Below are 41,414 nucleotides of genomic sequence, written 5' to 3'. Positions count from 1 at the left end.
GTCCAAAAAGGACGGGCGGGACGCCCATCCCACAATAACAATTAAAATTGTAAGTTATTTAATTCGCGATCCTTAGTCTGTTCAACGGTAAGGTTTATTTGCGCCTAGCTAGTTAATTTTGAACTTTTAATTGATAATTTTTAATTTCTCAGGCGACCGGGTATGTAAGCAAGCCAGCAAAAACCTACGATTAAGAACAGCCACGTCACGGTAATATTGCTGCCCAACAAGTTGCGGAGAAAATCTTCCATTGTTCTCAAAAATTATAGGGTTTAAAAGAATTTATTGCTGTTCCCTCTCCGAACACAAAAGGTAGAGTGCGATCGCGTTTTAGGCGATCGGACTCTATCTCCTCTACCTCCTATTTGGGCTGGCTGGTATCTGCCAACATTTGGTTAACCATTTGCAAGTGCGCTTGAAGGTTCGGCAACTTCTGGGTGGCCCAAGCCTTCAAGTCGGGATCTTGTCCCTGTTGAGATTGTGCCTGAAACAAAGCAATAGCCTGATTGTGGCTCTCGATCATAGCCTGCTTGTAAGCCCTGTCAAAACTTGTACCAGAGAGTCCCGAAAGTCGCTCCATCAAAGCGGTGTTCTGGGTACTCATCTCCGTTGGCAATTCAACCTGCTTTTGCATTACTAACTGCATCAATTCTTTATTTGCTTGAGTGTGTTCCTCAACCATTTCTTGCCCGTACTGTTTCACGCCAGCACTAGAACCGCGCTGCACTGCCAATCTGCCGAGCTCTACTTCCATCATACTAAGTTGACCTGCTTGCATGACAAAGGTTCTGTCTCGGCTGCTGAGAGAATTAGGCGAGGTTTCGCCACCTGTGGGAGTGTTGGGAGAACGACCGGGAGTGTTGTTGATGGGGGTATTTGGAGAACGGCCGGGAGTGTTGTTGGTGGGGGTATTTGGAGAACGACCGGGAGTGTTGTTGGTGGGAGTAGTTGGAGTGTTGGGAGAACCGCCAGGATTGTTGTTGTTGTTTTGATCTGTAACAGGAGGTCCCGGAGAATTAGGATCGTTTAAGTCGTTATCAGCAAGCTCAAAAACTCGATCGCCCGACTGGTTGAAGCCGTTAATCTGGCGGTTTAATTCTGCGAATCCCGGCACAGCTATCAAGGAACTAACGCCGGCAATTCCGGCAACTGTTACCAATTTTTTGAACAAATTTTTGCGATTGAGTGAAGTCATGAATTTCTAAGCCTCTAAGTTGTTTTCAAAAGTATGTGAAGCGAAACTATCCCGTAGGGAATCGCCAGAAACTACCGATGGGAGGGTGTACTGCCTTTCCGAAACAAGTTGATCAAACCAAACGCGCCCAAGGCACCCAGCCACCCGAAATTGTTGGGGCTATCGCGCCGAGCACTCAAAACTCCAGAATTAGTATCAGCCGGCGTCGATGTGGTACCGGTTGTACCGGTTGTACCAGTTGTACCCGTTGTACCCGTGCCAGTCGTACCAGTTGTACCGCTTGTACCGGTGCCACTCGTACCCGTTGTACCGCTTGTACCGGTGCCAGTCGTATCGGTTGTACCGCTTGTACCGGTGCCACTCGTACCCGTTGTACCGCTTGTACCGGTGCCAGTCGTATCGGTTGTACCGCTTGTACCGGTGCCACTCGTACCCGTTGTACCGCTTGTGCCGGTGCCAGTCGTATCGGTTGTACCGCTTGTACCGGTGCCACTCGTACCCGTTGTACCGCTTGTGCCCGTTGTACCGCTTGTGCCACTCGTACCGCTTGTACCAGTTGTACCGCTTGTGCCCGTTGTACCGCTTGTGCCACTCGTACCGCTTGTACCCGTTGTACCGCTTGTACCCGTTGTACCCGTTGTACCGCTTGTACCCGTTGTACCGCTTGTACCCGTTGTACCGCTTGTACCCGTTGTACCGCTTGTACCCGTTGTACCCGTTGTACCCGTTGTATCGGTGCCAGTCGTACCCGTTGTACCGCTTGTACCGCTTGTGCCCGTACCGCTTGTGCCCGTACCGCTTGTGCCCGTACCGCTTGTACCCGTACCCGTACCAGTCGTACCGCTTGTACCGGCGCCTGTGGTATCAGTTGTACCGCTTGTGCCAGTCGTACCGCTTGTGCCCGTACCGCTTGTGCCCGTACCCGTACCAGTCGTACCGCTTGTACCGCTTGTACCGCCGCCAGCACCGCCGCCCGTACCGCCCGACTGGGCTGAAGCAGGCACTGCTAAGGAAACCGTTGCTAAACCTAAAGTACAAGCGCTTGCTAAAACAACTTTCAACAATTTAGAAGATTTCATGGTAATGCTTGCTTTTGCATAGAGTGCTGCGATCGCTTGTGATGCCAAAACCGCCGGGTCAACTTGACAGCGTAACGTGCAAATTTTATAACCTTTGCTGCGGAATAATGAAGGTAAGGGGGCAAATTTAGTCCCGTTCCCTCGATGATTTTTCCCTGATTAATTACACCGCTACGTTAACAGTTTATAAGCTATTACTTATGCTTCAACTTCGCCATTCATCTTTAGGAATATTTGACAAAATGGCTTTTTATTTCAGGTGGTGGATGAAATTTGATTGAGCGGCAGACTAGCTCTATAAAAATTTGTGTACGGGGGATAAAAAGCGGGTTGATATGAAAAATTTTGGGTTGAGTAACGAGACATATAAGCATCAACCCGGTTTCTGAGACAAGCGGCCGCTTCTTCCTATAAATTTTCCCCGGCAGCAGGTGCTTTGAGCCAGAAATTATTGATTTTATCACCATCAATTTTGGCTTAGCACTCCGCCAGATGAGTTAGTTTAAAAATTTTTTGATCGCTATTTTTCCTTAACTTGCTGCTGGCAATTTGGGCACTGGCAGAATACCGTTCAAACTTTCCCCGAAACTAAATTATCTCAAAACGCCAGATCGCTCGCTCTGAGTCGCCAGAACACCTACAACCCCGAAACAGCAAGGCTTTGGACTGGATTTTGACTAGCCTAAAACAGTAAGGCGAACTGAGGGCTATCCGAGTCTGGCCCGCGCGAGATTAAATTAACCAGCGGCGGCGCAGTCGTCAGAATTGCTTGTGAGTGCGATCGGCTAAACTCTCCTATAGTAAAGCCAAAACTATGCCAGATAGCGCTTATTCCATAACACATTTCACAAGCAGACATCAAGTATGCTGTATCGAATTATTGCCCGAATTGGCTATGTAATGTTCATCGCTTTTTCTAAATTTGCAAGTGAAAAAGCCGATCTCAGATTAATGGCTGTTTCATAAAATAAATTACCCAAATACGGCTGAACCTGCAACGGCAAGTCAATGGCCTTAGCCGCTCAGAATAAATTTAATATTACATCTGTCCTAGGAATGAGAAAAATGCGGTTGAAAACTTGCTTTTAGAGAGAGGAAAGTAGTGGCTTCTAGTATATAAGATTTACTTTGTGTTTAATAATTAGAGGTCATTATGCCAGAACAACAATTTGACACCTTACCTTCGGAAGCACAAGAACTCCCCCAAGGAGCTAAACAAATTTTTCAGGCGGCTTTTAAGAGCGCTAGCGAAGATGGAATGAGCGCAGATGGTGCTACTAGCGTTGCTTGGAACAGTGTAAAATCTGAATATGTTCAAGAAGGTGGTACGTGGCATCACAAGGGCGACGATACTAACCAAACCCGCAAATCTGTACAGTCTGGTGGCAATTAGTTATCAGGCATTAGTAATATCGTGTCCGCTAACATAACCCCTATCCGCTGTGTAGTGAGGCCTTCATTCCTCAAATTTTGATTTGGAGAACGAAGAATTCTCACTACCAACCAATTGTAGTGACGTTATTCTAGCGGGCATGATATCATGAGTCATTAGCAATCTACTCATCACTTGTGGTTAATGCTTGACGTTGATAGCTGTTGGAATCGCGGTGGTACACAAGTTAATCGAGCCTGTTAATAGGCTGGCGCATATCCCATTGCAATTCGGCTAAAACGAGCAAGCTAAATACCATTACGGCTCCCGTAAATAGGAAAGACCAACCGCCCGTGTAAGGCAAAATCAAAATCCCCAACAGGTGAAATAAACTTGCTGCTAAAAGCGCGCGCGATCGCACTGCAAATCCCGTCCCCAAATACCCTATTCCGCTCATTCCCAACCACAGGGGACAGAGATTCGCCAACACTTTCCCCCAACTGAGAAAAATTGCTAAATCGGTCAGCAGCAATCCTAATAACATCAGTATTACCCAACCGTAAAGCACCCAAATCAGGCGTTCTATTTTGACCCAAGAGTATGTCATGCTTACCATTGCTGCTGTACCTACGAGGCTGAGGACTGACCACAAACCTGCTTGCAGCATCCAACTCACCGAAAAAAATTGTGCTGTGCCGAAAATGGGTATTAACAGCAAGCTCCACAGCAAGCAAGTACGATCGAGACAAGTATAAAATTGTGAATAAAATCGAGCTTTGCCAAGGGGAAACTGAACCTGCCAAAGCCCTTCTAAATCCTGAAGCTCGATGTTAAGCTGTTTCCGGCGCAGAGGGGGAACTGAATAATTAAAAAAGGTCATATCTGACACTATTAAGATTTACAATTATTTGCTTAGGTACTATCTCACCAGCAATCGCTCTAATTGCAATCTGTCAATCGGATTAATCTAGTTAATTTGATAATCTGCCTGCAGTAATAGTTATTCGCTCGCACCCGGTAAAACTGGAATAGATAGATTGCACAAGTTGATAAAATAGCTCTTGCGACAGATGGCTGGAATATTACTTATTCGATACTTTAAAAAGAAAGTAAACTTTGTTACAGAATTTATGCTCACTTCATCCCATCCTCTGAAACAGGTATTCCACTGCCCGGAAGAATCGGATTTTTACGCGCACTGCTTGGAAAGTTTAGTGTTAAATGCTAGTGACAATTCTCGACTTATCGTAGAGTTTGGTTCAGGAGAGGGAAGTCCAGTTATTAAGTCTTTGCTGAGAAGTGATTTTGATGGGAAAATACAGGGATTTGAGCTAAATAATGTAGCTTGGAAAATTGCTCAGTCTCAAATTAAAGAATATCAAGTGAGCGAAAAATACACCGTCAACAATTGCTCTTTTTTTGATTCGCCTTTATACGAGTCGGCGGATTGTGTCATCTCAAATCCGCCTTACTTGCCGGCGGTGGATGATAATATTTACCAGCCGCTGTTGCACGGCGGGAGCGATGGTTCGACAATTGCTAAGAAACTTTTATCTCTGGGCAGTGACGAAGTTTTGCTGATGGTTTCTAGCTATTCTAATCCTGTGGGTTTGATCGATTATGCCTTGGATCGAGGCTACTCGGTTGCGAATTTTGAAATTGCACCTTTAACTTTTGGCTATTATAGTTCGGAACCCAAGGTGAAAAGCGCGATCGCCAGTCTCAGAGAACAGGGAATGGCTTTTTATTCGGAAAACATCTATCTGCTGGCTGGAGTTTTGTTTAAGAAGCACCAAAAGTCGCAAAGAGATTTGTCGATCGAGCTCATTCAGTTAATGACAGCATTTTAAAATACAGCGCTGGTAGGTGCAAGATGCCTGTTCCACCATTGTCAGCAACAGGCAAGATGCCTGTTCCACAAAGATTGTATTTCTTGTGGAACAGGCATCTTGCCTGTTCTACCATTGTCAGCAACAGGCAAGATGCCTGTTCCACAAAGAGTGTATTTCTTGTGGAACAGGCATCTTGCCTGTTCCTAAAAGGATTATTGAGAACGTTGCAATATCTAGGGTGCATCAGTCTCTGACGTACCCTAGGATATAGCTGTTAATTGTGTTCTGCAGCTTGGATCGATCGCACTACAGCAGCCCCAGCCCGATCGCCGATCGACTTCTCCTGATCGTACCCCAACACCAGCTCCCAAGCCTCCTGCGGGTATCTATCAACCAGCGGGATCGCCACTTCATCCAACATCCAGCGGCCGTGACGCTCATCTTCTTTGATGTGCAGTTCCCAATAACCCATCGCAGCCTGCGAGAGGCCCAAACGCTGGGCGGCGGCTAGATAATTGCGGTAAGCGACGGGCCCCGCCACCTCAAAATAAGTGAGTCCGCCGTTGTAGCGCAGAAAATGGCGCTTGCGTTCCGTCAGCAGAAAGTTGTGATTAATGCTTGCGAGCACTTCCCAAGGCACTAAATCGAAGTACGCTTCCGGTTCCGTACTCATATCGAATTCAGCCAGCATTTGAGCAAAAAAGGTCGAATGCTTGCGGGGGAGGCGACCGCCACCGTATTCTTCGATCAGCACTCGCGTAAGGGTACACTGAATTTCGTTGCCGGCACCGCCGATGATGCGAGAAACACGGCTGGCTTCCACTAAACCGTCGAAGGAGGCGATCGCCAGCAGGTGTTTGTATCCCTCTTCAGTCATGTGTTCGCGCAAATAGCGATCGATCTCAGTTAGCGGAGGATCGACATCGGCGGCCGCGCGATCGCGCAGGGCTTGCTTGACATCCGGCAATTTTTGCAGCGCTGCAACGTCGATTTGCGCGATGTCCCACTGCTGCCAAGGTTCCTCAATGCGATCGCGCACAGAACGCAAATAGTGCGATCGCTCATTATTGTAGCGGCGCAAATCATCGTACCAAAACAAGTTGAGGCGGTTGATGCGGTAAAGTACGCGCTGCAAGAAGCGGTGAGCGGCCTCATCGCCCGGTTCCTGTTGATAAGCTGCTTGAATTGCATAGGCGATCGCGCTTTCAAAATCGCTGACAAGTAACGGTTTTGCCGCCACCGTCTTGTCTAAATCCTCGACTTCTAGCAAATTGACAAATTGTCGATCGGCTGCTTCGTAATTTGGGGGTGGGGGTTGCTTTTTGGGAAGACTCGGCGAGTCTATTTTGGGGAGTAAATCTGCCGTGTTTTGCATGGAATCAACTTATGTTATGACTTTGATTATTGTGCTGCCTGCCCAAACAGCCAACCGTTGCAGATTGCTGAGGATTCTGGCTAATTACTTTCAAGATAGCGAATCTGTCAGCCGTATACACCCTTCCATTGATAGAGATTTGATAGAAATCAATTTGGTCACAACGGCCCCGATTCATTCCGAAAGCAGGGTGACTGAGGGAGACTTTATCAAACTCCGCAAAGTAATTGGAGCTAATATCTGGGCATCTTTTGCAGCCGGCACTGCTTCCCGCCACGCTTTGATACCGCCTGAAAGGACAACAACATTCAGGCTAATATCCTTAATCTTATTAGTCTCATTTCCTCCAGATTCTTGGGAATACCGAGCGATTTTTTCCAACTGTTTGTATGCTTTAACAGATCGCCCTCCTCTGGCACAATAAAGTACAATTATCGGCTGAGGTCGATCGGATTTAACCCTTGCTTTGACAATGGATTGCACCTGCTTGACACCGAACCCTAACTCAATATCAGTTAGGGGAACCAGCGGACTTTCATCGATGCGATCTTCGGCGTATTCTTCGGGCGATCGCACATCGATCAAAATCACTGGTTTCAACTTACCCTGCTGCAATTGGGCAACACTTACTTGTTTCGTATTTAAACTGGCGATAAAAGTTAGGATATCCATGTGATGAAATAGGGCAACTGCACTCAGAGAAGCAACACTCGTCAAGCCAAAACCCATAATTGCCAGCAAAAAGCGAGAATAGCGATTAATACCTGGTTTTGCATTTTCATCTAGCATTTTTCATCATCCTTGAAAATGGATAGAAAATTTGTCCGACATATCCAGCAGGTATAGAATCAGAGATTCCATATTTATGAGGCATTTTTTTTGCTGGCATATAGATAGTGCCAAATAGCAAATCTAACAGTGGCAACTGAACAGCAAAATTTTTGTTGTTTATTCCGGGAATTTTACTGTGATGCCAGTGATGAAATTGTGGGGTTGCTACGAACCATTTTAGGATGCCAAATTTTAATTTAATATTAGAATGAATTAAGAAAGCGATCGCGGCCGAATAAAGAGCATAAACCACCAAACTCTCCTTGGTAAATCCCAAGCAGTAAAGAGGCATAATTTTACAAATCTGAGTAAACAGTTGCTCGCAGGGATGCACCCGCACTGCTGCTAACCAGTCCATATGTTCAATGCTGTGATGGACTGCATGGAATTGCCAAAGCCAGGGTACTTCATGCAGTAGTCTGTGAGCGATATAATATGCCATATCTGAAACTATAACTGCTTCTGCCAACTGCAACCAGACAGGTTGAGAGGCTACTTTGCTTTGCAATTCCGGGTTGAGTAAATTAGTCATCAGCGACAAAATTACAGTCACAACAATAGCGCCTAATCTACCAATAAAGTGACCTGTAAAAAAATATGTGGCATCGGTTTCCCATCCGAAACGAAATATCTTTTGCTTGTGCAAGGAAAAGATTCTTTCGAGGGGAATGAAGATGCAAGCTAAGACGACGAAGCCTTTGACAAGTTCAGGTAACATGAGATTCTCATTAATGTCGATATTTACTTAAGCACGTCGCTACTACCAGCAGCGCAGACAGGATTACCATTCTGAAGGATAGGAGCAGACGGTTGGGTATTTCCAGGAGAATTTGCTCCACACAGAATGGATACAGTAGTCTTCCCTTTGTTAGCTGCTTGGGAAACAGGTACTAAAAATACAGCCCCGACATAGCTACGAAGATTATTGCTGCGGGCTACAGCATAACTAAACGCAGAATTTTTGGTAGATATGGTTGAATAGTTATAGTTGGTTGTCTGAGTTTTAATGCCGAGGCCTAGGGCATTAACGGAATTGGAAAATGCGCCATCCTCGGCGTATATTGCTTGTTGACCTTTGTTCATTGCGCTAACATATTGTTTAGCTTCTGATAGCTTCGCCTTGCCACCACAACCGACAACAGAAGGGAGGGCGATCGCACCAACTATTATGCTGCCCAGAGGAAAGTAAATAAAAGTGATTCTCAGTAAAGTTCCTACCCATGATTTACGTTTTTTGTCAGGGAGAATGTTTTTTTCTGAAGATTCCGCTTTTTTATCGAGTGCATCGAGTTGAGGGTTTGTCTTAAGCTGCATGGTTGTTCTCGATACTGCTTGTTTGTTGAGTGCATCGAGTTGAGGATTTTTTTTAAGCTGCATGGTAGTTGTCCAAATGTGTTAGCAGAGTAGTTTTCAAGTGATTGACATACTCCCCAGCGTAAACACATGGGGATTCTAGAGTCAAACAGCGAGTGCACGCGTAGCTTGTCTAATATCGCCTAATCTAACAGTCGATGCCAAGAAAAATAAGCAAGTTATTTTTAGCGTCGTTTTCATCTAGTCCATTGAGTGCGGTGGGGCTTGTGCAAACCTCGCCTACTGCGCCTTGCTTCTACTCTATTTTTATTAAATCACGTGGCTATTTGAGAACTTGAGTGAGTTTTAATCGACTTCTCATCGACTTTTCTGGGACTTACGCAACACACACCTGTGACAGAAACCGGGTTTCTGGCCAAAACTGGGCAATCAACCTGAGATTTTTCCTCAGAAACCCGGTTTCTCTGGCGTTATCCCAGGGTTAGAAACCGGGTTTCTGGCCAAGACTTGGCAATCAACCTGAGATTTTTCCTCAGAAACCCGGTTTCTCTGGGCTTATAGCCGATCGCCAAAATACTCCTGATACAACCGACATCTCGGAATGCAATGATTTCCATCCAATTTCACCAACCCCATACTATTTAACTTAAACCCCAATTCTGACCTCAATCTAACTGGCTGCGGAACACTAACAATCTCTCTCATCGCCTCCATTAATTCCGAATATTTCTCTAAATTCCATAAATGTCGCCGCAAATGATCGCTGTAAATTCCCGCTTCAGTTGCAGATTCTTTCACTAACCGATCTAAAGTCACATCTTGACGCGAAATATGATACATTCCTAGCCGCACTAAATAAGGATTTCCGCCCACTAACCCCATCAATTCTGCAACTTCATTCCCACTCCAATTCAATCCGTGCCGCTTTGCTAAATCTTGCATTTGCTGGGAATTAAACTCTGGCAATTCAATCGGTAAACCCACATTAAACGGCGATTTATTCACATCCAGCGGGATATAAACTTCTGTCGAATGCACCACAATCAAACGAAACTTTTTCCAAATATCTCGCCGTTTTGCTTCTTCGTGTAAAGCTCGCAATAACCCAAAAAAGTCATCGGCAATTTCCGGTGATTCAAACAGGCGATCGCTCTCATCCAAGCCTAACGTCAGAGGTTTTGAGGATTCTGAAAGCAAATACTGTTCAAAATAAGCCTTGCAGCACTGATTGCTGCCAATCAAATCGGCTAATTCCCAACACTTGGGCAACTGCTCCAGCATTCCTAACTCTTGACCGATGCTAGCACAAAACCACTGCAAAAATGTATCTGAATTAGCGAATATTTTCCTATTGGCTAGCTGAAAACTCAGCGCTACTGTGCGAGAACCTTGCTGTTCTGCATGATGCAAAATCCTCGCCATCAAGGAAGTTTTTCCCATTTGTCTGGGTGCTTTTATACGGATCAGGGCTCCCGGTTGGGCGATCGTCTCGTAACAGCGGGATTCGATCGGAGGGCGATCGATATAAAAACAAGAAGTGAGTTCAACTTGTCCTCCCGGCAATTCTGGCGGCGCTGCTGGCAGGGGTTGAATTATTGACTGTTTGGTGCTAGTAATTACTTTCCATTCTACAGCCAATTCATGGTCGGCAGTTAACGATTTGCGACCTTCTTTGATAATGGTTAAAATTTGTGATATTAACTTAAATGAGTCGCCAACACCGCGCCACAGCCAGGGCTGAATTCCTGCTAAATAGCTCAGTAAATCAAAAGAAAGCGGTGTATTTAATTCAAATAAAATCGGTAAAATTGCGGGTTTATGAGCAGTTAGATTGTGCAATTCCTTGGCTAGCTGCACTTGTTCCAATATCATTTCGCTAGCGGCCGATTCTTCGGAAATCAGCAACAGCAAATAATCGCAACGCTTTAAATATGAGGCGGAGTCGCTGCTGTTGTTAATAAAAAAGACTTCGTGGCCTCCCGCACTCAAAGCTTGGTGTAACTGCTGGGAAAGCGTATTGTGTGAGGTCGATCCTCTTCGAGGGCTTCGCCAACGGGCGATCGCCACTTTTGCCCTCTCCAGCAGTACCTCCTCTGGCTCTGAATTCGCCTCAAAATCGGCTATATCGCGCCATTCCTGCCCCAATCCGCGACAAATTTCGATGAAATTGGCATAATCCACAGGTTTGCCATTCAGAAAATGGCTGACTGTAGATTGGGCCATCCCTAAATCCTCAGCCAGGATTTTCTGACTGGGGAAGCCATTTCTCAGGAGACAGGATTTAACTGCGCGAATGCACTCTTCGCGCACCCTTAGCGATCGTGGCATTGCTTATCACAATCAAAACACTGAAACCATCATAAATGCCAACCGCCCCTAAAGTCGATGAAAAGTCGATGAAAAGTCGATGAATTTTCAAATAACTCAGTCGCCAACTCAAATAGCCACCTGATTAGATTAGAAATAACAAGGTTGAATCCCATCAAAACGAGGTAAAAGCATTGTGTATTCTATCCTAATTTGGTCGCTGGCGTCAGCCACTAATCAACCAGGTTTCGCCTTCACCCCGCCCCTATTCTGGTTACTGCTCGGAGTTGTGCTTAGTGCGATGGAGCTATTAATCATCAAAACTCAGCCCCAAAAATACAGATTTTACCTGCTAATGATGGGAGCTTCGGCTGTAATTGAATCATTTATTTTGTGGAGAGGTTCTGTAGCATTTGAGTTTAGTTGGGCGAACATAATGTATGAAGATTTTGACTGGCAAATCTTCTACTGGATGGGGATAGCCCTCGCGCTGAGCATCTGGATTAGACCGATTTTTATTGTTCGCAAAAAGTTTGTCATTCCCGAAGCCACGGAAGCGACAACTATCTCCGAAATTTTCCCCGGAGAAACCGGAATGGTGATTTATGAAGGGGCTTCGTGGAAAGCCCGCAATGAAGATTCCCAAGGGGCGATCGCACCCCGACAAAAAGTTTATGTTTTGCGCCGCGAAGGAAACACGCTGATTGTTGTACCTGACAGATTAATTCACATCAACAGCTAAATCTCAGTTAGCTCTTTTATGACTCGGCGATAGAAATCGCTTCTTGCCAAACAAAGTCCCTCTCTAAGAGACTAATAAATCACTACCAACTGTCAACTGTCAACTATCAACTGTCAACTATTTACCAGGAGATTCACTATGTATCACTATTTTTTGACGGTATTGCTTGCCATCACCGGAGTATCCTTAGCCAGCAGTGTCAAAATCGTCCGTCAAGGAGATGAGGCTTTAGTTGAAATTTTCGGAAAGTACGATCGCAAGAAACTCGAACCGGGTTTGACTTTTTTGATTCCCTTCGTCGAAACAGTGGCTTATAAACAAACTCTGCGCGAGCAAATTTTAAAATTGCCACCGCAAGAATGCACAACGCGCGATCGCGTTTCCGTCACCGTTGATTTTATTGTGTACTGGCGAATCATTGACTTAGAAAAAGCTTCCTACAAAGTGCAGAATCTCAAGGAAGCGATGTTAAATATGCTGATTCTTTCAATTCGGACTCACCTTGCTAAATTATCTGTTGAGGAACTCTACACGGCTCGACATGAGATTAATAATGCTTTAGTCGAGGAGTTGGATACAACGACAGATCCTTGGGGTGTGAAGTTTACGAGAGTGGAATTGCGCGATTTTGCGATCGGCAGTAAAGTGATTCAGCCCACATCCATTGACCGGAAAGAAGTACAAAAGCTGCGAGCTTAGAGATTAGTATTTCCTCCTTTTCCTCGTTACCAGGCTCTGCCTGGTAACGCAGATCCAGAGGCTCTGCCTCGCCGACTTTAATTCGCATTGTATATACCATTTAAGGAGACAACACCATGACTAGAAATCAAGAATCAATTGTTCGCAATGCAGCTTATCGCGGTTGCGGATGCTTATCACTTATAATCGGTATTGGAGTAATGAATGGGATAGCTCTGCCATTTTATCTCACTAATACCAATAGAAGCAAGCAGTCGGAAGCAAAACAGTATGTTAGCTCAATGAACAAGGCGCAGCAAGCTCACTTTGCTGAAAAAAGTGCTTTTGCCACTTCTGTTAATGCTTTGGAAATTGGGATCAAAACGGAGACAAAAAATTACAAGTATTCAGTTCGCGCCACAAAGCAAACTGCTTTTAATTATGGAGTCTCCAAGCAACCACAACTTAAGAGTTATGTCGGCGGTGTCTTTCTACTTCCTGTTAAAAAAGTTGAACCAAATGCTGCTAAAGATGGAAAAATAACAACAATATCCATATTCTGCCAAGCTGATTCTCTCGGTCCAATTAAACCAGCGGAGCCCACCTATGAAAATGGTAAACTTGCTTGTGGGCAAGGCACAAGACAAGTGACCAGATAATCTAACTATACGCAATATAATGACAGTCGATTACCAATATCAAATCGGCATTCAATTGAGATTTACCGAACTAAAGTCTTTACTACAAACAGGGAGGATACAAAACTATGAGCCAACAAGATTCTAAATCAGCTAGCATTTCACCTAACGGTTGCGGATGCTTATTGCTTTTAATGGGCATGGCAGTAATTAGCGCGATCGCTCTGCCATCATTTCTAGGTGATAGCGCGCATGATAAGTATATGACATCGTATATGACATTTCAAGCGCAAGAGTATGTTAGCTCAGTGAACCGAGGTCAGCAAGCCTATTTTGCAGAAAAAAATGCTTTTTCCAGTTCTGTTAAGGCTTTGGGAATGGGCATTCAAACAGAGACAACACATTTCAAGTATTCAATTCGTGCCACTAAGAAAGCAGCATTTAATTATGCAGTAGCCAAGGAAAACGACTTAAAAAGTTATGTCGGCGGTGTTTTTATTGTTCCGCAAAAAAACTTTGTTCCCAATGCTACTAAAGAGGAAATAACTACAACGTTTATATTCTGCGAAGCTGATTTTCCCGGTAGCATTCAACCAGCGGAACCCACCTATGAAAATGGTAAAACTGCTTGCGGTAAAGGCACAAGACCAATGGTCTCACCAAACTAACTATACGCAATATAATGACAGTCGATTACAAGATTAAATCGGCTTTTAATTGAGATTTACCTGACTAAATTCTTTACTACAAACAGGGAGGATACAAAACTATGAGTCAACAAAGTTCTAAATTAGCTAGCCTGGCATCGAATGTTGGTGGATACTTAGTGTTTTTAATGTTGATTGGAGTATTAGCTTCGGTAGCTCTGCCATCCTTTCAGGCTAAGCTTAGGATCAACAAGCAATCGGAGCCCAAAGATTATATTAGCTTAATCAACAAACGTCAGCAAGCGTATTTTGCCGAAAAAAGTGTTTTTAGCACTTCTGTTAAGGCTTTAAAAATTCGCATTATTAAAACCGAGACAGAAAATTACAAATATTCCCACCATACAACAAAAAAAGCAACATTTAATTATGGAGTTTCAAAGCAAAAAGACCTTAAAAGCTATGTCGGGGGAGTCTTTGTAATTCCTGCTACAAAAGTTGAGTCATATTCTTCTAAAAATCCAATAACAACCACATCTATATTGTGCCGAGCTGATTCTGCTGGTACAATTAAACCACCAGAACCAACTTATCAAAATGGTAAAATTGCTTGTGCTACAGGCACCATAGAACTGAGACAAACTTATGACTAGAGGCAATATAACGACAGTCGATTACCAATATCAAATCGGCATTCAATTGAGATTTACCGAACTAAAGTTCTTACAACAAACAGAGAGGGTACAAAACAATGAGTCAACGAAATTCTAAATCAGCTAGCCTTGCATCAAATGTTGCTGGATGTTTAGTGGTGATTGGAGTATTAGCTTCGGTAGCTGTGCCATCCTTTCAGGTTAAGCTTAGGAACAACAAGCAATGGGAACCCAGAGATTATATTAGCTTAATTAACAAACGTCAGCAAGCGTATTTTGCCGAAAAAAGTGTTTTTAGCACTTCTGTTAAGGCTTTAAAAATTCGCATTATTAAAACAGACACAGAAAATTACAAATATTCCCACCATACAACAAAAAAAGCAACATTTAATTATGGAGTCTCAAAGCATAAAAATCTTAAAAGCTGTGTCGGTGGAGTTTTTGTAATTCCTGCTCCCAAAGGTGAGTCAAATGCTTCTAAAAATAAAAAAACGACCACATCTATATTGTGCGGAGCTGATTATGCTGGTACAATTAAACCACCAGAACCAACTTATCAAAATGGTAAAATTGCTTGTGCTACAGGCACCATAGAACTGAGACAAAGTTATCACTAGAGGCTAGATCATGACAGTCGATTACCAATATCAAATCGGCGGCAGTCTCCCGCAAAATGCACCTACTTATGTAGTGCGACAAGCTGACTCAGAACTTTATCAAGCTCTCAAAGCCGGAGAGTTTTGTTACGTGCTCAATTCCCGACAAATGGGCAAATCCAGTTTGCTAGTGCGAACTGTACAAAAGCTCTCGGCTGATGGCATTGCCTGTGCTACGATCGACCTTTCGGACATTGGCAACCAGCAAGTCTCTCTAGATAAGTGGTACGGCGGCGTCGCTTACAAACTCTTGTGCAGTTTCAACCTGTTTAACCCAGTCGAGTTTATGGCTTGGTGGCGGGAGAGAGAGTTGATGTCGCCGGTGCAGCGCTTAGGAGAGTTAATTGAAGAATTGCTGCTGGTCAAAATTTCTCAAAACCTGGTCATTTTTATTGATGAAATTGATAGCGTTCTGAGTTTCCAAGAACCGCTAGACGATTTCTTTGCATTAATTAGATGTTGCTACAATAAACGCGCTCACAATTCAGAATACCAGCGCATTACATTTGCTTTGCTGGGAGTAGCTACGCCATCGGATTTAATTAGCGATGCAACTCGCACGCCCTTTAATATCGGTTTACCTATTGAATTGCACGGTTTTAAGTTACAGGAAGCTCTGCCTTTAGCAAAGGGTTTTGAGGGAAAAGTAGACAATCCTCAAGAGGTTTTAAAAGAGATTTTGGACTGGACTGGAGGGCAGCCATTTCTGACTCAAAAGCTTTGCAAGCTGATTTTGCACCATGTAAAAAGCTTAGCTTCTGCTTCTATTATATCAGATTCAACCGATGAAAGCAGAACGGAAAATTTTACTACAAATCAATTATTAATTAGCGATATAGTGCAATCTCATATTATTGATAATTGGGAGTCATCCGATGAACCGGTACACATCAAAACAATTCGCGATCGCCTTCTGAGAAGTCCGCACCGCGCCAGTAGGTTATTAGGACTATATCAAAAAATATTGCCACTTTCAGAACCCCCCGATTGTAGGGGCGGTGCCCCCGTGCCCGCCCTGGTAGGGGGAATATGGGCGGATGATACTCCCGAACAAACAGAATTGCGGCTGAGCGGATTAGTAGTAAAACGAGCCGGAAAATTAACCGTATCCAACCGCATTTACGCAGCTATATTCAGCCATGACTGGGTAGAAAAAGCGCTCTGCGACTTGCGCCCCTATGCTGAATCCCTAACAGCATGGATAGCTACAAATTGTCAAGACGAATCTCGCTTGTTGCGCGGTCAAGCACTGGAAGATGCTCGACAGTGGGCGGCAAATAAAAGCTTGAGCACCCAAGATTATCAATTTTTAGGTGCGAGTCAAGAAGCGGAATTTGCCAAATTGCGCGATCGCGAAAAACAAACTCAAACGGAAATTGAACAACTGCGCCGCGAAAAAAAGTTACTAGAGGAACTAAGCGAAGCACAAAAGCAGAAAAAATTGATTGCAGTTAAACTTTGGCGCGAGCACCAACTGAGAGTGCAGACACTTACAGGAGCAGCAGGAATACTGATATTAATTCTGATAGCAGCCTTTTGGATTAAACCATCAATCGAAGAAAGAAACAACAAAATTCTCACTCTCAGTCTACTATCAGAAACGCTCTTGGCGGCCGATAAAAAAGAGGAAGCTTTGCTAGAAAGCATTAGAGCTGTTACAGAAATGAAAGGATCGCTCGGAGTGAGTTCAGATATTCAGATGCGAGTGGCGATCGCCCTCGAACAGGCCGTTTACAACTTTCGGGAACGCCGCCGCTTGCAGAGTCAAGCCAGTACCCTTGCTTTCGCGAGTTTCAGTCCCGACAGTCAAACAATTGTGACTGCTACCGATGATAATTATATCAAAATTTGGCAAAATAATGGCACTTTGCAAGCAACTTTGACAGGGCATACTGATAAAGTTAGGATGGCAATTTTCAGTCCTAGCGGTCAGATAGTTGTCTCAGCAAGCGACGATAAAACACTCAAGATTTGGCAAAAAAATGGCAAATTGATCCACAATTTAAAAGGACATAGCGCTCAAATAACAAGCGTCTCTTTGAACCCAGATGGTAATATTATTGCTTCTGCCAGTGCCGATGGAACTGTTAAACTCTGGAAAATCAGCGGTGAAGAATTGTCAACTTTTCAAGTGGAGCGAGGTTGGATAACCAGCGCGACTTTTAGCCCAGACGGTCAGATAATTGCTGCGGCTGGTAATGATGGCACTGTTAAACTTTGGAGTTTGAGAAACGTTGCGGACAAGTTGCAAAAACAGCAGTCAATCGAAGCCAGCACCGATATCAAATTGCTCCGAACTTTACAAATGGAAAGTGATAAAATTATGAGTATAGCTTTCAGTCCAAACGGAGCAATGCTGGCGACTGCAAGTGCTGGGGGAACTGCGAGAATTTGGAGCAAAGACGGCACACCGCTAAGTATTTTCAAGCATACAAGTGGATTGACAAATATCAGCTTTAGTCCCGACAGTCAAATGTTGCTATCTGCAAGCACAGACAAAATGGTGAGGGTGTGGAACATTGACGGTACATTGCTCAAAACTTTAAAAGGTAACAAGGATGCTGTTTGGAGTGCGAGTTTTAGTCCAGACGGCAAAGCGATCGCTAGTGCTAGTGCTGACGGTACGGTGATGCTGTGGAATTTTAATCTTGACGATTTGTTGCTGCAGGGTTGCGAGGGAGCCCGCAATTATTTTCAGACAAATCCGATCGCAAATCAAAGCAATCGCCACCTCTGCGACGGGATTGGAACTCAGTCGGAACTCACGCAAAAAAAACCGGGTTAAAAGTCAAAATGTTGAGTTTGGTAGCAAAGTATCTAGGCATAAACTGGCTTTTTGACCGCCCCTGCGTCTAGGGCTGATATGGTTTAATTTGGTAGCAGCTAATAGGTAATAGGTCAGCCAGATCGGTGTATTCAACTTTAGAGCAAAAGTATCAGCGCCTGCAAAAAGACTTAAGAAACGGAGTCCTCGCCCTTGGCGGCATTTTTTGCACGGGTACTCTCTGGTATTGGCAAGTGGAAAGATGGTCTTTGCTAGATGCCGCTTACATGACAGTAATTACCTTAGCAACTGTCGGCTACGGTGAACTTCAGCCCCTCGGTCAACGCGGGCGAATGTTTACCATATGGCTGATTTTGATGGGCGTGATTGTGATTGGTTTCATCGTCAACCGCTTTACAGAAGCGCTGATTGAAGGATATTTTCAAGAAGGAGCAAGAATTAGGCAGCAGCGACGATTGGTAGATTCTTTGATCGGGCATTACATTCTCTGCGGTTTTGGGCGCACTGGCCGCCAAATTGCCTTGGAATTTCAGGCCGAAAACATCTCTTTTGTGGTGATAGATTCGGCAGTACATTCGGTTGAGGCAGCTTTGACGCTGGGGTACACGGCTGTCCAAGGAGACGCGACTTTGGACGAAATTTTGCTGAGTGTGGGGATCGATCGCGCAATTTGCATAGTAGCAGCTTTGCCTTCGGATGCCGAGAATTTATACACTGTCATGTCGGCGAAAACTCTGAATCCGAAGGTACGGGCGATCGCTCGTGCGACCACAGAAGAAGCCGTAAAGAAGTTGCAGCGGGGCGGCGCCGATGCCGTTGTATCCCCCTACATTACCGGGGGAAAACGCATGGCTGCGGCGGCCTTGCGGCCTCAAGTTATGGATTTTTTAGATGGTGTTTTGACGGGTACCGATAGTTCTTTTTACATGGAAGAATTTTTGGTCGATCCCAATACTTGTGTCTACGTTGGGGAAACTTTGAGAAATGCCAAGTTGCGATCGCAATCGGGGGCCTTGGTTTTAGCAGTGCGGCGCGCTGGCGGGACTTTGATTGTCGGGCCTACCGGAGAAACTGCGATCGAAGGAGGAGATATGCTGATTTGTTTGGGCACTGCTGAACAACTGCGAACTCTCAATCAAATCCTCAGTCCCCTGAGTTTTCGCCTCCCCCGGCCCCCAAAGTAATACGATGTCAGGTTTCTAGTCAGGAATGCAAGTCTTCTCTCGATCAATGCTTCCCAGAAAAAATATTGACTGTTGACTGTTGACTGTTGACTGTTGACTGTTGACTGTTGACTGTTGACTGTTGACTCTGGGTCGAAAAACTCAATGGTTGAGTGTTAAATGTTGACTCGATTTTATTATTCCGATGCAACCGGAAACGATATGAATTTAAAAAATTCACAATCTCCACTACACAAGGATTTAGGGCAAACAAAAATGCTCTCGGCTACTTTGCCGAGAGCATTTTGGAGCAGTTAAACTGCCTTTTGATCACAGTTTGAGCTCAGTCATAGACTAAAGCATAGACAAAAAATCGCTGAAACCCAAAGCCGATGGTGGGATTTGAACCCACGACCGTTCGATTACGAATCGAATACTCTACCCCTGAGCTACATCGGCACAGACAATTTTGGATTATAGCACAACTATAGCGAAAAAAGCAAGGAGTCGTAGAATTTAATTCAAAATTCCACAACTCCTAGCTCACCAACAGTTAAACGGTCACTTCCGTGTCAGTTGAGCCGCCTCTGGCCCCGGAATAAACTAAACCCCGCTGCATATCCAGCGTCAACATCGTTCCGTCCCGAATTACCCGCGTGGCATTCTTCACGCCCACCATCACCGGCACGCCCAAGCGCAAACCGATAATCGCGGCATGAGAAGTCAAACTGTCCTCCTCCGTCACCACACCTGCGGCTTTCCGAATCATCTCCACAAAAGCGACGCTTGTGTGTTCCACTACCAAAATTTCTCCAGGGTGGAAATTGCCTACATCCGCAGCAGTGCGAGCAACCCTGGCCATGCCACTCACCGATCCCAAACCGACACCGGTGCCTTTGCCTAGAACTGCTGTCACTACTTCAACTTTGATCAAATCCGTCGATCCGGCAACCCCTTGCAGAGTACCGGCGGTCATCACCACTAAATCTCCGTCGCACACTAACTCTTTTTCCTGGGCGACTGTCATGGCAGAGTGAAATGTCTGGCCAGTGGAGGGCAAATCCAGCACCAGCAAGGGTTTTACTCCCCATACTAATTGCAGTTGTCGGGCTACGTCTACGTGAGGAGTAACTGCCAAAATCGGAGTTTTCGGTCGGAACTTCGAGACATTTCGGGCTGTGGCGCCGGTTTTGGTCAGCGTCATGATCGCCGCCGCGTTCAATTGTTCGGAGATTTGACTGACTGCTTGGCTGATGCCGTTGGGGATCGATCGACCAATATCTTCTACATTCCTAATATTCCGCTTAATTCCTTCTCTCTCCATCCGCACCGCAATTCTCGCCATCGTCGCCACCGCTTCGACGGGGAACTTGCCGACAGCAGTTTCATTCGAGAGCATCACTGCATCAGTTCCGTCAAGAATCGCGTTTGCCACGTCGGAAATCTCGGCGCGGGTGGGACGGGGATTGTTGACCATGCTGTCGAGCATCTGGGTAGCGGTAATTACCGGAATGCCCAGGCGGTTGGAGGTAGCAATCAGGCGCTTTTGCAAAATCGGCACGTCTTCGGCGGGTAGTTCCACTCCCAAATCGCCGCGGGCGACCATCACGCCGTTGCAAAGGGTGAGAATTTCCTCCATTTGTTCGATCGCCTCGTGCTTTTCGATCTTAGCAATCACCGGTACTTGCTTGCCCGCACTGGCAATCAGCTCTTTAATTTCGAGCACATCTTGGGGATTCCGCACAAAGCTCAGGGCCACCCAATCGACACCTTGGTCGAGGCCGAACATTAAATCTTTGCGGTCTTTATCAGTCAGCGCTTTAATTGACAGGTAAACTCCCGGAAAATTCACGCCTTTGTTGTTGGAAAGCGGCCCGCCGACTACGACGCGGCAGTACAATTCCCGCGCCGCGCGGTCTACTTTTTCCACCAGCATTTCCACTTTCCCGTCGTCAAGCAGAATCACTGATCCCTCTGGAACTTCGTCTGCTAGGGGGTCGTAGGTGACGGAAGAAATGAGCTCGGTGCCGGGAACTTGGCGGCTGGTGAGAATGAAAGGATCGCCGTTTTTGACAACTATAGAGCCTGTCTCAAAGCGCCCTAAACGAATTTTCGGGCCTTGGAGGTCTTGGAGGATGGCAACCGGCTGGTTGAGTTCAAAGGATGTTTGCCGGATTAAGCGAATGCTGCGCTGGTGGTCTTCTTCTGTTCCGTGGGAAAAGTTGAGTCGCAAAGTTGTGGCACCTGCTTCTATAAGCTGGCGCAGCACTTGTGGGTCAGAAGTTGCTGGGCCAATGGTGGCGACGATTTTAGTCCGGCGTAGGGCTTTTGGCAATTGCATCAGCGGTGTTCTGGGGAGGCAGGTGGATTTCTTGTTTAAATTTCGGCTAACGTTTCATCTTTGCACTACAAGCAATGACGCTAGTCTCAAGTCTTAAAAATTTTGATAGTCGTCAAAAAAGCAGGTATTGAACAATATATAGAATATCTGACTTTTTACCGATCGGTAATTTTTTCTTGGGGAGCGCTCTTTTTTGCAAATTTTTCCGCTCTCAGGCTTGACATAAATACAGACATACCCATTGATTTTATTTGGTCTGCTGAGCTCTTTTGGCTAATCTAGGACTGGTATCCTTGTACAACAGCAATACTTTCCTGTTTGTGCAGAGGGGAGCATCTCATATTTGTAAAAACACTTCTTCTGGCTCCTTCCTTCTTCCTTCTTCCTTCTTCCTCTTTTCTCCTGGCTCCTGACTCCTGACTCCTAACTCGAATTTCTAGCGGAGGGCGGCTTTCATTGAGATGCTCTCGTGCAGAGGCTAGTTTTTGGCCATCGAACTCTGTTCTTTCATAAAACTTTACTATTGTCAGGCTTGTATCTTATACTACGCAAGTGTGAAATATTAAGGAGTCTTAACAAAGATGTCGGAGGCAGGACGGCCGCTGACAGTGCCGAAAGAGTTTCTGAGTCCTCCCGGTGACTTCAATCCGACACTGCTGCTGTTTTTGAGTGCAGTAGTGATTATCGTGATTTCTAACTTGGGTTTCTGGTGTTGGGGATGGCCGCAGTGGTGCTGTTTTACGCTGAACGTGTTGGCTTTGCACATGGCTGGAACTGTGATTCACGATGCGTCTCACAATGCGGCCCATCGCGATCGCACGATCAATGCTATTTTGGGACACGGTAGCGCGCTGATGTTGGGTTTTGCTTTCCCGGTGTTTACGCGGGTACATATGCAGCATCACGCCCACGTTAATGACCCAGATAACGATCCAGACCATTATGTTTCGACCGGCGGGCCTTTGTGGTTGATTGCTGCGAGGTTTTTTTACCACGAGATTTTCTTTTTTAAGCGCAAACTGTGGCGGAAATACGAATTATTGGAATGGTTTCTCAGCCGTTTGTTTGTCGTAGCGGTGGTGTATATTGCCATTCAGTACGACCATTTAGGTTACGTGCTGAATTTTTGGTTTTCTCCTGCTTTGGTGGTGGGGTTGGCCTTGGGGTTATTTTTTGATTATTTGCCGCACCGTCCGTTTCACGAGCGCGATCGTTGGAAAAATGCCAGAGTATATCCTAGTCCTATTCTAAATATCTTGATTTTGGGGCAGAATTATCATCTGATTCATCACTTGTGGCCTTCCATTCCTTGGTACAATTACAAGCCTGCTTATGAGGCTGTCAAGCCGCTGTTGGATGAGAAAGGTTCTCCTCAAACTTTGGGAATATTGGAAGGGAAAAAGGACTTTTGGAGTTTTATATATGACATCTTTTTAGGGATTAGGCTGCATCACAAAAAAAGCGTCTGATTGACAAAAAACCCGGCTTCTCAAAGAAACCGGGTTTTTTTTCTAATAAAAGCTTTTAAGCATATATCCCCAGGGCAGGTTTTGTCCTGTATCAAGTCCCGTCGTAAAAAATAAACCCACCTGTAATGGTGAGTTAACTTTTAAATCAAGCCCAAATTGATACTCCCCAGGGCTGAAGCCCTGGGGATTCTTGAATGAATCCGAAAACTCTCAAAGGCGTTATCAAAGCACCTCTATACGCTCAAAACAACTACCAGTACAAAGGGTATTGCAATTGCGCTTACTTTTGTTTTACTTTCGGAGTCCATCACAACGCCAGATAGGTACGCTCCATGTTCACCATTACTTGTTTACCCAGGCTACGGTCATGCCGAGACGAGATAACGAGCGGGGTTTCTCCTTAATAAAACACTTCTTCACGTAGATGGTTGTTCTTACTTGCAATTTAATTCTAATACAACCTTTCAATCGCTTGTGTAAAGAAATATTGAAGGCGGTTGAAACCGCAGCCGACTTCCTCCCCGTGTCTAAAGCCAGGGGCACGCCGGGCTCGTTTTTCGGTGAATCTATTATTTTTCCCCAGCCACCGCCACCGCTAAATTCCTATCGGGGCGCAAATTTTGAGCTCCCCGCAAATAAGGATGATAAATTTCAGTATGTGCCGGCCAATTGACGTGAATTAAAAACCGAATGCAGCGTTCCAAAGCACCCTCAACGTGCATTTGCTGGACATCCAACAAAGGAACATTACACCAGTGTGGACGTTCGCGGGCGATCGCGGCCGGAAACACAGCATCTAAATCGCGAGTAGCAGAAAACGTAGCACTAATAATTAAATCTGGATTTATATCATTTTTTGCTTCTAATTCATCTAATAATTCTTTCACCGCTTCTCGAATTGCTGCCACCGAATTCTCGCTAGCAGTTGTTGCCCCACGAATCCCCCGCACTTGCCACTCCACGCAAATTTCCTCCATATTTTTGTTATTAGTCATTAGTCATTAGTCATTAGTCATTAGTTATTAGTCATACTAAATTAGGCTTAAATACCCACTTTATTTCTCAGTCCCCGCTTGAGTGGACTTCGTTTGTGTAGTTTGAGCTCGAACTCCTAGGCGAAGCCAGCGCGAAGCGCTTATGACGGGCAAAGCGCCACATTGGAGTTTGAGGTCAACAGATTTGAATCGCCCAATCATCCAGGCAGTAACTAATGACTACTGACTCCTGACTAATGACTAATTTATTTAATCACGGGCGATACATCCACAGCGGCAAACCGCTAGTAGAAAGCTCGAATTCCAGCAAATTATTGTAAGCTGAAAGCCCGGATATATCCAGACTACTCCCCAAGACGCGATTTAGGAAAGGTTTTTGTTTTTCTAGGGTGCAAGACTCGGTTTTTTCCGGGTCTAGGCCTGCGAGTTCGGCGGCAAGGCGGCGAGCGTCCTCTTCTGTTCCCAGTCGATCGACCAAACCCAATTCTAAGGCTTGCTGACCGGTAAAAACCCGACCGTCGGCAAAACTTTTGACTTTTTCAACAGCCAAGTTCCGGGCTTCGGCAACGGTTTCCACGAATTGCTGGTAGCTGGTGTCGATCAAGTCTTGCAGAATTTGCTGTTCCGGATCGGTCAATTCTCGATCGAATGCCAAGATATCTTTATACGGCCCCGATTTAATCACCTGAAAAGAAACGCCTACTTTTTCTAACAGCCGTTCTAAATTGTTGCCCCGGATAATCACGCCAATGCTGCCAGTAATTGTACCGGGATTGGCAACGATATGTTCGGCTCCCATGCCGATGTAAACTCCACCAGAAGCTGAAATATTGCCAAAACTGGCAACAATTTTGACTTTTTCGCGCAGACGCTTGAGTGCGCTGTAAATTTCCTGGGAATCGCCGACAGTGCCGCCGGGGCTGTCTATCCGCAGCAGCAAGGCGGGAAATTTTCGTTCTTCAACGGTTTTGAGAGCTTCTAGGACTCGTTTACGGGTTTCTCCGGCAATGGCTCCGGTGATTTCGATACGGGCGATTTGTTTGCGGTAGCGGGGCTTGAATGGCCAAATCATGGGCAGTGTACAGGCAAGGTGAAATTTTGTAGCTAACTTCTAGTGTGCCTTATTCATCGGGGTAGATGTTGTGCTTGTGTTCGCAACAGGCAAGATGCCTGTTGCACAAGAAATTGCTTGATTGTGGAACAGGCATCTTGCCTGTTCCAGATTGTTGGCAACAGGCAAGATGCCTGTTGCACAAGAAATTGCTTGATTGTGGAACAGGCATCTTGCCTGTTCCAGATTGGCGGCAACAGGCAAGATGCCTGTTGCACAAGAAATTGCTTGATTGTGGAACAGGCATCTTGCCTGTTCATAATTGCCGCAACAGGCAAGATGCCTGTTCCACAAGAAATTGCTCGATTGTGGAACAGGCATCTTGCCTGTTCCTAATGGCCGCAACAGGCAAGATGCCTGTTCCACAAGAAAATTCTCGATTGTGGAACAGGCATCTTGCCTGTTCCAGATTGCCGCAACAGGCAAGATGCCTGTTCCACCTTGATTTTGTGGAACAGGCATCTTGCCTATTCCTAATGGCCGATCAAGATTTGTGCGATCGCACTTAACCCAACACCAATATATAATTGTAAAAATTGCTTAACAAAACTACATCATCCCCACGAGAATCAATCTCATCAATTATTTGGAGTCTCCGCCATGCAGCTAAAACTTACCGATTCAAAACTGCCTTTTGCCCCGCTGTTGCTAATTGCGCCGTTTTTCCTGTGGGGAACCGCGATGGTAGCGATGAAAGGGGTGATGCCGCACACAACGCCGCTGTTTGTGGCCTTCGTGCGTTTAGTACCTGCGGGTGTGTTGGTGCTGCTGGCGGCGGCATTCATGGGAAAACCGCAGCCGCAGGGTTGGAAAGCTTGGCTGTGGATTTCGCTGTTTGCTTTGGTTGACGCTACTTTGTTTCAAGGCTTTTTAGCCGAAGGTTTGGCGAGAACCGGTGCGGGTTTGGGTTCGGTGATGATTGATTCTCAACCGCTAGCAGTGGCGATTTTGTGTTTGTGGCTGTTTCAAGAAAAAATTGGTTTTTGGGGCTGGTTGGGATTAGTTATTGGCGTTGCGGGCATCAGTTTAATCGGGTTGCCCGATGGCTGGATTTTGGGGCTTTTTCATCCTGAAAACAGGCAGGTTTCTGCGGGTATCGAACAGTTGTTTCAGGGTGGAGAATGGTTGATGCTGTTGGCTGCTTTGTCGATGGCTGTGGGTACGGTTTTGGTGCGCTGGGTTTGCCGTTATGTTGATCCGGTGGTGGCGACTGGTTGGCACATGATTTTGGGCGGTTTGCCGCTGTTGGCAATTTCGGCTGCAACTGAGTCCGAACAGTTTGTGAATATCGATTTTTCCGGCTGGATGGCGTTAGGTTATTCTACTGTGTTCGGAAGTGCGATCGCCTACGGTTTATTCTTTTATTTTGCTTCTAGTGGCAGTCTAACAAGTTTAAGTTCTCTTACCTTTCTTACGCCTGTATTTGCTTTGCTATTCGGCAATTTGTTCTTGGGCGAAGTGCTGAATCCGCTGCAATCGATGGGAGTTGGGCTGACTTTGGTGAGTATTTATTTGATTAATCAGCGGGATACTTTGGGTGAGAAATTGCGAAAAGTGCGGCACGTTGAAGCGGGTGCAGAAGTTGAAGCAACAGGATTGTTAGAGTCGTCTGAGTTGAATTCTGTAGAATTACCCGTGCAGTTGCGGGTTAGCGAATTGGAATCAGAAGTTTAGCGCTTTGAGAAATTTAGGGAGCATTGGTTAATTCTTGAATTAACTGATTTGGAGTTACAATCCTAGGAGTAGTAACCGGAAAATCTCGCGGGTTGCGGGTGACAATGGCATCAATTCGATTGATGACAGCAGTGCTGTACTGAATCGCATCTTCAAAATCTTTGAAGTTGCAAGTTAATGCCATTGAAATAACAGAGTTATCTACTGTTGCGACTTGACAAAATGTAGCTAACTGCCTCAAAAACTCAAGTGTCCAATCGCGACCTTTGTCTCGGCGAATGATATAGTAAAGGTCACTAAAAGTTGAGGCAGAAACATAGCCTTGAATTTGGCCTTCTTCAACAAAAGTTAAAATGCGATCGCTCTCGGCAAAGAAAGGTTCTCGATCGAGCGCAACATCTACTATTATATTGGTGTCTCTCAAGACTTTCACAGGTTATGTTTCTCCTTTAAATATTCCCATTTTGCTTGTTTGTCTGGATCGTCAAAATCCAGCGGTTCCGGTACAGCATCTCGATCGAATAAACCTTGAAATGCCTTCACCCTAGTTTTAAACTTTTTTTTAGGTGTTTCAGGTGCGATCGCACTTTCTGAAGCGCTGGCTTGTTTAACCGTGTCAGCTAGCTGCAAAACGATGATTTCCACATCTCCCGGTGGCATATTCACGGGTTCCACAACTACCAAGTTGCCAGTTGCATCGATTTTACCTCTAAGTTTGTATGCTTGCATGGTAATCTCCGATAACTATGTTTCTATTATATGACATAATAACTTGCTTCATTACCAATGCTCTTCAACATCTGGAATATTGAAATATTCAGATAAAATATTCTCAATAACAATCGGGTCAGTAAGTCACTCTGTAACAACTCCAAAACTAATCATATTAAAAAAAATTAGGAAGTCCGCAGATCGCATTTATTGAGGTTCTATAATTATTTTGAAATAAGTGAATTTTACTGCCGATCGCCCTCAAGCGTCAACTGTTCGCGAAACCAGCCCCATTGCTAAAATCCCCAAAATTTTATTCACATCTTTGAGGTAATATTCAGTCAGATCGATACTAATTACACTTGCTTCTAATTTCATAAATTTCCAAATACTCCCAGTTGTCACTGCCCCGTAAATTGTTGAAACTTCATTGCCTGCACGTTCATTAAATATCCTAGCTGCTAACATTTCCGCTACGCATTGTCCCAAGCCAGCGGTGATATTTTCTTTTTTAGCTTCCACAAGGGTAATTACGGGAGCGCTGACAAATAGTATTTCTGGTGAATGGCTGATAATAAAATCGCAAATCCCATTTAATCCCCTTTCGCTATCCACGTCAAACTCTATTCCCGAAAACAAGTTAATTCGTTCGTTTAACTGCCTTCTGAGGTCGATTAAAATTGGGGATATAATCATTTCAGACCGCGCTTTTTCGCTGTTGCTGGCAAGGGCTAAAGGTACATTATAACGGAGAATTTCTGTCAAGAGTGGGCTGCATTCTAAGTCGGGTACATTTCCGAATAAATCGACTGTTTCTGAAGTGGTTAGTTCAAAAGTTCGCTTGACTTTTTCTAAACTAAAATCGCTGTAAGGCATTTTTCTGGTCTTCCTATAATTTCCAAGATTAAACAGAATATAATTTGATTGTACTCATTGTGTAGCAGACTGCATGGATCTCAAAGAACGCTTGCACAGCCATCTGATTCAAATTGTACGCGATCGCAATCCATACCTCGCATCCCAAGGGCATTTTTATGCCCAGCAATACATCCGCGAACAGTTGGCACAGTGGGGAACTGTAGAAATTGACGATTTTGCGGTGCGCGGGCGAATTCATCACAATTTTATCTTGGATTTACCCCCCCTCAGTCCCCCCCTTGCGAAGGGGGGGAAGCAAGAAAATCAGCAAGAAAAGCCGATCGTAATTGGTGCTCATTACGATACTGTACCCGGAACACCTGGGGCCGATGATAATGCTACTGGTGTGGCTGTTTTGCTGGAAATCGCAAGGGATCTCGCATCTGCGCCGCTCAAATATCCAGTGCAATTAGTAGCCTTCGATATGGAAGAATACGGTTGTTTCGGAAGCAGTCATCATGCAGCTAAATACAAGCAACAGCAAAAGTCAATCCGGTTAATGATTTCTTTGGAAATGTTGGGTTATTGCAACCATAATCCTAATTCTCAAAGCTATCCCGCTGGCTTGAAATATTTTTATCCAAATAGGGGCAATTTTATTGCTTTAATTGGCACTTTGCGGACGGTTCCCGATTTGATTAATTTGAGTGGCAAAATTCGCAAATCGGGTCAGCCCTGCGAGTGGTTGCCGGTGCCGAATCGAGGTGTAATTGTGCCTGATACTCGCCGCAGCGATCATGTTCCTTTTTGGGATAATGCTTATCCGGCTATTATGGTGACTGATACTGCTAATATGCGAAATCCGCATTATCATCGAGAAAGCGATAGGATTGAGACTTTGGATTTGGATTTTCTGGCTGGTGTTTGTCAGGGATTGATTGAGGCTATTCGACATTTATAGGAATTTTATTTGAACTGACATTTTGTACCTCGATCGAGAACAGGCAAGATGCCTGTTCCACAAGAGATAAATTGTATTGTGGGGTGGGCATCCTGCCCGCCCATAAAAGGCTGATTAACATTTATGATCGAGAACAGGCAAGATGCCTGTTCCACAAGAGATAAATTGTATTGTGGGGTGGGCATCCTGCCCGCCCATAAAAGGCTGATTAACATTTATGATGGATAATGATATGAATGCTGTTTTTGACGATCGCACTCGCTGGCAATTTTGGATCGATCGCGGTGGCACTTTTACCGATATTGTCGCCAACAGCCCCGACGGTAAATTAGTCATTCACAAGCTGCTGTCGGAAAACCCGGAACGCTACACCGACGCCGCAGTTCAAGGAATTCGCGATATTTTGGGAATTGCTGCAGATGTTCCCATACCCGCTGCACAAATTGAAGCGATTAAAATGGGGACGACGGTGGCGACAAATGCTTTGCTGGAACGAAAGGGCGATCGCACAATTCTGTTAATTACTAAAGGTTTCGGCGATGCGCTGAGAATTGGCTATCAAAACCGCCCGAATATTTTCGCGCGTCACATTGTCTTGCCCCAGATGCTGTACGATCGAGTTATTGAAGTTGCCGAACGCTACAGTGCTCAAGGTGAGGAGTTAACTGCTGTCAATCCCGACTTTATCCCGTCTTTGCAGCAAGCATACGATGAGGGAATTCGCAGTTGTGCGATCGTATTCATGCACGGCTACCGCTACTCGGAACACGAAAAACAAGTTGCTAAAATAGCCAAAGAAATTGGCTTTACTCAAATTTCAGTATCTCACGAAGTCAGCCCGCTGATGAAATTAGTTTCGCGGGGAGATACTGCGGTTGTCGATGCTTATTTATCTCCGATTTTACGTCGATACGTCGAACAAGTAACCAGTCAATTATCTGTAGGGGCGGTGCCCCCGTGCCCGCCCTCCTCCTCCTCCCCGTGCCCGCCCTCATCCTCCTCGCCCTCCCCGCCCCCCCAATTAATGTTTATGCAATCGAACGGCGGCTTAGTGGACGCCGCACAATTTCAAGGAAAAAACAGTATTTTATCCGGGCCTGCTGGGGGAATTGTCGGTGCAGTTCAAACGAGCAAAAAGGCAGGTTTTGATAAAATTATTACCTTTGATATGGGCGGAACTTCGACAGATGTTGCCCATTTTAACGGCGAATACGAACGCGAATTTGAGACGGAAATTGCTGGGGTGAGATTGCGATCGCCCGTGATGGCAATTCACACTGTAGCAGCCGGCGGCGGTTCAATTGTCTTTTTTGACGGGGCTCGCTACCGCGTCGGGCCGGAGTCTGCAGGGGCCAATCCTGGGCCTGCTTGCTATCGCAAAGGCGGCCCTTTGACGGTTACTGATTGCAATGTGATGTTGGGGAAAATTCAACCGGATTTTTTCCCGAAAGTATTTGGATTGAATGGAGATTTGCCGATCGCCCCTGACGTAGTAAAGCAAAAATTTGGGCAATTAGCGGGGGAAATTGGGGGCGAGAGGACGGCGGAACAGGTGGCGGAGGGTTTTTTGGCGATCGCTGTGGAAAAGATGGCAAATGCTGTCAAAAAAATCTCGCTTCAGCGCGGTTACGATGTTTCGGAGTATACATTGTGCTGTTTCGGCGGTGCGGGCGGCCAACACGCTTGTGCGATCGCCGATGCTTTGGGGATGAAACGGGTATTTATTCACCCTTATGCGGGTGTGTTGTCCGCTTACGGTATGGGTTTGGCTGATGTGCGGGCTATTCGCGAAAGGGCGATCGAGCAACAATTAAATGCAGAATTATTACCTGATTTGCATGATATTTTAGCCGAATTGGAGGCTGAGGGAAAGAGGGAATTGAACCGCCGAGGCGCAGAGAACGCAGAGAATGAGCCAGAGGTTTTAGTTGTTAGGAAGCTGCGCTTAAAATATCAGGGAAGTGACTCGGTTTTGGCGGTAGATTTTGCTGACAATATTGAGGTCATGCAGGCTGAATTTGAATCAGCACACCGACAGCGTTACAGTTTTATTATGCCCGAAAAACCGCTGATTGTGGAAGCGGTTTCGGTGGAAGTTGTAGAAAGAATGGATGTGCCGGAAGCATCCAAAATTTCCCCCTCTGGTGGCACGGGCATCTTGCCTGTGCAACCAATTTCAACCGTGCAAATGTATGTTGCTGGCGGGTGGCGGGAAACGCCTGTTTATCGGAGAGATGATTTGCGATCGCACGACTGCATAGAAGGCCCTGCTATGATTGTTGAAGCTACGGGAACTAATATCATAGAACCGGGCTGGGAAGGGGAAATCACCGAAAATAATGATTTAATTTTGAACCGCAGATGCACGCAGATGGACGCAGATAATATCCGCGTTCATTCGCGTTTATCTGCGGTTAAATCAGATCCGGTTTTGCTGGAAATATTTAATAATTTGTTTCGGGCGATCGCGGAACAAATGGGCGTCACATTGCAAAACACAAGTTCCTCCGTCAACATCAAAGAACGCCTCGACTTTTCCTGTGCAATTTTCGACCAAAACGGGCAATTAGTGGCCAACGCGCCGCACATTCCCGTACATCTGGGCTCGATGAGCGAAAGCGTTGAAGCTTTAATTTTAGCACAAGGCAATGCGATTCAACCGGGCGATGTTTATGTTTCTAACAATCCCTACAACGGCGGCACGCATTTACCAGATATCACCGTTATTACTCCAGTATGCGATCGTGATTGCTCTCTTCCTTTGTTTTATGTTGCCTCGCGAGGACACCACGCCGACATCGGCGGCATTACTCCCGGTTCTATGCCTCCTAACAGTACAACAGTAACTGAAGAAGGTGTATTGCTTGACAATTTTCTGTTAGTAAGCGAGGGCGATTTTCGAGAAAAAGAATTACTAGAAATTCTGACATCGGGGAATTTTCCTGTTCGCAATTCCGCTCAAAATATAGCCGATTTGCAAGCACAAATTGCTGCTAACAAGCGCGGCGCAGAAGAGCTGCTCAAGATGGTAGAACATTATGGATTAGAGACTGTGCAAGCTTATATGGGCTTCGTACAAGACAATGCGGAAGAGTCGGTGCGGCGGGTAATTGAGGTTTTGAGTGATGGCGAATTTACTTATCCGATGGATAGTGGCGGACAAATTAAGGTAGCGATTACAATTGACAAATCTGCGCGCAGTGCAAAAATAGATTTTACTGGCACTTCTGGTCAACAAACCAACAATTTTAATGCTCCTGCAGCCGTGGGCAAAGCCGCTGTTTTGTATGTTTTCCGCACCTTGGTAGATGACGATATTCCTCTAAATGCGGGCTGTTTAAAACCTCTCGAAATCATCAATCCCGAAGGCTGTATGCTGAATCCTCGCTATCCGGCGGCGGTAGTTGCCGGGAATGTGGAAACATCGCAGAATATTACCGATGCTTTGTATTGTGCTTTGGGAGTGATGGCTGCTTCTCAGGGAACTATGAATAATTTTACCTTTGGGAATCAGCGCTATCAATATTATGAAACTATTTGCGGCGGTGCGGGTGCGGGTGCAAGTTTTGATGGTACGGATGCGGTTCAAACTCACATGACTAATTCGCGTTTAACTGACCCAGAAGTATTAGAATGGCGGTTTCCGGTGTTGTTAGAAAGTTTTGCAATTCGGGCTAATAGTGGGGGGAATGGATCTCATCGCGGCGGTAATGGAGTGGTGCGGCGAGTACGGTTTCGGGAGGCGATGACGGCGGGAATTTTATCGGGGCGGCGGGTGATTTCTCCCTACGGTTTGAATGGGGGGGAAGCGGGAAAAGTTGGGCGGAATTATGTTGAGAGATTTGATGGAAATGTTGAGGAGTTGGGAAGTACGGCGACTGTGGAAATGCTGTCGGGGGATGTGTTTGTCATTGAGACTCCGGGGGGCGGAGGATATGGTTGTTGTATAAAAAGTTAAGAGGGCTTTACGTTTTCAAATGTTGACCTCTCTCGGTTTTTCGGCTACACTGTGTTGAGAAAATAAATTCAACTACAGTCTATAATAGCGCGGGGGTGAAAATGGAAGGTGTACAATTATCATTTTCTCTGTTTCCTGAAGAACCAAATAACCCAGAAAATTACTTTACTCGAAAACGGTCATGGTCAGCAGCTAAACATCGGATTATGCTGAGGTATATTCAGTCTTATTGTTACAATCTGGGCGGTAATAAAGCTTATCAATCAGAGTCTTTAAATTATGTCGATGGGTTCGCAGGAATAGGAAAATATACAGAAGGAATAGGTATTGAAGATTTTGTAAACAATTCCAAATTTTGGTCAAGTAAGTATGAACATGATTTTGAAAATACTGATGGTTCACCCTTGATAGCTCTTAAATGCGCTAAACTATTCCGAGAAGAGAAGCGGGTAAATTTAAAATGTTTTTTTATAGAATCTAAGCGTGATTTCAATATAAAGCTCCGTAAAAATTGTGAAACTGTAGGTGAGGGATTGTCATATAAAATATATAAACCTCAAACATTTGAGGTTGCTTTTCCTGAGCTAATGACAGACTTAGAAAACTATCCTACCTTATTTTTTCTTGATACCTTTGCTGTTAAAGGAATGAATTTCGATAATATATGTGAGATAGGAAATTATGTAAGTCAGTATAAGGGCGAAGTATTTTTGCTTTTTCACAATATACAAGTAGCTCGTAATGCTGGGCAGTACAAAACTACCTATGCTGATTCTAAAGAACAAAAAACTGCCGAGAGTTATATGAAAAATTTGACTACGCTTCTAGGTGTTAATTCTGATATAGAGTGGAAACCCAAGTGGCTGGAACTAAAAAATGAGCCTCAAAAATTTGAAAGGTGGGCGCTGGAATACTTCAAGGAAAGAATGAGAAAAGAAGGAGGTTTTAGAGGTGTAACTAGCTTTGAAATTAAGGAAACTTATAATGATGTCAGACCTCAATACAGTATTGTAGTCGGCAGCAATCATCCTGAAAAAGCATTTGGTCATTTTCTGAATGATTTTGTTTGTGATGAAGATAAATTATTATTTTTTCAAGATAATTATCAAGGAATTGAAAAATTTCTTGATAAAGAATGGGAAGCCGAACAGAAAAGACGCATCGCTATAATTAAAACACAATCTATCCAAATCTTGCGTGAAATCAAATCTGAATGGAAATCTTTTGAAGATGTAATTACTCATATTATTTTAAAATTGAATGATTTGGGTTGTTTAAAAAGAACTCAGCATTACAACGATATTCTCGGTTCACTGTATCAAGAAGGGATGTTAGAGATACAAAAACCTGGTTCTAAAAAGCCTTACACACTAAATAGTTTGCTAAAAATAGTAGAATAATATGATTATTAAATTTTAGTTGTAATAATTTAGCCTCTGTTACTAGCATTTATTTATCTTCGAGCACCGAAGCAATTTTTGTCTCTGTTTATTCTCAGCTTTTGGCATCTCATCCCAAATTTTATCATCGAGAAGTCTCCCAGCAGCTTTAGGTGTTCTACCTCCCCATTGCTTGAAGAAAAACGCGACTTCAGCATCCTGACACTGATCCCGAATACTTTGTGCCCATTCTGGTTGCATTGGACGGTGTTTTTGTCCCGACTCTCCACCAACTATTACCCAGTGAATTCCTGTTAAATCAAGCTGTAACGGCCCTAAAAGTGGTTCACAGGATAAAAAGCGTACCTTTGCATTGACTTGTCGCAAAGAATCCACACGATGAACATAATTTTGATTCTCAACAGACACGCCCATCCAAATATTATCAGACCATTCAAGTTGAGGGGCTAACTCTACTAAACGTTTATCTCGCTTGGTAAGGATTTGATAAATGTGGTGAGGAGTTTCACGCATTACATTAAAGACTTGTTTCAAAAAATCAAGAGAAACATCTTCATGGAACAAATCGCTCATTGAATTAACAAAGATGCGACTAGGCTTTCGCCAACCCCTAGGTTCGTTCAAACGCTTTGGGTGTTCTGTTAAAGTAAACCCATTAGGGAAATTAGTATGAAACCGTTTTGTTAATGCTTCTGCATAACAATGAGTGCAGCCGGGACTGACTTTATCGCAACCTGTTGTGGGATTCCATGTCCGATCGCACCATTCGATACCAGTATTAATGCTAGACATACAAAAACCTTACCATTGAAACAACAAATTATCTTTTTAGGTGTGCTGAATATATAGAGTTTATATGTATCACTTTAGATTGATCCAGCATCACCTACAATTCTATTATAGAATTAATTGACTTAATTATCAACATAATTTTTCAGCACTTGCATCAAATGTATATCGTGTTGTAGAATCGGGCTGCACCCGCATTTATTCTCCAAGCTATTCCAGAACAATTGTGCAAACACCTAATTTTTCCGAATTCAACCATCCTGTGGTCAAATCCCTGTTTCACCACAGCGACCAGGAATTATTGACTCTGTTTCAAAACCATCCAGATCAAGGTAGGTTCTTCACGGCGATTTTTTGCCGCTACGCTCAAATTGTACACTCCCTGATTCGCCATTCGGTACGATCGCCCGTACAAGGCGATTACCTGTTTGCCCACACTTGGCTGCACATCTATCACGAACTCCGAGGCCTCGATTTGCGCCGCGAAATCCAAGAGTCTGATGGCGGAAATCTCAGTCTCCAAAACTGGCTGATTAATGTCACCGCAGTCTGCATAAATCAAGCTGAATTGCCCCCTGTTGAGTCGATTCACTATTCTTTGCAATCGGCTCCGCCTCCCCTGTGGTGTTACGTCAAACAAGCCTTAGAATTGTTAGCGCCGCTGCCGCGTTTAGTGGTGTTGATGGCTCAGACTTTCCGCTGGAGCGAAACTCGAATTGCAGCTTATTTGCAAGCAGAAGGCGAAGCTATTTCGCCCGCTCAGGTAAAGGCTTTGCTCCAAAAAGGATATCAAACTTTAGAATCAAATTTGCCGGAGGATATTCGGGCTATTTATCTAGATGAAAATCTCGATTATCAAGAAGCACTTGTCTAGATATACACGATATAAATCCGCCCTTTCTAGTTGTACGGGCGGGTTTTACCCGAAATATTTGCTAGGACTAACAGCATCGTAAACCCGCCCTTTCGCGAGGAATAAGGAAAAAATGGCAGTTTATCAAGTTCGGTTGGTGAATGAGGCGATCGCCCTCGATCGCACGATCGCAGTACCAGACGACCAGTATATCTTAGATATGGCAGAAGATGCCGGCATCCGCTTGCCGAATGGATGCAAGCAAGGAGAGTGTTCTGCTTGCGTTGCCAAACTGCTGAGCGGTGAAATCGACCAAAGCGAACAAAAGTTTTTGAAGCCCTCAGAATTGCAAGCTGGCTACGCTGTTACTTGTGTGGCTTACCCGCTTTCTGACTGCACTTTGTTAACGCATCAAGAACAAGTTTTATATCAAGCTGCTCTTTATTTTAAGTAATAGAAAATCAGTTTTTTACCATCTTTTATTCTAGCCTCGCTGGGCGCGAAATTTCTTTGTAGAAGAGCGAATTATATTCGCCAGTCATATTATGTCCCGTCGATTACCCCTAATACGGTAGGGGCGGGTTAACAAAAAATATCTGCCCATAATTGACAATCTCAAAAACCCGCCCTTTTCATCGCGGTCACTCGATCGGACATGATCTCAAATCCTTATCAAACCAGATTTGGTGTCATGTAAGGTGCGTGACTTTCCAGCATCTCGCTGTTAATTGAGGAACTAGAAAGCCACGCACCCTAACGAGTATAGATAAACCCACCCTTATAAATTCAGCAATTGTAGAATCCGCTGAAGCGGAATTTCCGCGAAATCTAAGCGGTAATTGAGTTCGTAGGCTAGCTCGGCAACCGCTTTTTCCAAAATGTAAGCATCCAGCAAAACTTGTAGTTCCGGTATAGATTTGGGCAAGAAACTTGCATCGGCGGCAGTCGCCAAATAACTCTTGACAAAAGTTAGGCTGACCCAGCGGTGCCAAACGTTCGCCCACTGCTGCATCTCCGGGAGATTTTCAGGGCGAATCATGCCACTTTCTACTTCATTGCGGAGTGCCAAAGTAACAGCGTAACTTATAGATTGCAGCATTCCTGCAACATCTCGCAGGGGCGACCTCTTCATCCGCCGCTCGCTTAAGGGTCGATCGCGTTCTCCTCCGAAATCAATAATTACGAAGTCTTTGCCTGTATAAAGAACTTGCCCGAAATGAAAGTCCCCGTGACACCGAATTCTATCGGCGGTGATTCTCAAGTTCAAAATAGACTTGAAACGTTCCATGAGCAAATCTTCGCGGTTGAGCAGCTTTTGCGCCGATTTTTGTATTTCTGGCGGCAGTTTGGACATCCGTTTTTTTAGCTCCAGCAAAGTTCTTCCTGCCAGATTTCTCATGTATTGATAGATGGAACGCTGGTAAAACGAGGTAAAGCTTTCTGGGGCAAAAGCGGGATTTTCTATGTCAGAAGCTAAAGCGAGGTGAAGTTCGGCTGTCCGCTGACCTAAAAGTTCTGCTGATGCTAAGTAAGAGCCGATGAGTTCGCGAGCTAATGCCGGAATTTCTAGGGATAAATCGGCTACTAGCGAGTTTTGCTGCCGCGGGGTTTGTCCGGTCAAAGCGTTCGGCAAATAATTTTCGGGGGCAGTAGATAAATTCTCGCTGGAATGCTTTGCTTCTACTGTCATTACTTGCTCGAAATAGTCGCGCAGCGTGTCTAATGTATAAGACCAAGCATCTACGCTGTCGGGGATTAATTTTTGTAGGATTCCGACTGTAAGGACTTGTTTTGCTGGTGTGTGATATTCCAATGCTCCGGCAATTGGAGCGTAGTGTTGGATCGAGTTGCGCTCTGTTAAAAAGCGTCCGATTTCTAATTCGGGGTTGATTCCTTCCTCGATTTTTCGCAAAATTTTCAGGACGAAGCGGTCCCCGTAACCTGCGGATGTATTGCTTTGTTCTTTTTTGAACAGGTGAGGATCGAGCTGCGATAAATCTTGTTCGGAGTTGAATGCACGGTCGGCAATTCCTAGCAGTTGACCTGCAACACCTCTGTAACTGCGAGAATTGGCGATCGCTCCCAGCAGCGCGCTCAGAAAACCTTTCTCCCCAGCAGCATCAAATAGTACCCCGATTTCCTTTTTGGTTTCTGGGAAGTGCAGGCGCGCGATCGCCCGATCGTCCACATCGCCTTTAATCTCTTCCCAACCTAAAGGCAAAACGTAAGTTTCCGGCATACCTTCAGTATAATTCAACTGCAAGAACAGAATGTAAACTTGAGATTGCTCCCCCGCACTATCTTTACATTCAACCGATACAATCTCACTTATTTCTAAAGATTGAATTGTCCGATCCGTACCGCTAAACCAGCGATTGCGCCGCAAGTATCCCGGCAAAATATTAAGCAGCATATCGCTTAACTGAGTTGTAGCGAAAGCAGTTTTCCAATTGCCTATCACCGCCAAAGTAGGCAAGTCTGTGGGAACACCGTGCAGCGAAAAATCTTCGTGTTTAACAGTAAGAGTAAACCAGTAAAACGTGTGAGGACTCAAGCTCAAAAAGTAAGGGGATTCGCCAACCGCCGGAAACTCAGTGCGGCCGAAAATCTCCACCGGAACCGCACCTTTAAAGGGCGAAAGGTCTAATTCTGCCGTCTGCACGAACCGCGACAAATTAGCGACGACGAGGATGTGTTCGTCTTGATAAGTCCGCACAAAAGCTAAAACTTTGCGGTTTTCGGGGGACAGAAACTCGCAAGTTCCGCGGCCGAATGCTTGGAAGCGCTGCCTAATTGCAATCAGGCGTTTCATCCACCACCACAGAGAACTCGGATTCGCCCGCTGCGCGTCCACGTTAACAGATTCGTAGTGATATTCAGGGTCAACAATTGGCGGTGCGTAAAGTCGCTGGGGGTTCGCGCGGCTAAAACCAGCATTGCGATCGCCACTCCACTGCATCGGAGTTCTCACCCCATTGCGATCGCCCAAATAGATATTGTCTCCCATGCCAATTTCATCGCCGTAGTAAAGCACCGGCGTACCCGGAAGAGACAGCAGCAAAGCATTCATCAACTCGATACGGCGGCGGTTATTTCCCATCAAAGGAGCCAAACGGCGGCGGATGCCCAAATTAATTCTCGCCTGAGTGTCTTGAGCGTAAACCCGATACATATAATCTCGGTCTTCATCACTCACCATTTCCAGCGTCAATTCATCATGATTCCGCAAAAATAATGCCCACTGACAATTATTGGGAATATGCGGAGTTTGCTGGAGAATGTCGCTAATTGGGAAGCTATCTTCCATATGCAAAGCCATAAATAAACGCGGCATCAGTGGAAAATGAAAGTTCATGTGACATTCATCCCCAGCCGCGTAATATTCAACTGCATCCTCCGGCCACTGATTCGCCTCAGCCAGCAGCATCCGGTTCGGGAATTTCTCATCTACGTGCTTCCGCAATTGCTTCAGGAATACGTGAGTTTCTGGCAGGTTTTCGCAATTAGTACCTTCGCGCTCGTACAGGTAAGGCACCGCATCCATCCGCAGTCCGTCTACTCCCAGTGCCAACCAGAAATCTACCACATCTAAGATGGCTTGGCGGACTGCCGGATTGTCGTAATTCAAATCTGGTTGGTGCGAATAAAAACGGTGCCAGTAATAAGCTTTTGCTACCGCATCCCAAGCCCAATTAGATGTTTCAAAATCTTGGAAAATAATCCGAGCATCTTGATATTTTTCCGGCGTGTCGCTCCACACATAAAAATCTCTTTCGTTACTGCCTTTCGGGGCCCTGCGCGCTCGCTGAAACCAAGCGTGCTGGTCGGAAGTGTGGTTAACAATTAACTCAATAATGACCCTAATTCCCCGTTGGTGGGCTGCTTCTAAAAGGTCTTTAAAGTCATCTAATGTGCCGTAAATCGGGTTGACGGTAGTATAGTGAGATGTATCGTAGCCGTCGTCTCGAAGCGGCGAGGGAAAAAATGGCAGTACCCAAATTGCTGTTACTCCCAAGTTTTGCAGGTAATCCAGTTTTTCTGTCAGTCCTCTAAAGTCGCCAATGCCGTCTGCATTGCTGTCGGCAAAAGCCCGAACTGGTACTTCGTAAATAATCGCGTCTTTGAACCACAAGGGGTCGTCATTTAACATGGAGTTTGGCATGATTGTAGCGATAATTGGTCATTGGTAATTTGTACTTAAAATTTGGTAATTGGGATTTGTTAGTTCCCATCCAAACTGATAAATCATAACTTATAATTGGGTCGCTATTCCTCATGCCAGCGGCAGACTTTTAATCGTAATTTATTAACGCAAAACTTATAATTTCTTAACTATAAAATCTCAACAATCTGTTTTGCTATTTCGGATACAGTTCACAATCCGGGTACTGTGCTAGCTACCGATGCGCGGTGCCCACCCTACATACTCTCGCTCTCTCCCCTTCTTCCCCTCTCCCGGTTCCGTCAAAGGTGCGGTATTTACTACCTGCCGGACGGTTCCCACGACATTACAGTACCTTGACGTTGATTACTAATTTTCGTTACATTAGTTTACATAAAGCAACAAAAGTTAAGGAAAAAGCAAATATGGCTATTGTAATCTCTCTTTTAATCGTCGGTTGGGTCGCAGCAGCATTAATTGGCACTCAAGCATATTTCCTGGGCGAACAGTCAAAGCCCATCCACGAGCGGAATTGGAACGATGAATCTTTTGAACAACTGGCAAAATCAGTGACGGGAACAGAAATTGATTACCGCGTTCGCGTTCCTGCCTACAGCATGGATGCCTATGGCAGCCGCACGATGAGCAATTCGTAATATTAAGTAGCAGGCTTGACTATTTTCAAGAACAGGCAAGATGCCTGTTGCACAAGCAGATTTATTTTTTGTGCAACAGGCATCTTGCCTGTTCTTAATTTTTGAATTACAGGCAGGATGCCTGTTCCACAAGAAAATTGATGGTTTGTGGAACAGGCATCTTGCCTGTTCCTAATTTTCAATAACAGGCAGGATGCCTGTTCCACAAGAGA

37 protein-coding genes, 1 tRNA gene and 1 pseudogene are annotated in these 41,414 nt (G+C 45.0%); 18 read left to right on the top strand and 21 right to left on the bottom strand.

What is annotated here, in order from left to right:
• Window positions 1–361: 361 nt before the first annotated feature.
• Both QUB10_RS25500 and QUB10_RS25495 read right to left on the bottom strand, forming a co-directional pair.
• On the bottom strand, window positions 362–1,195 hold the full coding sequence (locus tag QUB10_RS25500; protein WP_333206001.1) for a DUF4142 domain-containing protein: 834 nt from the start codon (window positions 1,193–1,195) through the stop codon (window positions 362–364).
• A gap of 71 nt (window positions 1,196–1,266) precedes the next feature.
• A complete protein-coding gene (locus QUB10_RS25495; RefSeq protein ID WP_333206000.1) occupies window positions 1,267–2,274 on the bottom strand; it encodes a hypothetical protein in 1,008 nt (335 codons plus the stop codon).
• A gap of 1,153 nt (window positions 2,275–3,427) precedes the next feature.
• Here QUB10_RS25495 and QUB10_RS25490 point away from each other — a divergent pair.
• A complete protein-coding gene (locus QUB10_RS25490; RefSeq protein ID WP_333144661.1) occupies window positions 3,428–3,667 on the top strand; it encodes a ChaB family protein in 240 nt (79 codons plus the stop codon).
• Window positions 3,668–3,893: 226 nt separating this feature from the next.
• On the opposite strand, the gene QUB10_RS25485 is transcribed toward QUB10_RS25490, so the two are convergent.
• Window positions 3,894–4,526 carry a hypothetical protein gene (locus QUB10_RS25485; protein WP_333205999.1) on the bottom strand — a complete coding sequence of 211 codons (633 nt, stop codon included), beginning with the start codon at window positions 4,524–4,526 and terminating at the stop codon, window positions 3,894–3,896.
• A 250-nt stretch (window positions 4,527–4,776) separates the two neighbouring features.
• Here QUB10_RS25485 and QUB10_RS25480 point away from each other — a divergent pair, with 250 nt between their 5' ends.
• A complete protein-coding gene (locus QUB10_RS25480; protein WP_333205998.1) occupies window positions 4,777–5,496 on the top strand; it encodes a methyltransferase in 720 nt (239 codons plus the stop codon).
• Here the strand turns inward: QUB10_RS25480 and QUB10_RS25475 are convergent.
• From QUB10_RS25475 to QUB10_RS25450, 6 genes are all read right to left on the bottom strand, one after another.
• Window positions 5,471–5,722, bottom strand: a complete 252-nt coding sequence (locus tag QUB10_RS25475) for a hypothetical protein (RefSeq protein ID WP_333205997.1) — start codon at window positions 5,720–5,722, stop codon at window positions 5,471–5,473. The genes QUB10_RS25480 and QUB10_RS25475 overlap by 26 nt on opposite strands.
• Before the next feature lie 30 nt (window positions 5,723–5,752).
• Complete coding sequence (locus QUB10_RS25470; protein ID WP_333205996.1) at window positions 5,753–6,853, bottom strand: iron-containing redox enzyme family protein; 1,101 nt, start codon at window positions 6,851–6,853, stop codon at window positions 5,753–5,755.
• Window positions 6,854–7,027: 174 nt separating this feature from the next.
• Entirely contained in the window at window positions 7,028–7,642 is a 615-nt protein-coding gene (locus QUB10_RS25465) for a rhodanese-like domain-containing protein (protein WP_333205995.1), read from the bottom strand.
• Window positions 7,632–8,402 carry a sterol desaturase family protein gene (locus QUB10_RS25460; protein WP_333205994.1) on the bottom strand — a complete coding sequence of 257 codons (771 nt, stop codon included), beginning with the start codon at window positions 8,400–8,402 and terminating at the stop codon, window positions 7,632–7,634. The genes QUB10_RS25465 and QUB10_RS25460 overlap by 11 nt, the downstream gene beginning before the upstream one ends.
• A gap of 23 nt (window positions 8,403–8,425) precedes the next feature.
• The gene (locus QUB10_RS25455) at window positions 8,426–9,061 is read right to left on the bottom strand and encodes a type IV pilin-like G/H family protein (protein ID WP_333205993.1); all 636 of its coding nucleotides are present in this window, start codon (window positions 9,059–9,061) and stop codon (window positions 8,426–8,428) included.
• 492 nt (window positions 9,062–9,553) lie between these two features.
• Window positions 9,554–11,326: an AAA-like domain-containing protein gene (locus QUB10_RS25450; protein ID WP_333205992.1), complete on the bottom strand. Its 1,773-nt coding sequence runs from the start codon at window positions 11,324–11,326 to the stop codon at window positions 9,554–9,556.
• 175 nt (window positions 11,327–11,501) lie between these two features.
• Between QUB10_RS25450 and QUB10_RS25445 the strand changes: the two genes are divergently transcribed.
• From QUB10_RS25445 to QUB10_RS25410, 8 genes are all read left to right on the top strand, one after another.
• Complete coding sequence (locus QUB10_RS25445; protein ID WP_333205991.1) at window positions 11,502–12,047, top strand: NfeD family protein; 546 nt, start codon at window positions 11,502–11,504, stop codon at window positions 12,045–12,047.
• A 138-nt stretch (window positions 12,048–12,185) separates the two neighbouring features.
• On the top strand, window positions 12,186–12,746 hold the full coding sequence (locus QUB10_RS25440) for an SPFH domain-containing protein (protein ID WP_333205990.1): 561 nt from the start codon (window positions 12,186–12,188) through the stop codon (window positions 12,744–12,746).
• Window positions 12,747–12,862: 116 nt separating this feature from the next.
• On the top strand, window positions 12,863–13,384 hold the full coding sequence (locus tag QUB10_RS25435; RefSeq protein WP_333205989.1) for a type IV pilin-like G/H family protein: 522 nt from the start codon (window positions 12,863–12,865) through the stop codon (window positions 13,382–13,384).
• Window positions 13,385–13,491: 107 nt separating this feature from the next.
• Entirely contained in the window at window positions 13,492–14,031 is a 540-nt protein-coding gene (locus QUB10_RS25430) for a type IV pilin-like G/H family protein (protein ID WP_333205988.1), read from the top strand.
• Between the two features lie 101 nt (window positions 14,032–14,132).
• On the top strand, window positions 14,133–14,660 hold the full coding sequence (locus tag QUB10_RS25425) for a type IV pilin-like G/H family protein (protein WP_333205987.1): 528 nt from the start codon (window positions 14,133–14,135) through the stop codon (window positions 14,658–14,660).
• Window positions 14,661–14,758: 98 nt separating this feature from the next.
• Window positions 14,759–15,277 (top strand): type IV pilin-like G/H family protein, encoded by a 519-nt coding sequence (locus QUB10_RS25420; protein ID WP_333205986.1) that lies wholly within the window; start codon window positions 14,759–14,761, stop codon window positions 15,275–15,277.
• Window positions 15,278–15,287: 10 nt separating this feature from the next.
• Entirely contained in the window at window positions 15,288–18,101 is a 2,814-nt protein-coding gene (locus QUB10_RS25415) for an AAA-like domain-containing protein (protein ID WP_333205985.1), read from the top strand.
• A 125-nt stretch (window positions 18,102–18,226) separates the two neighbouring features.
• A complete protein-coding gene (locus QUB10_RS25410) occupies window positions 18,227–19,285 on the top strand; it encodes a potassium channel protein (protein WP_333205984.1) in 1,059 nt (352 codons plus the stop codon).
• A gap of 366 nt (window positions 19,286–19,651) precedes the next feature.
• Here the strand turns inward: QUB10_RS25410 and QUB10_RS25405 are convergent.
• Together QUB10_RS25405 and pyk are read right to left on the bottom strand one after the other, a co-directional pair.
• A tRNA-Thr gene (locus QUB10_RS25405) sits at window positions 19,652–19,723 on the bottom strand.
• Between the two features lie 94 nt (window positions 19,724–19,817).
• Window positions 19,818–21,605 carry a pyruvate kinase gene (pyk, locus tag QUB10_RS25400; protein ID WP_333205983.1) on the bottom strand — a complete coding sequence of 596 codons (1,788 nt, stop codon included), beginning with the start codon at window positions 21,603–21,605 and terminating at the stop codon, window positions 19,818–19,820.
• Window positions 21,606–22,186: 581 nt separating this feature from the next.
• Between pyk and crtR the strand changes: the two genes are divergently transcribed.
• Entirely contained in the window at window positions 22,187–23,074 is an 888-nt protein-coding gene (gene crtR, locus QUB10_RS25395; protein ID WP_333205982.1) for a beta-carotene hydroxylase, read from the top strand.
• Between the two features lie 569 nt (window positions 23,075–23,643).
• On the opposite strand, the gene aroH is transcribed toward crtR, so the two are convergent.
• The 3 genes from aroH to QUB10_RS25380 all read right to left on the bottom strand — a co-directional run bounded on the left by aroH (window position 23,644) and on the right by QUB10_RS25380 (window position 25,642).
• Window positions 23,644–24,069 carry a chorismate mutase gene (aroH, locus tag QUB10_RS25390; RefSeq protein ID WP_333205981.1) on the bottom strand — a complete coding sequence of 142 codons (426 nt, stop codon included), beginning with the start codon at window positions 24,067–24,069 and terminating at the stop codon, window positions 23,644–23,646.
• A gap of 253 nt (window positions 24,070–24,322) precedes the next feature.
• Complete coding sequence (sppA, locus tag QUB10_RS25385; protein ID WP_333141974.1) at window positions 24,323–25,141, bottom strand: signal peptide peptidase SppA; 819 nt, start codon at window positions 25,139–25,141, stop codon at window positions 24,323–24,325.
• Window positions 25,142–25,180: 39 nt separating this feature from the next.
• A complete protein-coding gene (locus QUB10_RS25380) occupies window positions 25,181–25,642 on the bottom strand; it encodes a hypothetical protein (RefSeq protein WP_333205980.1) in 462 nt (153 codons plus the stop codon).
• Window positions 25,643–25,780: 138 nt separating this feature from the next.
• Between QUB10_RS25380 and QUB10_RS25375 the strand changes: the two genes are divergently transcribed.
• Window positions 25,781–26,854: a DMT family transporter gene (locus QUB10_RS25375; protein WP_333205979.1), complete on the top strand. Its 1,074-nt coding sequence runs from the start codon at window positions 25,781–25,783 to the stop codon at window positions 26,852–26,854.
• A gap of 13 nt (window positions 26,855–26,867) precedes the next feature.
• Here QUB10_RS25375 and QUB10_RS25370 read toward each other — a convergent pair whose 3' ends face one another.
• The 3 genes from QUB10_RS25370 to QUB10_RS25360 all read right to left on the bottom strand — a co-directional run bounded on the left by QUB10_RS25370 (window position 26,868) and on the right by QUB10_RS25360 (window position 28,441).
• Entirely contained in the window at window positions 26,868–27,287 is a 420-nt protein-coding gene (locus tag QUB10_RS25370) for a PIN domain-containing protein (protein WP_333205978.1), read from the bottom strand.
• Window positions 27,284–27,583, bottom strand: coding sequence for a hypothetical protein (locus tag QUB10_RS25365; RefSeq protein WP_333037391.1), 300 nt, complete (start codon window positions 27,581–27,583; stop codon window positions 27,284–27,286). The genes QUB10_RS25370 and QUB10_RS25365 overlap by 4 nt, the downstream gene beginning before the upstream one ends.
• A gap of 243 nt (window positions 27,584–27,826) precedes the next feature.
• Window positions 27,827–28,441, bottom strand: a complete 615-nt coding sequence (locus QUB10_RS25360; RefSeq protein WP_333205977.1) for a hypothetical protein — start codon at window positions 28,439–28,441, stop codon at window positions 27,827–27,829.
• A 73-nt stretch (window positions 28,442–28,514) separates the two neighbouring features.
• On the opposite strand from QUB10_RS25360, the gene QUB10_RS25355 reads away from it, so the two are divergent.
• The gene (locus QUB10_RS25355; protein WP_333205976.1) at window positions 28,515–29,384 is read left to right on the top strand and encodes a M20/M25/M40 family metallo-hydrolase; all 870 of its coding nucleotides are present in this window, start codon (window positions 28,515–28,517) and stop codon (window positions 29,382–29,384) included.
• Between the two features lie 5 nt (window positions 29,385–29,389).
• Here QUB10_RS25355 and QUB10_RS25350 read toward each other — a convergent pair whose 3' ends face one another.
• Entirely contained in the window at window positions 29,390–29,569 is a 180-nt protein-coding gene (locus tag QUB10_RS25350) for a hypothetical protein (protein WP_333205975.1), read from the bottom strand.
• 47 nt (window positions 29,570–29,616) lie between these two features.
• Here QUB10_RS25350 and QUB10_RS25345 point away from each other — a divergent pair, with 47 nt between their 5' ends.
• Window positions 29,617–33,342: a hydantoinase B/oxoprolinase family protein gene (locus QUB10_RS25345; protein WP_333206002.1), complete on the top strand. Its 3,726-nt coding sequence runs from the start codon at window positions 29,617–29,619 to the stop codon at window positions 33,340–33,342.
• Window positions 33,343–33,443: 101 nt separating this feature from the next.
• Entirely contained in the window at window positions 33,444–34,742 is a 1,299-nt protein-coding gene (gene tcmP, locus QUB10_RS25340) for a three-Cys-motif partner protein TcmP (protein WP_333205974.1), read from the top strand.
• A 42-nt stretch (window positions 34,743–34,784) separates the two neighbouring features.
• On the opposite strand, the gene QUB10_RS25335 is transcribed toward tcmP, so the two are convergent.
• Entirely contained in the window at window positions 34,785–35,534 is a 750-nt protein-coding gene (locus tag QUB10_RS25335; RefSeq protein WP_333205973.1) for a phage Gp37/Gp68 family protein, read from the bottom strand.
• Window positions 35,535–35,757: 223 nt separating this feature from the next.
• Between QUB10_RS25335 and QUB10_RS25330 the strand changes: the two genes are divergently transcribed.
• Both QUB10_RS25330 and QUB10_RS25325 read left to right on the top strand, forming a co-directional pair.
• A complete protein-coding gene (locus tag QUB10_RS25330; protein ID WP_333205972.1) occupies window positions 35,758–36,405 on the top strand; it encodes a sigma-70 family RNA polymerase sigma factor in 648 nt (215 codons plus the stop codon).
• A 112-nt stretch (window positions 36,406–36,517) separates the two neighbouring features.
• A complete protein-coding gene (locus tag QUB10_RS25325) occupies window positions 36,518–36,838 on the top strand; it encodes a 2Fe-2S iron-sulfur cluster-binding protein (protein WP_333205971.1) in 321 nt (106 codons plus the stop codon).
• 324 nt (window positions 36,839–37,162) lie between these two features.
• On the opposite strand, the gene treS is transcribed toward QUB10_RS25325, so the two are convergent.
• Entirely contained in the window at window positions 37,163–40,546 is a 3,384-nt protein-coding gene (treS, locus tag QUB10_RS25320) for a maltose alpha-D-glucosyltransferase (RefSeq protein ID WP_333205970.1), read from the bottom strand.
• Between the two features lie 425 nt (window positions 40,547–40,971).
• Here treS and QUB10_RS25315 point away from each other — a divergent pair, with 425 nt between their 5' ends.
• Window positions 40,972–41,202 (top strand): photosystem II protein, Psb35-related, encoded by a 231-nt coding sequence (locus tag QUB10_RS25315; RefSeq protein ID WP_333205969.1) that lies wholly within the window; start codon window positions 40,972–40,974, stop codon window positions 41,200–41,202.
• 2 nt (window positions 41,203–41,204) lie between these two features.
• Here the strand turns inward: QUB10_RS25315 and QUB10_RS25310 are convergent.
• Window positions 41,205–41,414, bottom strand: a pseudogene (locus QUB10_RS25310) (hypothetical protein); the annotation flags it as partial.

It is taken from the genome of Microcoleus sp. B5-D4 (assembly GCF_036705145.1).
Classification (GTDB): Bacteria; Cyanobacteriota; Cyanobacteriia; order Cyanobacteriales; family Microcoleaceae; genus Microcoleus.
This window is presented reverse-complemented; position numbering and strand designations above follow the sequence as displayed.

Bases quoted from the DNA above. Each gene is read 5' to 3' on its own strand.
- QUB10_RS25315 (WP_333205969.1), top strand. From the start codon at position 40,972: ATGGCTATTGTAATCTCTCTTTTAATCGTCGGTTGGGTCGCAGCAGCA.
- QUB10_RS25475 (WP_333205997.1), bottom strand. From the start codon at position 5,722: ATGCACCCTAGATATTGCAACGTTCTCAATAATCCTTTTAGGAACAGG.
- QUB10_RS25485 (WP_333205999.1), bottom strand. From the start codon at position 4,526: ATGACCTTTTTTAATTATTCAGTTCCCCCTCTGCGCCGGAAACAGCTT.
- tcmP (WP_333205974.1), top strand. From the start codon at position 33,444: ATGGAAGGTGTACAATTATCATTTTCTCTGTTTCCTGAAGAACCAAAT.
- QUB10_RS25375 (WP_333205979.1), top strand. From the start codon at position 25,781: ATGCAGCTAAAACTTACCGATTCAAAACTGCCTTTTGCCCCGCTGTTG.
- crtR (WP_333205982.1), top strand. From the start codon at position 22,187: ATGTCGGAGGCAGGACGGCCGCTGACAGTGCCGAAAGAGTTTCTGAGT.
- QUB10_RS25495 (WP_333206000.1), bottom strand. From the start codon at position 2,274: ATGAAATCTTCTAAATTGTTGAAAGTTGTTTTAGCAAGCGCTTGTACT.
- QUB10_RS25365 (WP_333037391.1), bottom strand. From the start codon at position 27,583: ATGCAAGCATACAAACTTAGAGGTAAAATCGATGCAACTGGCAACTTG.
- QUB10_RS25440 (WP_333205990.1), top strand. From the start codon at position 12,186: ATGTATCACTATTTTTTGACGGTATTGCTTGCCATCACCGGAGTATCC.
- QUB10_RS25430 (WP_333205988.1), top strand. From the start codon at position 13,492: ATGAGCCAACAAGATTCTAAATCAGCTAGCATTTCACCTAACGGTTGC.
- QUB10_RS25325 (WP_333205971.1), top strand. From the start codon at position 36,518: ATGGCAGTTTATCAAGTTCGGTTGGTGAATGAGGCGATCGCCCTCGAT.
- QUB10_RS25455 (WP_333205993.1), bottom strand. From the start codon at position 9,061: ATGCAGCTTAAAAAAAATCCTCAACTCGATGCACTCAACAAACAAGCA.
- QUB10_RS25415 (WP_333205985.1), top strand. From the start codon at position 15,288: ATGACAGTCGATTACCAATATCAAATCGGCGGCAGTCTCCCGCAAAAT.
- QUB10_RS25350 (WP_333205975.1), bottom strand. From the start codon at position 29,569: ATGCCCACCCCACAATACAATTTATCTCTTGTGGAACAGGCATCTTGC.
- QUB10_RS25465 (WP_333205995.1), bottom strand. From the start codon at position 7,642: ATGCTAGATGAAAATGCAAAACCAGGTATTAATCGCTATTCTCGCTTT.
- QUB10_RS25380 (WP_333205980.1), bottom strand. From the start codon at position 25,642: ATGCCTGTTCCACAAAATCAAGGTGGAACAGGCATCTTGCCTGTTGCG.
- sppA (WP_333141974.1), bottom strand. From the start codon at position 25,141: ATGATTTGGCCATTCAAGCCCCGCTACCGCAAACAAATCGCCCGTATC.
- QUB10_RS25355 (WP_333205976.1), top strand. From the start codon at position 28,515: ATGGATCTCAAAGAACGCTTGCACAGCCATCTGATTCAAATTGTACGC.
- QUB10_RS25335 (WP_333205973.1), bottom strand. From the start codon at position 35,534: ATGTCTAGCATTAATACTGGTATCGAATGGTGCGATCGGACATGGAAT.
- QUB10_RS25500 (WP_333206001.1), bottom strand. From the start codon at position 1,195: ATGACTTCACTCAATCGCAAAAATTTGTTCAAAAAATTGGTAACAGTT.
- QUB10_RS25450 (WP_333205992.1), bottom strand. From the start codon at position 11,326: ATGCCACGATCGCTAAGGGTGCGCGAAGAGTGCATTCGCGCAGTTAAA.
- aroH (WP_333205981.1), bottom strand. From the start codon at position 24,069: ATGACTAATAACAAAAATATGGAGGAAATTTGCGTGGAGTGGCAAGTG.
- QUB10_RS25470 (WP_333205996.1), bottom strand. From the start codon at position 6,853: ATGCAAAACACGGCAGATTTACTCCCCAAAATAGACTCGCCGAGTCTT.
- pyk (WP_333205983.1), bottom strand. From the start codon at position 21,605: ATGCAATTGCCAAAAGCCCTACGCCGGACTAAAATCGTCGCCACCATT.
- QUB10_RS25425 (WP_333205987.1), top strand. From the start codon at position 14,133: ATGAGTCAACAAAGTTCTAAATTAGCTAGCCTGGCATCGAATGTTGGT.
- QUB10_RS25460 (WP_333205994.1), bottom strand. From the start codon at position 8,402: ATGTTACCTGAACTTGTCAAAGGCTTCGTCGTCTTAGCTTGCATCTTC.
- QUB10_RS25420 (WP_333205986.1), top strand. From the start codon at position 14,759: ATGAGTCAACGAAATTCTAAATCAGCTAGCCTTGCATCAAATGTTGCT.
- QUB10_RS25435 (WP_333205989.1), top strand. From the start codon at position 12,863: ATGACTAGAAATCAAGAATCAATTGTTCGCAATGCAGCTTATCGCGGT.
- QUB10_RS25490 (WP_333144661.1), top strand. From the start codon at position 3,428: ATGCCAGAACAACAATTTGACACCTTACCTTCGGAAGCACAAGAACTC.
- QUB10_RS25345 (WP_333206002.1), top strand. From the start codon at position 29,617: ATGAATGCTGTTTTTGACGATCGCACTCGCTGGCAATTTTGGATCGAT.
- treS (WP_333205970.1), bottom strand. From the start codon at position 40,546: ATGCCAAACTCCATGTTAAATGACGACCCCTTGTGGTTCAAAGACGCG.
- QUB10_RS25360 (WP_333205977.1), bottom strand. From the start codon at position 28,441: ATGCCTTACAGCGATTTTAGTTTAGAAAAAGTCAAGCGAACTTTTGAA.
- QUB10_RS25480 (WP_333205998.1), top strand. From the start codon at position 4,777: ATGCTCACTTCATCCCATCCTCTGAAACAGGTATTCCACTGCCCGGAA.